The 55,297-nt window shown below is 56.0% G+C and carries 62 protein-coding genes, 4 tRNA genes, 1 rRNA gene and 3 pseudogenes (1 of these 70 running past the window's edge); 58 read left to right on the plus strand and 12 right to left on the minus strand.

The window, feature by feature from the left end:
• The first annotated feature begins 60 nt into the window (after window positions 1–60).
• The 53 genes and pseudogenes from rrf to bfr all read left to right on the plus strand — a co-directional run bounded on the left by rrf (window position 61) and on the right by bfr (window position 37,074).
• Window positions 61–176, plus strand: a 5S ribosomal RNA gene (gene rrf, locus BMS17_RS14900).
• A 133-nt stretch (window positions 177–309) separates the two neighbouring features.
• Complete coding sequence (gene birA / locus BMS17_RS14905; protein ID WP_046033394.1) at window positions 310–1,269, plus strand: bifunctional biotin--[acetyl-CoA-carboxylase] ligase/biotin operon repressor BirA; 960 nt, start codon at window positions 310–312, stop codon at window positions 1,267–1,269.
• Window positions 1,259–2,008, plus strand: coding sequence for a pantothenate kinase (locus tag BMS17_RS14910; RefSeq protein WP_046033393.1), 750 nt, complete (start codon window positions 1,259–1,261; stop codon window positions 2,006–2,008). The genes birA and BMS17_RS14910 overlap by 11 nt, the downstream gene beginning before the upstream one ends.
• A 7-nt stretch (window positions 2,009–2,015) precedes the next feature.
• Entirely contained in the window at window positions 2,016–2,456 is a 441-nt protein-coding gene (locus BMS17_RS14915) for a hypothetical protein (protein WP_046033392.1), read from the plus strand.
• 144 nt (window positions 2,457–2,600) lie between these two features.
• A tRNA-Tyr gene (locus tag BMS17_RS14920) sits at window positions 2,601–2,685 on the plus strand.
• Between the two features lie 24 nt (window positions 2,686–2,709).
• Window positions 2,710–2,783: transfer RNA gene (locus BMS17_RS14925), tRNA-Gly, on the plus strand.
• 26 nt (window positions 2,784–2,809) lie between these two features.
• Window positions 2,810–2,885: transfer RNA gene (locus BMS17_RS14930), tRNA-Thr, on the plus strand.
• Between the two features lie 84 nt (window positions 2,886–2,969).
• Window positions 2,970–3,713 carry a GTP-binding protein gene (locus BMS17_RS14935; RefSeq protein ID WP_077431177.1) on the plus strand — a complete coding sequence of 248 codons (744 nt, stop codon included), beginning with the start codon at window positions 2,970–2,972 and terminating at the stop codon, window positions 3,711–3,713.
• A 53-nt stretch (window positions 3,714–3,766) separates the two neighbouring features.
• A tRNA-Trp gene (locus BMS17_RS14940) sits at window positions 3,767–3,842 on the plus strand.
• A gap of 45 nt (window positions 3,843–3,887) precedes the next feature.
• Window positions 3,888–4,256 (plus strand): preprotein translocase subunit SecE, encoded by a 369-nt coding sequence (gene secE, locus BMS17_RS14945; protein ID WP_007896620.1) that lies wholly within the window; start codon window positions 3,888–3,890, stop codon window positions 4,254–4,256.
• Between the two features lie 9 nt (window positions 4,257–4,265).
• On the plus strand, window positions 4,266–4,799 hold the full coding sequence (gene nusG / locus BMS17_RS14950; RefSeq protein WP_007896622.1) for a transcription termination/antitermination protein NusG: 534 nt from the start codon (window positions 4,266–4,268) through the stop codon (window positions 4,797–4,799).
• A gap of 117 nt (window positions 4,800–4,916) precedes the next feature.
• Window positions 4,917–5,348, plus strand: a complete 432-nt coding sequence (gene rplK / locus BMS17_RS14955; RefSeq protein ID WP_007933726.1) for a 50S ribosomal protein L11 — start codon at window positions 4,917–4,919, stop codon at window positions 5,346–5,348.
• A complete protein-coding gene (gene rplA, locus BMS17_RS14960; protein ID WP_008041297.1) occupies window positions 5,348–6,043 on the plus strand; it encodes a 50S ribosomal protein L1 in 696 nt (231 codons plus the stop codon). Before rplK ends, rplA begins: the two co-directional genes overlap by 1 nt.
• A gap of 198 nt (window positions 6,044–6,241) precedes the next feature.
• On the plus strand, window positions 6,242–6,742 hold the full coding sequence (gene rplJ, locus BMS17_RS14965) for a 50S ribosomal protein L10 (RefSeq protein ID WP_046033385.1): 501 nt from the start codon (window positions 6,242–6,244) through the stop codon (window positions 6,740–6,742).
• 75 nt (window positions 6,743–6,817) lie between these two features.
• Window positions 6,818–7,183: a 50S ribosomal protein L7/L12 gene (rplL, locus tag BMS17_RS14970; RefSeq protein WP_046033384.1), complete on the plus strand. Its 366-nt coding sequence runs from the start codon at window positions 6,818–6,820 to the stop codon at window positions 7,181–7,183.
• A gap of 220 nt (window positions 7,184–7,403) precedes the next feature.
• Window positions 7,404–11,477, plus strand: a complete 4,074-nt coding sequence (rpoB, locus tag BMS17_RS14975) for a DNA-directed RNA polymerase subunit beta (RefSeq protein ID WP_046033383.1) — start codon at window positions 7,404–7,406, stop codon at window positions 11,475–11,477.
• 64 nt (window positions 11,478–11,541) lie between these two features.
• Window positions 11,542–15,741, plus strand: coding sequence for a DNA-directed RNA polymerase subunit beta' (gene rpoC / locus BMS17_RS14980; RefSeq protein WP_046033382.1), 4,200 nt, complete (start codon window positions 11,542–11,544; stop codon window positions 15,739–15,741).
• 216 nt (window positions 15,742–15,957) lie between these two features.
• On the plus strand, window positions 15,958–16,329 hold the full coding sequence (rpsL, locus tag BMS17_RS14985; RefSeq protein WP_002555494.1) for a 30S ribosomal protein S12: 372 nt from the start codon (window positions 15,958–15,960) through the stop codon (window positions 16,327–16,329).
• Window positions 16,330–16,447: 118 nt separating this feature from the next.
• Entirely contained in the window at window positions 16,448–16,918 is a 471-nt protein-coding gene (rpsG, locus tag BMS17_RS14990; RefSeq protein WP_002555493.1) for a 30S ribosomal protein S7, read from the plus strand.
• 30 nt (window positions 16,919–16,948) lie between these two features.
• Entirely contained in the window at window positions 16,949–19,054 is a 2,106-nt protein-coding gene (fusA, locus tag BMS17_RS14995) for an elongation factor G (protein WP_046033381.1), read from the plus strand.
• A gap of 30 nt (window positions 19,055–19,084) precedes the next feature.
• Window positions 19,085–19,516: pseudogene (locus tag BMS17_RS15000) on the plus strand (GTP-binding protein); the annotation flags it as partial.
• Window positions 19,517–19,539: 23 nt separating this feature from the next.
• Window positions 19,540–20,731, plus strand: a pseudogene (gene tuf, locus BMS17_RS15005) (elongation factor Tu).
• A pseudogene (locus tag BMS17_RS15010) lies at window positions 20,730–20,966 on the plus strand (elongation factor Tu); the annotation flags it as partial. The pseudogenes tuf and BMS17_RS15010, both read left to right, overlap by 2 nt.
• 156 nt (window positions 20,967–21,122) lie before the next feature.
• Window positions 21,123–21,434 (plus strand): 30S ribosomal protein S10, encoded by a 312-nt coding sequence (gene rpsJ / locus BMS17_RS15015; RefSeq protein WP_003186070.1) that lies wholly within the window; start codon window positions 21,123–21,125, stop codon window positions 21,432–21,434.
• Between the two features lie 80 nt (window positions 21,435–21,514).
• Complete coding sequence (gene rplC, locus BMS17_RS15020) at window positions 21,515–22,150, plus strand: 50S ribosomal protein L3 (RefSeq protein WP_003186059.1); 636 nt, start codon at window positions 21,515–21,517, stop codon at window positions 22,148–22,150.
• Window positions 22,151–22,162: 12 nt separating this feature from the next.
• On the plus strand, window positions 22,163–22,765 hold the full coding sequence (rplD, locus tag BMS17_RS15025; protein WP_007896707.1) for a 50S ribosomal protein L4: 603 nt from the start codon (window positions 22,163–22,165) through the stop codon (window positions 22,763–22,765).
• On the plus strand, window positions 22,762–23,061 hold the full coding sequence (rplW, locus tag BMS17_RS15030; protein ID WP_002555488.1) for a 50S ribosomal protein L23: 300 nt from the start codon (window positions 22,762–22,764) through the stop codon (window positions 23,059–23,061). The genes rplD and rplW overlap by 4 nt, the downstream gene beginning before the upstream one ends.
• A 14-nt stretch (window positions 23,062–23,075) precedes the next feature.
• Window positions 23,076–23,900, plus strand: coding sequence for a 50S ribosomal protein L2 (rplB, locus tag BMS17_RS15035; RefSeq protein ID WP_003176423.1), 825 nt, complete (start codon window positions 23,076–23,078; stop codon window positions 23,898–23,900).
• A gap of 16 nt (window positions 23,901–23,916) precedes the next feature.
• The gene (rpsS, locus tag BMS17_RS15040) at window positions 23,917–24,192 is read left to right on the plus strand and encodes a 30S ribosomal protein S19 (RefSeq protein WP_002555486.1); all 276 of its coding nucleotides are present in this window, start codon (window positions 23,917–23,919) and stop codon (window positions 24,190–24,192) included.
• 11 nt (window positions 24,193–24,203) lie between these two features.
• Entirely contained in the window at window positions 24,204–24,536 is a 333-nt protein-coding gene (gene rplV / locus BMS17_RS15045) for a 50S ribosomal protein L22 (protein WP_003103908.1), read from the plus strand.
• Window positions 24,537–24,549: 13 nt separating this feature from the next.
• Entirely contained in the window at window positions 24,550–25,236 is a 687-nt protein-coding gene (gene rpsC / locus BMS17_RS15050) for a 30S ribosomal protein S3 (RefSeq protein WP_003176422.1), read from the plus strand.
• Between the two features lie 12 nt (window positions 25,237–25,248).
• Window positions 25,249–25,662, plus strand: a complete 414-nt coding sequence (rplP, locus tag BMS17_RS15055; protein WP_007943783.1) for a 50S ribosomal protein L16 — start codon at window positions 25,249–25,251, stop codon at window positions 25,660–25,662.
• Complete coding sequence (gene rpmC, locus BMS17_RS15060; RefSeq protein WP_002555481.1) at window positions 25,662–25,853, plus strand: 50S ribosomal protein L29; 192 nt, start codon at window positions 25,662–25,664, stop codon at window positions 25,851–25,853. The genes rplP and rpmC overlap by 1 nt, the downstream gene beginning before the upstream one ends.
• Before the next feature lie 2 nt (window positions 25,854–25,855).
• Entirely contained in the window at window positions 25,856–26,122 is a 267-nt protein-coding gene (rpsQ, locus tag BMS17_RS15065) for a 30S ribosomal protein S17 (RefSeq protein WP_003176419.1), read from the plus strand.
• 23 nt (window positions 26,123–26,145) lie between these two features.
• Window positions 26,146–26,514, plus strand: a complete 369-nt coding sequence (gene rplN / locus BMS17_RS15070) for a 50S ribosomal protein L14 (protein ID WP_002555479.1) — start codon at window positions 26,146–26,148, stop codon at window positions 26,512–26,514.
• An 11-nt stretch (window positions 26,515–26,525) separates the two neighbouring features.
• Window positions 26,526–26,840, plus strand: coding sequence for a 50S ribosomal protein L24 (gene rplX, locus BMS17_RS15075; RefSeq protein ID WP_003176416.1), 315 nt, complete (start codon window positions 26,526–26,528; stop codon window positions 26,838–26,840).
• Between the two features lie 20 nt (window positions 26,841–26,860).
• Window positions 26,861–27,400, plus strand: coding sequence for a 50S ribosomal protein L5 (gene rplE, locus BMS17_RS15080; protein ID WP_003176415.1), 540 nt, complete (start codon window positions 26,861–26,863; stop codon window positions 27,398–27,400).
• A 13-nt stretch (window positions 27,401–27,413) separates the two neighbouring features.
• Window positions 27,414–27,719 carry a 30S ribosomal protein S14 gene (gene rpsN / locus BMS17_RS15085; protein WP_003176414.1) on the plus strand — a complete coding sequence of 102 codons (306 nt, stop codon included), beginning with the start codon at window positions 27,414–27,416 and terminating at the stop codon, window positions 27,717–27,719.
• Between the two features lie 209 nt (window positions 27,720–27,928).
• Window positions 27,929–28,321, plus strand: coding sequence for a 30S ribosomal protein S8 (gene rpsH / locus BMS17_RS15090; RefSeq protein ID WP_003186040.1), 393 nt, complete (start codon window positions 27,929–27,931; stop codon window positions 28,319–28,321).
• 12 nt (window positions 28,322–28,333) lie between these two features.
• Window positions 28,334–28,867 (plus strand): 50S ribosomal protein L6, encoded by a 534-nt coding sequence (gene rplF, locus BMS17_RS15095; protein ID WP_003176412.1) that lies wholly within the window; start codon window positions 28,334–28,336, stop codon window positions 28,865–28,867.
• 10 nt (window positions 28,868–28,877) lie between these two features.
• Window positions 28,878–29,228, plus strand: a complete 351-nt coding sequence (gene rplR, locus BMS17_RS15100; protein ID WP_003186037.1) for a 50S ribosomal protein L18 — start codon at window positions 28,878–28,880, stop codon at window positions 29,226–29,228.
• A gap of 3 nt (window positions 29,229–29,231) precedes the next feature.
• Window positions 29,232–29,732 carry a 30S ribosomal protein S5 gene (gene rpsE, locus BMS17_RS15105; protein ID WP_007943782.1) on the plus strand — a complete coding sequence of 167 codons (501 nt, stop codon included), beginning with the start codon at window positions 29,232–29,234 and terminating at the stop codon, window positions 29,730–29,732.
• A gap of 2 nt (window positions 29,733–29,734) precedes the next feature.
• Complete coding sequence (gene rpmD / locus BMS17_RS15110) at window positions 29,735–29,911, plus strand: 50S ribosomal protein L30 (protein ID WP_003176408.1); 177 nt, start codon at window positions 29,735–29,737, stop codon at window positions 29,909–29,911.
• 3 nt (window positions 29,912–29,914) lie between these two features.
• Window positions 29,915–30,352, plus strand: coding sequence for a 50S ribosomal protein L15 (rplO, locus tag BMS17_RS15115; protein WP_007896782.1), 438 nt, complete (start codon window positions 29,915–29,917; stop codon window positions 30,350–30,352).
• A complete protein-coding gene (secY, locus tag BMS17_RS15120; protein WP_003228718.1) occupies window positions 30,353–31,681 on the plus strand; it encodes a preprotein translocase subunit SecY in 1,329 nt (442 codons plus the stop codon).
• 27 nt (window positions 31,682–31,708) lie between these two features.
• Window positions 31,709–31,825, plus strand: a complete 117-nt coding sequence (gene rpmJ / locus BMS17_RS15125; protein ID WP_002555468.1) for a 50S ribosomal protein L36 — start codon at window positions 31,709–31,711, stop codon at window positions 31,823–31,825.
• 130 nt (window positions 31,826–31,955) lie between these two features.
• Entirely contained in the window at window positions 31,956–32,312 is a 357-nt protein-coding gene (gene rpsM, locus BMS17_RS15130; RefSeq protein ID WP_003186020.1) for a 30S ribosomal protein S13, read from the plus strand.
• 30 nt (window positions 32,313–32,342) lie between these two features.
• The gene (gene rpsK / locus BMS17_RS15135) at window positions 32,343–32,732 is read left to right on the plus strand and encodes a 30S ribosomal protein S11 (RefSeq protein WP_002555466.1); all 390 of its coding nucleotides are present in this window, start codon (window positions 32,343–32,345) and stop codon (window positions 32,730–32,732) included.
• A gap of 18 nt (window positions 32,733–32,750) precedes the next feature.
• A complete protein-coding gene (gene rpsD / locus BMS17_RS15140) occupies window positions 32,751–33,371 on the plus strand; it encodes a 30S ribosomal protein S4 (protein WP_003210056.1) in 621 nt (206 codons plus the stop codon).
• 22 nt (window positions 33,372–33,393) lie between these two features.
• On the plus strand, window positions 33,394–34,395 hold the full coding sequence (gene rpoA / locus BMS17_RS15145; protein WP_003186012.1) for a DNA-directed RNA polymerase subunit alpha: 1,002 nt from the start codon (window positions 33,394–33,396) through the stop codon (window positions 34,393–34,395).
• 42 nt (window positions 34,396–34,437) lie between these two features.
• Window positions 34,438–34,824 carry a 50S ribosomal protein L17 gene (gene rplQ, locus BMS17_RS15150; RefSeq protein ID WP_003176402.1) on the plus strand — a complete coding sequence of 129 codons (387 nt, stop codon included), beginning with the start codon at window positions 34,438–34,440 and terminating at the stop codon, window positions 34,822–34,824.
• 181 nt (window positions 34,825–35,005) lie between these two features.
• A complete protein-coding gene (locus tag BMS17_RS15155) occupies window positions 35,006–36,460 on the plus strand; it encodes a catalase (protein ID WP_046028856.1) in 1,455 nt (484 codons plus the stop codon).
• A 149-nt stretch (window positions 36,461–36,609) separates the two neighbouring features.
• Window positions 36,610–37,074 (plus strand): bacterioferritin, encoded by a 465-nt coding sequence (bfr, locus tag BMS17_RS15160; RefSeq protein ID WP_046028854.1) that lies wholly within the window; start codon window positions 36,610–36,612, stop codon window positions 37,072–37,074.
• A 64-nt stretch (window positions 37,075–37,138) separates the two neighbouring features.
• On the opposite strand, the gene uvrA is transcribed toward bfr, so the two are convergent.
• Window positions 37,139–39,973 (minus strand): excinuclease ABC subunit UvrA, encoded by a 2,835-nt coding sequence (gene uvrA, locus BMS17_RS15165; protein WP_077431179.1) that lies wholly within the window; start codon window positions 39,971–39,973, stop codon window positions 37,139–37,141.
• A gap of 191 nt (window positions 39,974–40,164) precedes the next feature.
• Between uvrA and BMS17_RS15170 the strand changes: the two genes are divergently transcribed.
• Together BMS17_RS15170 and BMS17_RS15175 are read left to right on the plus strand one after the other, a co-directional pair.
• A complete protein-coding gene (locus BMS17_RS15170; RefSeq protein ID WP_046028849.1) occupies window positions 40,165–41,562 on the plus strand; it encodes an MFS transporter in 1,398 nt (465 codons plus the stop codon).
• A 9-nt stretch (window positions 41,563–41,571) separates the two neighbouring features.
• On the plus strand, window positions 41,572–42,093 hold the full coding sequence (locus BMS17_RS15175) for a single-stranded DNA-binding protein (protein ID WP_046028847.1): 522 nt from the start codon (window positions 41,572–41,574) through the stop codon (window positions 42,091–42,093).
• Window positions 42,094–42,168: 75 nt separating this feature from the next.
• On the opposite strand, the gene BMS17_RS15180 is transcribed toward BMS17_RS15175, so the two are convergent.
• The 11 genes from BMS17_RS15180 to BMS17_RS15230 all read right to left on the minus strand — a co-directional run bounded on the left by BMS17_RS15180 (window position 42,169) and on the right by BMS17_RS15230 (window position 52,344).
• Window positions 42,169–44,373 carry an OsmC domain/YcaO domain-containing protein gene (locus tag BMS17_RS15180; protein ID WP_077431180.1) on the minus strand — a complete coding sequence of 735 codons (2,205 nt, stop codon included), beginning with the start codon at window positions 44,371–44,373 and terminating at the stop codon, window positions 42,169–42,171.
• Window positions 44,374–44,531: 158 nt separating this feature from the next.
• Window positions 44,532–45,689 carry a glutathionylspermidine synthase family protein gene (locus tag BMS17_RS15185; protein WP_046028844.1) on the minus strand — a complete coding sequence of 386 codons (1,158 nt, stop codon included), beginning with the start codon at window positions 45,687–45,689 and terminating at the stop codon, window positions 44,532–44,534.
• A 12-nt stretch (window positions 45,690–45,701) separates the two neighbouring features.
• Window positions 45,702–46,421: a DUF1190 domain-containing protein gene (locus BMS17_RS15190; protein ID WP_046028842.1), complete on the minus strand. Its 720-nt coding sequence runs from the start codon at window positions 46,419–46,421 to the stop codon at window positions 45,702–45,704.
• 19 nt (window positions 46,422–46,440) lie between these two features.
• Window positions 46,441–46,869 (minus strand): DUF350 domain-containing protein, encoded by a 429-nt coding sequence (locus tag BMS17_RS15195; RefSeq protein ID WP_027924370.1) that lies wholly within the window; start codon window positions 46,867–46,869, stop codon window positions 46,441–46,443.
• 14 nt (window positions 46,870–46,883) lie between these two features.
• On the minus strand, window positions 46,884–47,558 hold the full coding sequence (locus tag BMS17_RS15200; protein ID WP_046028840.1) for a DUF2491 family protein: 675 nt from the start codon (window positions 47,556–47,558) through the stop codon (window positions 46,884–46,886).
• Window positions 47,545–48,579 (minus strand): ion channel, encoded by a 1,035-nt coding sequence (locus BMS17_RS15205; RefSeq protein ID WP_046028838.1) that lies wholly within the window; start codon window positions 48,577–48,579, stop codon window positions 47,545–47,547. Before BMS17_RS15205 ends, BMS17_RS15200 begins: the two co-directional genes overlap by 14 nt.
• Window positions 48,580–48,650: 71 nt before the next feature.
• Entirely contained in the window at window positions 48,651–49,214 is a 564-nt protein-coding gene (locus BMS17_RS15210; protein WP_046028835.1) for a rhomboid family intramembrane serine protease, read from the minus strand.
• A 156-nt stretch (window positions 49,215–49,370) separates the two neighbouring features.
• Window positions 49,371–50,069 carry a PspA/IM30 family protein gene (locus BMS17_RS15215; RefSeq protein WP_046028833.1) on the minus strand — a complete coding sequence of 233 codons (699 nt, stop codon included), beginning with the start codon at window positions 50,067–50,069 and terminating at the stop codon, window positions 49,371–49,373.
• 21 nt (window positions 50,070–50,090) lie between these two features.
• Window positions 50,091–50,672, minus strand: coding sequence for a YjfI family protein (locus BMS17_RS15220; RefSeq protein WP_175648965.1), 582 nt, complete (start codon window positions 50,670–50,672; stop codon window positions 50,091–50,093).
• Window positions 50,673–50,922: 250 nt separating this feature from the next.
• Window positions 50,923–51,747: an alpha/beta fold hydrolase gene (locus tag BMS17_RS15225; protein WP_046028829.1), complete on the minus strand. Its 825-nt coding sequence runs from the start codon at window positions 51,745–51,747 to the stop codon at window positions 50,923–50,925.
• 42 nt (window positions 51,748–51,789) lie between these two features.
• Entirely contained in the window at window positions 51,790–52,344 is a 555-nt protein-coding gene (locus BMS17_RS15230) for a cysteine hydrolase family protein (RefSeq protein WP_046028827.1), read from the minus strand.
• Window positions 52,345–52,446: 102 nt separating this feature from the next.
• Here BMS17_RS15230 and BMS17_RS15235 point away from each other — a divergent pair, with 102 nt between their 5' ends.
• From BMS17_RS15235 to BMS17_RS15245, 3 genes are all read left to right on the plus strand, one after another.
• Window positions 52,447–53,442 carry a GlxA family transcriptional regulator gene (locus tag BMS17_RS15235; RefSeq protein WP_046028825.1) on the plus strand — a complete coding sequence of 332 codons (996 nt, stop codon included), beginning with the start codon at window positions 52,447–52,449 and terminating at the stop codon, window positions 53,440–53,442.
• A gap of 291 nt (window positions 53,443–53,733) precedes the next feature.
• The gene (locus BMS17_RS15240; RefSeq protein ID WP_046028824.1) at window positions 53,734–54,843 is read left to right on the plus strand and encodes a DUF3182 family protein; all 1,110 of its coding nucleotides are present in this window, start codon (window positions 53,734–53,736) and stop codon (window positions 54,841–54,843) included.
• Window positions 54,833–55,297: the 5' portion of a S9 family peptidase gene (locus BMS17_RS15245; RefSeq protein WP_077431181.1), read on the plus strand. 294 nt of this gene lie beyond the right edge of the window; 465 of the gene's 759 nt are visible here — the first part of the coding sequence; the start codon lies at window positions 54,833–54,835; the stop codon falls past the right edge of the window. The genes BMS17_RS15240 and BMS17_RS15245 overlap by 11 nt, the downstream gene beginning before the upstream one ends.

Raw genomic sequence — 55,297 nt, forward strand, 5'->3', positions numbered from 1 at the left:
CTATCGCATACCCAATTTGCTGAAGCGCGGCCGACTGGCCACGATTCGGTACCCGAATTTCTTGACGACCATAGAGCATTGGAACCACCTGATCCCATCCCGAACTCAGCAGTGAAACGATGCATCGCCGATGGTAGTGTGGGGTTTCCCCATGTGAGAGTAGGTCATCGTCAAGATTAAATTCCGAAACCCCAATTGCGAAAGCAGTTGGGGTTTTGTTTTGTCTGCAGAAAACCAGGCCTGTCGGGTTTCTATGCAGCGGCTCGGGGCATGGCTATCATGCGGGCCTCATTGTGAGGCGAAACTTACATGCTGACGTTGTTAAAGCTTCTTAAAGATGGCCGGTTCCATTCGGGTGAGGCTCTGGGTGTCGCGCTGGGCATTAGTCGTAGTGCTGTGTGGAAGCAGCTTCAGCATCTAGAAGCTGAGCTCGGCTTGTCTATTCATAAAGTGCGCGGCCGCGGATATCAGCTGGCCGCGCCGTTGACGCTGCTCGATCCTGTCGCCATAAAAGAGCGTGCACCTGATTGTGGCTGGCCCATTTTTGTCTTCGATTCAATAGACTCCACCAATGCTGAGGCTTTACGAGCTATTGAGTGTGGTCGGGCCGCGCCATTGTTATTGCTTGCCGAGCGCCAGACCGCTGGGCGTGGGCGGCGAGGGCGCAAATGGGTCAGTCCTTTCGCAGAAAACATCTATTGCAGTTTGGTGTTGCGCATAGAGGGTGGAATGCGACAACTGGAGGGATTGAGCCTCGTTGTCGGTCTCGCGGTCATGCACACCTTGCGTGCGCTCGGTGTTTCTGGCGTTGGATTAAAATGGCCCAACGATTTATTGGTTGATCAGAAAAAAATCGCCGGGATATTGCTTGAGTTGGTCGGTGATCCCGCGGATGTGTGTCACGTGGTGATCGGTGTTGGCATCAACGTCAACATGCAGATCACTGATGAGGTTGACCAGTTGTGGACATCGATGCGCCTGGAGTCGGGCAGGGTGATTGATCGTAATCACCTGGTTTCGGAGTTGTGTTCGCAGCTCCAGGCGTATTTGGCTCGGCACCAGCGCGATGGGTTCTCCTCTATTCAGTCTGAGTGGGAGCAAAATCACCTATGGCAAGGGCGGCCAGTCTCATTGATAGCCGGCACGAGCCAGATAGAGGGGGAAGTGTTGGGTATCGACAGTCAAGGGGCTTTGCGCTTGAAAGTGAATGGCGTTGAAAAAGTCTTTAGTGGTGGTGAGCTCAGTTTGAGGTTGCGTGATGATTCTTGAGCTCGACTGTGGAAATAGTTTTATAAAGTGGCGTGTGCTTCGCGCAGGTGTCAGTCGAGTGTTCAGTGAGGGCGTAGTCGATTCAGATGACGCTTTGCTGGAAGGGCTGCGCAATCTTGATGGGCTAGCCCTTACGCACTGCCGGTTGGTGAGTGTTAGAACGGCGGAAGAAACCAGTGCGTTGAACTATCTATTGACGCAAGCTTTTGGTGTGTCTGTGGTATGTGCTTCGCCTGCTCGCCAAGCGGCTGGGGTGCGCAATGGCTATGACGAGTATGAGCGGTTGGGGCTGGATCGCTGGCTGGCAATGCTTGGAGGGTTCCATCTGGCTTCTGGTGCGTGTCTGGTGCTTGATTTCGGTACGGCTGTGACTGCTGACTTCGTTGCTGGGGATGGAGAGCATCTTGGTGGTTTTATTTGCCCTGGGATGCCTTTGATGCGCCATCAGCTACGAACACATACTCGCAAGATTAGGTATGGGGATCTGGCTGCCGAGCGGGCCCTTGAGAGTCTCGCTCCTGGTCGCACGACAGTGGAGGCGGTTGAGCGAGGCTGTTCTCTTATGCTGAGGGGATTTGTCCTGACTCAACTGGAGATGGCGCGCAGTTATTGGGGGGAGGACTTTGTGGTGTTCCTCACCGGGGGGGATGCGGCTCTTGTCGCCGGAATCGTGCCCGAGGCCAGGCTGGTTCCAGACCTGATTTTTGTAGGTTTAGCGATGGCATGTCCATTGTCTTGAGGTTTTTATGCGTTGGTTGTTCCTGTTGCTGCTTGTTCTCAACGTCGTCTATTACATTTGGCATCAGCAAGAAGCCCCTCTGCGGGCAAAAGATGTAACGCCTTTGAGTTTGTACCGAGGGTCTCAGCAGGATATTCGCTTGTTGAGCGAAGCAGCTGATGCGACTCATGACAAAGAAAAATCCACAGTGGCTAGCGGAAGCTGTCTCTATTTGGGTGGCTTTTCTCGTCAGGAGTCACTGTTGTTGGTTGGGCGGCGACTTGGTGAGATGGGTGTGAGGTTTCAGTCCTTGCAGAAAGATCCCGTTGAGTCGTCCGGTTACTGGGTGCTTGTATTACCCGAAAGCCAGCGTTTGCTGGATGGTTTGCAGCTGCAAAACCTTTCTAAAGAATTCAATGAGTTAAAACATAAAATAATGCCGTGCGAGGGGGTTGCGCCTGCTGAATAGTTTGAATAGAATGGCGCCCGCTTCGCAGTGAAGACCTTTAACGGTCGGTGGTGTGATAGCAGTGTCAACGCAGCTAAGCTCAGGTTTTTAATGAGAAAAATGCTTGACAGAAGGCTGGCATGATGTAGAATGCCGGCTCGCTTAGGAGGGGTTCCCGAGCGGCCAAAGGGATCAGACTGTAAATCTGACGTCTACGACTTCGAAGGTTCGAATCCTTCCCCCTCCACCATTTTTAGCGAGAGCTGCAAGCTCCGCGGGTATAGTTTAGTGGTAGAACCTCAGCCTTCCAAGCTGATGATGCGGGTTCGATTCCCGCTACCCGCTCCAAGTTTGCAGGTCCTGCAAAGTGTTACGCTCTTGTAGCTCAGTTGGTAGAGCACACCCTTGGTAAGGGTGAGGTCAGCGGTTCAAATCCGCTCAAGAGCTCCATATAACAAGGCAGATATGAAAATATCTGCCTTTGTTTTAATGGCTGATATTGTTCGCTTAATTCTTCTGCTGAGGGTTGTTTCGATGGCTAAGGAAAAGTTCGATCGTTCTCTGCCGCACGTCAACGTTGGTACCATTGGTCACGTTGACCACGGTAAAACCACTCTGACTGCTGCTCTGACTCGTGTTTGCTCCGAGGTTTTCGGTTCGGCTATCGTTGATTTCGATAAGATCGACAGCGCGCCAGAAGAAAAAGCTCGCGGTATCACCATTAACACCGCACACGTTGAGTACAACTCGAAGATCCGTCACTACGCTCACGTTGACTGCCCAGGTCACGCTGACTATGTGAAGAACATGATCACCGGTGCTGCTCAAATGGACGGCGCTATCCTGGTTTGCTCGGCCGCTGATGGTCCGATGCCACAAACCCGTGAGCACATCCTGCTGTCCCGTCAGGTAGGCGTTCCGTACATCGTGGTTTTCCTGAACAAGGCTGACCTGGTAGACGACGCTGTTCTGGTTAAGCCGGGTTCGGTTAAGCCGCACACCAAGTTCACCGCAGAAGTTTACGTTCTGAGCAAGGAAGAAGGCGGTCGTCATACTCCGTTCTTCAAAGGCTACCGTCCACAGTTCTACTTCCGTACTACTGACGTGACTGGTAACTGCGAACTGCCAGAAGGCGTTGAAATGGTAATGCCAGGTGACAACATTCAGATGACTGTTACCCTGATCAAAACCATCGCGATGGAAGATGGTCTGCGTTTCGCTATCCGTGAAGGCGGTCGTACCGTCGGCGCTGGCGTCGTAGCCAAAATCATCGAGTAAATTGTTGTAATGTCTTTTTCGGGCCGGCATAATGGTCGGCCTGATTTTGTTTTAGGTCAGTAGCTCAATTGGCAGAGCGACGGTCTCCAAAACCGTAGGTTGGGGGTTCGATTCCCTCCTGACCTGCCAGATTCACTTGGTGTGTCTGGCTTTCTTTTCACAGGATCTTCATAGATGACTCCTAAAGCTGAAGCTCAAGGCTCTCGCTTCGATCTACTTAAGTGGCTTGTAGTAGTCGCCTTGGTGGTTGTTGGCGTTGTTGGCAATCAGTATTACTCTGCTTCGCCGATCCTGTACCGCGTACTCGCATTGCTTGTCATTGCTGCTGTAGCTGCCTTTGTAGGCCTGCAGACCGTGAAGGGCAAGTCTTTCTTTGTACTGGTTAAGGAAGCTCGCACCGAGATTCGTAAAGTCGTATGGCCAACTCGCCAAGAAACCACGCAGACCACGCTTATAGTTGTGGCTGTTGTGCTGGTTATGGCGTTGCTGTTGTGGGGGCTTGATTCCCTGCTCGGCTGGCTTGTTTCCTTGATTGTCGGCTAAGGGTGTCCCGTGGCTAAGCGTTGGTACGTTGTGCATGCTTACTCCGGTTACGAGAAGCATGTCATGCGCTCGTTGGTCGAGCGCGTAAAGCTGGCTGGCATGGAAGATGGCTTTGGCGAAATTCTGGTTCCCACTGAAGAAGTGGTTGAAATGCGTAATGGCCAGAAGCGCAAAAGTGAACGCAAGTTCTTCCCTGGTTATGTGCTGGTACAGATGGATATGAACGAGGGTACTTGGCACTTGGTCAAGGATACTCCTCGTGTGATGGGCTTCATCGGCGGTACTGCTGACAAGCCTGCACCGATTACAGATAAAGAGGCGGAAGCAATTCTGCGTCGTGTTGCTGATGGTAGCGACAAGCCGAAGCCGAAGACGTTGTTCGAGCCGGGTGAGTCGGTGCGTGTCAACGACGGGCCGTTTGCCGATTTTACCGGTACGGTTGAAGAGGTTAACTACGAAAAGAGCCGGATCCAAGTGGCAGTGCTCATTTTCGGTCGCTCTACTCCGGTAGAGCTAGAGTTCAGCCAGGTCGAAAAGGTCTAGCTGATCAAGCATCCCAACCCCGCAGCCCCAGGCTGTGGGGTTTTGTCGTCACTGGGATAAACGCGCAAGTAACCGGGGAGCCTTTCGAGGCGTTTGAACCCGTAATTGGAGTGCCTCATGGCCAAGAAGATTACCGCTTACATCAAGCTGCAAGTGAAGGCCGCTCAGGCTAACCCAAGCCCACCTGTTGGTCCTGCTTTGGGTCAGCACGGCGTGAACATCATGGAATTCTGCAAGGCTTTCAACGCCCGTACCCAGGGTCTTGAACCAGGTCTGCCGACTCCAGTGATCATCACTGTCTACAGCGACCGTAGCTTCACTTTCGAAACCAAGTCCACCCCTGCTTCGGTTCTGCTGAAGAAGGCTGCTGGTCTGACTAGCGGTTCCGCTCGTCCGAACACCGTTAAGGTTGGCACCGTGACCCGTGCTCAGCTGGAAGAAATCGCGAAAACCAAAAACGCGGATCTGACTGCAGCTGATATGGAAGCAGCCGTGCGTACTATCGCCGGTTCTGCTCGTAGCATGGGCCTTAACGTGGAGGGTGTGTAATGGCTAAGCTGACCAAGCGTCAAAAGGCTATCGCCGGCAAAATCGAAGCAGGCAAGTCCTACAACTTTGTAGACGCTGCTGCCCTGCTGGCTGAGCTGTCGACTGTCAAGTTCAGCGAGTCGTTCGACGTTGCTGTGAACCTGGGCGTTGACCCGCGTAAATCTGACCAGGTTGTTCGTAGCGCTACTGTGCTGCCACACGGCACTGGCAAGACCGTTCGCGTTGCTGTGTTCACCCAGGGGCCTGCTGCTGAGGCCGCTTTGGCTGCCGGCGCTGACCGTGTAGGTATGGACGACCTGGCTGCCGAAATGAAAGGCGGCGACCTGAACTATGACGTAGTTATCGCATCCCCGGATGCAATGCGCGTTGTTGGTCAGTTGGGTCAGATCCTCGGCCCGCGCGGCCTGATGCCTAACCCTAAAGTTGGCACCGTAACTCCAGACGTAGCTACCGCGGTTAAAAACGCCAAGGCTGGTCAGGTTCGTTATCGCACCGACAAAAACGGCATCATCCACACTTCCGTTGGCAAGATTGGCTTCGACGCCGTCAAGCTGAAGGAAAACGTTGAAGCCCTGATCGCTGATCTGAAGCGTATCAAGCCAGCTTCTTCGAAAGGTATTTACGTCAAGCGCGTTACCCTGAGCACTACCATGGGCCCAGGTCTGGTTATCGACCAAAGCTCGCTCGACGCGTAAGACACAGGTTGGCGCAAGCGATTGCGCCAATTGAAAGATTGGGGTCCCTGCCTGGCGGGGGCTATCCAAGACCGTAGGCGACGCAAGTCTTAAACCTCAAGCCTACGCAGATGGTGCTCCCGGTTCCTTACCGAATCAGACACCAAAACGACATCCGGCTCCGGTTGGATGAAACGGTAACAAGCAGGAGTTAAACCCGTGGCAATTAAACTCGAAGACAAGAAGGCCATCGTCGCTGAAGTCAACGAGGCTGCCAAAGTCGCTCTGTCCGCTGTCGTGGCTGATGCCCGTGGCGTAACAGTAGGCGCAATGACCGGACTCCGTAAAGAGGCTCGTGAAGCTGGCGTTTACGTACGTGTCGTACGTAACACCCTGCTCAAGCGCGCTGTTGCTGACACTGAATACAGTGTTCTCAACGACGTGTTCACCGGCCCGACCTTGATTGCGTTCTCCAAAGAACATCCGGGCGCTGCTGCTCGTATCTTCAAAGAGTTCGCCAAAGGTCAGGACAAGTTCGAGATCAAGGCAGCTGCGTTCGAGGGCAAGTTCCTCGCAGCTAATCAGATCGACGTACTGGCAACCCTGCCGACCCGTGACGAAGCAATTTCTCAGCTGATGAGCGTGATTCAAGGCGCTACCAGCAAATTGGCTCGTACTCTGGCGGCAGTTCGCGACCAAAAAGAAGCAGCTGCAGCCTAAGGCTCGTCTCCTTCTCGCGTTTTTTGTTTATTTCGATGGTCGCGTAGGCCGTCCCCAATATCAGGAATTAGATTCATGTCTATCTCTCAGAACGATATCCTTGAAGCAGTTAGCAACATGTCCGTAATGGAAGTTGTTGAGCTGATCAAAGCTTTCGAAGAAAAATTCGGTGTTACCGCTGCTGCTGCATCGGCTGGTCCAGCTGCTGCTGCCGCTGTTGTTGAAGAGCAAACTGAATTCAACGTCATGCTGACCGAAGCTGGCGAGAAGAAAGTAAACGTGATCAAGGCAGTACGTGAACTGACCGGTCTGGGCCTGAAAGAAGCCAAGGCTGTAGTTGACGGCGCTCCTGCCATGGTTCTGGAAGCTGTTTCGAAAGACGCAGCTGACAAAGCCAAAGCTACTTTGGAAGAAGCAGGCGCTAAAGTCGAGCTGAAGTAAGCATCGACTTTGCTCCTCCAGCCCGAGCGTTAAGCGAAAGGCTGATGGCTGGTGGCTCTTGCCACCGGCCTTTTTCCGTTATTTGCAGCCGACTGGGTCGGTGCTGATAACGAGCTGTAACCACCCGATGTGGTGGCGCAAACCATGGGGTTTGCACGATTTTCTGGCTGCTCCCGTCGGGAGGGGCCAAACAAGCAGGTGACCAAGCTGGGGAACGCTGATGGCTTACTCATATACTGAGAAAAAACGTATCCGCAAGGACTTTAGCAAGTTGCCGGACGTCATGGATGTGCCGTACCTCCTGGCCATCCAGCTGGATTCGTATCGTGAATTCTTGCAAGCGGGAGCGACTAAAGATCAGTTCCGCGACGTGGGCCTGCATGCGGCCTTCAAATCCGTTTTCCCGATCATCAGCTACTCCGGCAATGCTGCGCTGGAGTACGTCGGTTATCGCCTGGGCGAACCGGCATTTGATGTCAAAGAATGCGTATTGCGCGGTGTAACTTACGCCGTACCTTTGCGGGTAAAAGTGCGCCTGATCATTTTCGACAAAGAATCGTCGAATAAAGCGATCAAGGACATTAAAGAGCAAGAAGTCTACATGGGTGAAATCCCCCTGATGACTGAGAACGGTACCTTTGTAATCAACGGTACCGAGCGTGTAATCGTTTCCCAGCTGCACCGTTCCCCGGGCGTGTTTTTCGACCACGACCGTGGCAAGACGCACAGCTCCGGCAAACTGCTGTACTCCGCGCGCATCATTCCTTACCGCGGTTCGTGGTTGGACTTCGAGTTCGATCCGAAAGACTGCGTGTTCGTGCGTATCGACCGTCGTCGCAAGCTGCCTGCATCGGTATTGCTGCGCGCGCTCGGCTATACCACTGAAGAAGTGCTCGACGCGTTCTACACCACCAACGTTTTTCACCTGAGCGGCGAAACCCTCAGTCTGGAACTGATTGCTTCGCGTCTGCGTGGTGAAATCGCTGTTCTTGATATTCAGGACGAGAAGGGCAAGGTCATCGTTGAGGCTGGTCGCCGTATTACTGCGCGCCACATCAACCAGATCGAAAAAGCCGGTCTCAAGACCCTGGAAGTGCCTCTGGACTACGTCCTGGGTCGCACTACCGCCAAGGCCATCGTGCATCCGGCAACCGGCGAAATCCTGGCAGAGTGCAACACCGAGCTGAACACCGAGATCCTGGCCAAAATCGCCAAGGCTCAGGTTGTTCGCATCGAAACTCTGTACACCAACGATATCGACTGCGGTCCGTTCGTCTCCGACACACTGAAGATCGACTCCACCAGCAACCAATTGGAAGCGCTGGTCGAGATCTATCGCATGATGCGTCCAGGCGAGCCGCCAACCAAGGATGCTGCCGAGACTCTGTTCAACAACCTGTTCTTCAGCCCTGAGCGTTATGACCTGTCTGCGGTCGGCCGGATGAAGTTCAACCGTCGTATCGGTCGTACCGAGATCGAAGGTTCGGGCGTGTTGTGCAAAGAAGACATCGTCGCGGTCCTGAAGACTCTGGTCGACATCCGTAACGGTAAAGGCATCGTCGATGACATCGACCACCTGGGTAACCGTCGTGTTCGCTGCGTAGGCGAAATGGCCGAGAACCAGTTCCGCGTTGGCCTGGTACGTGTTGAGCGTGCGGTCAAAGAGCGTCTGTCGATGGCTGAAAGCGAAGGCCTGATGCCGCAAGACCTGATCAACGCCAAGCCAGTGGCTGCCGCGGTGAAAGAGTTCTTCGGTTCCAGCCAGCTGTCCCAGTTCATGGACCAGAACAACCCGCTGTCCGAGATCACCCACAAGCGTCGTGTGTCTGCACTCGGCCCTGGCGGTTTGACTCGTGAGCGCGCAGGCTTTGAAGTTCGTGACGTACACCCGACTCACTACGGTCGTGTATGCCCGATTGAAACGCCGGAAGGTCCGAACATCGGTCTGATCAACTCCCTGGCCGCTTATGCGCGCACCAACCAGTACGGCTTCCTCGAGAGCCCGTACCGTGTGGTGAAAGATGCTCTGGTCACCGACGAGATCGTGTTCCTGTCCGCCATCGAAGAAGCTGATCACGTGATCGCTCAGGCTTCGGCCACGATGAACGACAAGAAAGTCCTGATCGACGAACTGGTAGCTGTTCGTCACTTGAACGAGTTCACCGTCAAGGCGCCGGAAGACGTCACCTTGATGGACGTATCGCCGAAGCAGGTAGTTTCGGTTGCAGCGTCGCTGATCCCGTTCCTCGAGCACGACGACGCCAACCGTGCGTTGATGGGTTCGAACATGCAGCGTCAAGCTGTACCAACCCTGCGCGCTGACAAGCCGCTGGTCGGTACCGGCATGGAGCGTAACGTAGCCCGTGACTCCGGCGTTTGCGTCGTGGCTCGTCGTGGCGGCGTTATCGATTCCGTCGACGCCAGCCGTATCGTGGTTCGTGTTGCTGATGACGAAGTTGAAACCGGTGAAGCTGGTGTCGACATCTACAACCTGACCAAGTACACCCGCTCCAACCAGAACACCTGCATCAACCAGCGTCCGCTGGTGCGTAAAGGTGATCGGGTTCAGCGCAGCGACATCATGGCCGACGGTCCGTCCACCGATATGGGTGAGCTGGCTCTGGGTCAGAACATGCGCATCGCGTTCATGGCATGGAACGGCTTCAACTTCGAAGACTCCATCTGCCTGTCCGAGCGTGTGGTTCAGGAAGATCGCTTCACCACGATCCACATTCAGGAACTGACCTGTGTGGCACGTGACACCAAGCTTGGGCCAGAGGAAATCACTGCAGACATCCCGAACGTGGGTGAAGCTGCACTGAACAAGCTGGACGAAGCCGGTATCGTTTACGTAGGTGCTGAAGTTGGCGCAGGCGACATTCTGGTCGGTAAGGTCACTCCGAAAGGCGAGACCCAACTGACGCCGGAAGAGAAGCTGTTGCGTGCCATCTTCGGTGAAAAAGCCAGCGACGTTAAAGACACCTCCCTGCGCGTGCCTACCGGCACCAAGGGTACTGTCATCGACGTACAGGTCTTCACCCGCGACGGCGTTGAGCGTGACGCTCGTGCACTGTCGATCGAGAAGACGCAACTCGACGAGATCCGCAAGGACCTGAACGAAGAGTTCCGTATCGTTGAAGGCGCCACTTTCGAACGTCTGCGTTCCGCTCTGGTTGGCCACAAAGCCGAAGGCGGTGCCGGTCTGAAGAAAGGTCAGGAAATCACCGACGAAGTCCTCGACGGTCTTGAGCATGGTCAGTGGTTCAAACTGCGCATGGCTGAAGATGCTCTGAACGAGCAGCTCGAGAAGGCTCAGGCCTATATCGTTGATCGCCGCCGTCTGCTGGACGACAAGTTCGAAGACAAGAAGCGCAAACTGCAGCAGGGCGATGACCTGGCTCCAGGCGTGCTGAAAATCGTCAAGGTTTACCTGGCAATCCGTCGTCGCATCCAGCCGGGCGACAAGATGGCCGGTCGTCACGGTAACAAAGGTGTGGTCTCCGTGATCATGCCGGTTGAAGACATGCCGCACGATGCCAATGGCACCCCGGTCGACGTCGTCCTCAACCCGTTGGGCGTACCTTCGCGTATGAACGTTGGTCAGATCCTTGAAACCCACCTGGGCCTCGCAGCCAAAGGTCTGGGCGAGAAGATCAACCGGATGATCGAAGAGCAGCGCAAGGTTGCTGAGCTTCGCACCTTCCTGGACGAGATCTACAACCAGATCGGCGGTCGTAACGAAGATCTGGATAGCTTCTCCGATCAGGAAATCCTGGATCTGGCGAAGAACCTGCGTGGCGGCGTTCCAATGGCCACTCCAGTGTTCGACGGCGCCAAGGAAAGCGAAATCAAGGCCATGCTGAAACTGGCAGACCTGCCAGAAAGCGGCCAGATGCAGCTGACCGACGGCCGTACCGGCAACAAGTTCGAGCGCCCGGTTACTGTTGGCTACATGTACATGCTGAAGCTGAACCACTTGGTAGACGACAAGATGCACGCTCGTTCTACCGGTTCGTACAGCCTGGTTACCCAGCAGCCGCTGGGTGGTAAGGCGCAGTTCGGTGGTCAGCGTTTCGGGGAGATGGAGGTCTGGGCACTGGAAGCATACGGTGCCGCTTACACTCTGCAAGAAATGCTCACAGTGAAGTCGGACGATGTGAACGGCCGTACCAAGATGTACAAAAACATCGTGGATGGCGATCACCGTATGGAGCCGGGCATGCCCGAGTCCTTCAACGTGTTGATCAAGGAAATTCGTTCCCTCGGCATCGATATCGATCTGGAAACCGAATAACACGTGACGCGAATCGAGAGCGGGGCAGGATTGCCCGCTCTCTGCTCCGCCAGGAGGAAAGGCCTTGAAAGACCTACTGAATTTGCTGAAAAACCAGGGTCAAGTCGAAGAGTTCGACGCCATCCGTATTGGATTGGCATCGCCTGAGATGATCCGTTCGTGGTCGTTCGGTGAAGTTAAAAAGCCGGAAACCATCAACTACCGTACGTTCAAACCTGAGCGTGACGGCCTGTTCTGCGCCAAGATCTTTGGCCCGGTAAAGGATTACGAGTGCCTGTGCGGTAAGTACAAGCGCTTGAAGCACCGTGGTGTTATCTGTGAGAAGTGCGGCGTTGAAGTCGCGCTGGCTAAAGTTCGTCGTGAGCGCATGGCGCACATCGAACTGGCCTCGCCAGTTGCCCACATCTGGTTCCTGAAATCGCTGCCGTCGCGTATCGGTTTGCTGATGGACATGACCCTGCGTGATATCGAACGCGTTCTCTACTTCGAGAGCTATGTCGTTATCGATCCAGGCATGACCACCCTTGAAAAGGGTCAGCTGCTGAACGATGAGCAGTACTTCGAAGCGCTGGAAGAGTTCGGCGACGATTTCGATGCCCGCATGGGTGCCGAAGCTGTCCGTGAACTGCTGCACGCTATCGACCTGGAACACGAGATTGGCCGTCTGCGTGAAGAAATTCCGCAAACCAACTCCGAAACCAAAATCAAGAAGCTGTCCAAGCGTCTGAAGTTGATGGAAGCCTTCCAGGGTTCCGGCAACCTTCCAGAATGGATGGTGCTGACCGTTCTGCCGGTTCTGCCGCCAGATCTGCGTCCACTGGTCCCGCTGGATGGCGGTCGCTTCGCGACTTCCGACCTCAACGATCTGTATCGTCGAGTGATCAACCGTAACAACCGCTTGAAGCGCCTGCTCGATCTGTCCGCTCCGGACATCATCGTGCGCAACGAAAAGCGTATGTTGCAGGAAGCCGTCGACGCACTGCTCGACAACGGTCGTCGTGGCCGCGCTATCACCGGTTCCAACAAGCGTCCTCTGAAATCCCTGGCTGACATGATCAAGGGTAAGCAAGGTCGTTTCCGTCAGAACTTGCTCGGTAAGCGTGTTGACTACTCCGGTCGTTCGGTAATTACCGTAGGTCCGACCCTGCGTCTGCACCAGTGCGGTCTGCCGAAGAAAATGGCTCTCGAGCTGTTCAAGCCGTTCATTTTCGGCAAGCTGGAAATGCGTGGTCTCGCGACCACCATCAAGGCTGCCAAGAAGATGGTCGAGCGCGAGCTGCCGGAAGTTTGGGACGTTCTCGCCGAAGTGATTCGCGAACACCCGGTACTCCTCAACCGTGCACCGACCCTTCACCGTCTGGGTATCCAGGCGTTTGAACCGGTACTGATCGAAGGTAAGGCTATTCAGCTGCACCCGCTGGTCTGCGCCGCGTACAACGCCGACTTCGACGGCGACCAAATGGCCGTGCACGTACCGCTGACACTGGAAGCCCAGTTGGAAGCGCGCGCGTTGATGATGTCGACCAACAACATTCTGTCGCCAGCCAACGGTGAGCCAATCATCGTTCCGTCGCAGGACGTTGTATTGGGTCTGTACTACATGACTCGTGAAGCGATCAACGCCAAGGGCGAAGGTCGTGTGTTCGCGGATCTGCAAGAAGTTGACCGTGTGTTCCGTGCCGGCGAAGCCGCACTGCACGCCAAGGTCAAAGTGCGGATCAACGAAACCGTCAACGACCGTGATGGTGGCAGCGTGAGCAACACCCGTATCGTCGACACCACTGTCGGCCGTGCGCTGTTGTTCCAGGTTGTGCCAAAAGGTCTGTCGTACGACGTCGTCAACCTGCCGATGAAGAAAAAGGCGATCTCCAAGCTGATCAACCAGTGCTACCGCGTGGTTGGTTTGAAAGAGACCGTGATCTTCGCCGACCAGTTGATGTACACCGGTTTTGCTTACTCGACCATTTCCGGCGTTTCCATCGGTGTTAACGACTTCGTTATCCCGGATGAGAAAGCCCGCATCATCAGTGCAGCTACCGATGAAGTGAAAGAGATCGAAAGTCAGTACGCCTCCGGCCTGGTAACCCAGGGCGAGAAGTACAACAAAGTGATCGACCTTTGGTCCAAGGCGAACGACGAAGTTTCCAAGGCGATGATGGCCAACCTCTCGAAAGAGAAAGTCATCGACCGTCATGGTGTCGAAGTCGACCAGGAGTCGTTCAACTCGATGTACATGATGGCCGATTCGGGCGCACGGGGTTCTGCTGCGCAGATCCGTCAGCTCGCCGGTATGCGTGGCCTGATGGCCAAGCCGGATGGCTCCATCATTGAAACGCCGATTACTGCGAACTTCCGTGAAGGTTTGAGCGTACTCCAGTACTTCATCTCCACTCACGGTGCTCGTAAAGGTTTGGCGGATACCGCGTTGAAAACTGCGAACTCCGGTTACCTGACTCGTCGTCTGGTAGACGTAGCGCAGGATCTGGTTGTGACCGAGATCGACTGCGGCACCGAGCATGGCCTGGTAATGACTCCGCACATTGAAGGCGGTGACGTTGTTGAGCCGCTGGGTGAGCGCGTATTGGGTCGTGTCATTGCCCGTGACGTGTTCAAGCCGGGTACTGAAGAAGTTATCGTTCCTGCCGGTACGCTGGTAGACGAGAAGTGGGTCGAGTTCATCGAGCTGAACAGCATCGACGAAGTGATCGTGCGTTCGCCGATCAGCTGCGAAACCCGCTACGGCATTTGCGCCAAGTGCTACGGCCGTGACTTGGCTCGTGGTCACCAGGTGAACATCGGTGAAGCGGTCGGCGTTATCGCTGCCCAGTCCATTGGTGAACCAGGTACCCAGCTGACCATGCGTACGTTCCACATCGGTGGTGCGGCAAGCCGGACCTCTGCTGCTGACAGCGTTCAGGTGAAGAATGGCGGTACCGTCCGTCTGCATAACCTGAAGCACGTTGAGCGAGTGGATGGTTGCCTGGTTGCTGTGTCCCGTTCCGGTGAGCTGGCGATCGCTGACGACTTCGGTCGTGAGCGTGAGCGTTACAAGCTGCCGTACGGTGCTGTGATTTCGGTTAAAGAAGGTGACAAGGTCGACGCTGGCGCAATCGTGGCCAAGTGGGATCCGCACACTCACCCAATCGTTACCGAAATGAAAGGTACCGTGACCTACGTGGGCATGGAAGAAGGCATCACGATCAAGCGTCAGACTGACGAATTGACCGGTATGACCAACATTGAAGTACTCGACGCCAAAGACCGTCCAGCTGCCGGTAAAGATATCCGTCCTGCTGTGAAGATGGTTGATGACAACGGCAAGGATCTCTTGCTGCCGGGTACCGACGTAATTGCTCAGTACTTCCTGCCTGCTAACGCCTTGGTCGGTGTAGCGGACGGTGCGAAAATCGCGATCGGTGACGTTATCGCTCGTATTCCGCAAGAGACTTCGAAGACCCGTGACATCACCGGTGGTCTGCCGCGTGTTGCCGACTTGTTCGAAGCTCGTCGTCCGAAAGAAGCCTCGATTCTGGCTGAAGTCAGCGGCACCATCGCGTTCGGTAAAGAGACCAAAGGCAAGCGCCGTCTGGTCATTACCCCGAACGACGGTAGCGATCCGTACGAAGAGCTGATTCCGAAGTGGCGTCACCTGAACGTCTTCGAAGGCGAACAGGTAAACCGCGGCGAAGTTATCTCCGACGGCCCGAGCGATCCACACGACATCCTGCGTCTGCTGGGTGTGAGTGCGCTGGCCAAGTACATCGTGAACGAGATCCAGGACGTTTACCGTCTGCAAGGCGTGAAGATCAACGACAAGCACATCGAGACCATCCTGCGTCAGATGCTGCGTAAAGTTGAAATCGCTGAATCCGGCGATTCCAGTTTCATCAAGGGCGACCAGATGGAATTGACTCATGTTCTGGTAGAGAACGAGCGTCTGGCTGGCGACGAGAAATTCGTTTCCAAGTTCACTCGCGTACTGTTGGGTATCACCAAGGCGTCGTTGTCCACCGAATCGTTCATCTCGGCGGCTTCCTTCCAGGAAACCACTCGAGTACTGACCGAAGCGGCAGTCACCGGCAAGCGCGATTACCTGCGCGGCCTGAAAGAAAACGTAGTCGTGGGTCGTCTGATCCCGGCGGGTACCGGTCTGGCTTATCACAGCGAGCGTAAGCGCCGTCGTGATGCTGACAAACCGTTGCGCGTAAGCGCCAGTGAAGTGGAAGCTGCACTGACCGAAGCGCTGAACTCGAGCGGTAACTGAGTTCTGCGATAAATGAGCGTAAGGCCCTGGTCGCTCCGTTCATCGAATCGAGACAATTTCTCGAGGTTCGATGGGCGGGGAGGTCGGGGCCTTGCCTTGACTGGGGGCAAGATCCTCTTTAGACTCTTGTACCCCTAAATTTGGCGGGAATTCGTTCCTGCCATTTTGCTTTTCTTGCAAGACAATAGCGTCGCAAGACAACAGTGGAGCTAGTAGATGGCAACTATCAACCAGCTGGTACGTCAGCCGCGTAAGCGTATCGTCGAGAAATCCGACGTGCCTGCGCTGCAGAACTGCCCGCAACGTCGTGGCGTATGCACCCGTGTGTATACCACCACGCCGAAAAAACCTAACTCGGCACTGCGTAAAGTATGCCGTGTGCGCCTGACCAACGGTTTCGAGGTTTCCTCGTACATCGGCGGTGAAGGCCACAACCTGCAAGAGCACAGCGTGGTACTGATCCGCGGCGGTCGTGTAAAAGACTTGCCAGGTGTTCGTTACCACACCGTACGCGGTTCTTTGGATACTTCCGGCGTTAAAGGTCGTAACCAGGGTCGTTCGAAGTACGGTACCAAGAAGCCTAAGTAGTAGCGGCTTTTTGTAAGAACTGATTTTCTATTTTTCTGAGTCGATAAGAGTAAGGTCGGAGGCGTCCCGTAAGGGCACCGATTCCGAGCGAACCTGAAGACCGTTTGAGGGCTTATCCATGCCAAGAAGACGCGTAGCAGCCAAGCGCGAAGTGCTTGACGATCCAAAATACGGCAGCCAGATCCTGGCCAAGTTCATGAACCACGTGATGGAAAGCGGCAAGAAAGCCGTTGCCGAGCGTATCGTTTATGGCGCGCTGGAAAAAGTTAAAGAACGCAAGAACAGCGATCCCCTGGAAATCTTCGAGAAAGCTCTCGACGCCATCGCTCCGCTGGTCGAAGTAAAGTCGCGCCGTGTAGGCGGTGCTACTTACCAGGTTCCGGTCGAAGTTCGTCCGTCCCGTCGTAACGCTCTGGCAATGCGCTGGTTGGTAGACTTCGCACGCAAGCGCGGCGAGAAGTCTATGGCTCTGCGTTTGGCTGGCGAACTGCTGGACGCCGCTGAAGGCAAAGGTGCTGCAGTTAAGAAGCGTGAAGACGTGCACCGTATGGCTGAAGCCAACAAGGCTTTCTCGCACTACCGCTTCTAATTTTAGCGTCACTAATTTTGCGAGGGCTTTATGGCTCGTACTACACCGATTAACCGCTACCGTAACATTGGTATCGTTGCTCACGTGGATGCTGGTAAGACCACCACCACCGAGCGCGTCCTTTTTTACACTGGCAAAAGCCACAAGATGGGCGAGGTGCATGACGGCGCCGCGACCACCGACTGGATGGTTCAGGAGCAGGAGCGTGGTATTACCATTACTTCTGCTGCTATTACCGCGTTCTGGCAGGGTTCCGAGAAGCAGCACAAGGACCAATACCGCTTTAACGTCATCGACACCCCGGGCCACGTTGACTTCACTATTGAAGTTGAGCGTTCCCTGCGTGTTCTCGACGGCGCGGTAGTTGTGTTCTGCGGCACCTCGGGTGTTGAGCCTCAGTCGGAAACCGTATGGCGTCAAGCCAACAAGTACGGCGTTCCACGTCTTGTTTACGTAAACAAGATGGACCGTGCTGGTGCGAACTTCCTGCGCGTGATCGGTCAGATCAAGCAGCGTCTGGGTCACACTCCGGTGCCAATCCAGTTGGCCATCGGTTCCGAAGACAACTTCCAGGGTCAGATCGATCTGATGTCCATGGAAGCTGTTTACTGGAATGACGCTGACAAAGGCATGACTCCACGTCGCGAGCCAATCCCTGCTGAACTGCAGGAACTGGCTAACGAGTGGCGCGGCAACATGATTGAAGCTGCAGCCGAAGCCAGCGAAGAGCTGATGAACAAGTACCTCGAAGGTGAAGAACTCACCAACGCGGAAATCAAGGCCGCTCTGCGTCAGCGTACTATCGCTGGTGAGATCGTTCTGGCTGTTTGCGGTTCTTCCTTCAAGAACAAGGGTGTTCCCCTGGTTCTCGACGCCGTTATCGACTACCTGCCGGCTCCTACCGACATTCCTGCCATCAAGGGTACTGACCCGGATGACGAGACTCGGGAAATGGAGCGTCACGCAGACGACAGCGAGCCGTTCTCGGCTCTGGCGTTCAAGATCGCTACCGACCCATTCGTGGGTACCTTGACCTTTGTTCGAGTTTACTCGGGCGTGTTGGCCTCCGGCGACGGCGTGATCAACTCGGTTAAAGGCAAGAAAGAGCGCGTGGGTCGTATGGTGCAAATGCACGCAAACGCCCGTGAAGAAATCAAGGAAGTGCGCGCTGGTGACATCGCGGCCTTGATCGGCATGAAGGACGTCACCACTGGTGAGACTTTGTGCAACGCTGACAAGCCAATCATCCTTGTTCGCATGGACTTCCCGGAGCCGGTTATTTCGGTTGCCGTAGAGCCTAAGACCAAGGATGACCAGGAAAAAATGGGTATCGCTCTGGGCAAGCTTGCTCAGGAAGATCCATCTTTCCGCGTCAAAACCGATGAAGAGACTGGTCAAACGATCATCTCTGGCATGGGCGAACTGCACCTGGACATCCTGGTTGACCGGATGCGCCGTGAGTTCAACGTCGAAGCCAACATTGGTAAGCCTCAGGTTTCCTATCGTGAGCGCATCACGAAGAACTGTGAAATCGAAGGCAAATTCGTTCGTCAATCCGGCGGTCGTGGCCAGTTCGGCCATTGCTGGATTCGTTTTGCTCCTGCTGACGAAGGTCAGGAAGGTCTGCAATTCGTGAACGAAGTCGTGGGTGGTGTGGTTCCTAAGGAATACATCCCGGCGATCCAGAAGGGTATCGAAGAGCAGATGAAGAACGGCGTTGTTGCCGGCTATCCGCTGATCGGCCTGAAGGCTACCGTGTTTGATGGTTCTTACCACGACGTCGACTCCAATGAGATGGCGTTTAAAGTGGCTGCTTCCATGGCGACCAAGCAACTGGCCCAGAAGGGCGGTGGTGAGTTGCTTGAGCCGATCATGGCGGTAGAGGTTGTTACGCCTGAAGACTATATGGGTGACGTGATGGGCGACCTTAACCGTCGTCGCGGCATGATTTTGGGTATGGAAGACACGGTCTCCGGCAAGGTAATTCGCGCCGAAGTTCCGTTGGGCGAGATGTTCGGTTATGCGACCGATGTTCGTTCCATGTCCCAGGGTCGCGCAAGCTACTCTATGGAATTCAAAAAATACAATACGGCTCCGTCGCACATCGTCGAAACCGTTACCAAAAAACAAGGCTGATTCAGTCCTTTAGGCAAGGAGTTAATTGTCGTGGCTAAAGAAAAATTTGATCGTTCCCTACCGCACGTCAACGTTGGCACCATCGGTCACGTTGACCACGGTAAAACCACTCTGACTGCTGCTCTGACTCGCGTTTGCTCCGAAGTTTTCGGTTCGGCAATCGTTGATTTCGACAAGATCGACAGCGCACCAGAAGAAAAAGCTCGCGGTATCACCATCAACACCGCGCACGTTGAGTACAACTCGAAGATCCGTCACTACGCTCACGTTGACTGCCCAGGTCACGCTGACTATGTGAAGAACATGATCACCGGTGCTGCTCAAATGGACGGCGCTATCCTGGTTTGCTCGGCCGCTGATGGTCCGATGCCACAAACCCGTGAGCACATCCTGCTGTCCCGTCAGGTAGGCGTTCCGTACATCGTGGTTTTCCTGAACAAGGCTGACCTGGTAGACGACGCTNTCTTCTGCTGAGGGTTGTTTCGATGGCTAAGGAAAAGTTCGATCGTTCTCTGCCGCACGTCAACGTTGGTACCATTGGTCACGTTGACCACGGTAAAACCACTCTGACTGCTGCTCTGACTCGTGTTTGCTCCGAGGTTTTCGGTTCGGCTATCGTTGATTTCGATAAGATCGACAGCGCGCCAAGAAAAAGCTCGCGGTATCACCATTAACACCGCACACGTTGAGTACAACTCGAAGATCCGTCACTACGCTCACGTTGACTGCCCAGGTCACGCTGACTATGTGAAGAACATGATCACCGGTGCTGCTCAAATGGACGGCGCTATCCTGGTTTGCTCGGCCGCTGATGGTCCGATGCCACAAACCCGTGAGCACATCCTGCTGTCCCGTCAGGTAGGCGTTCCGTACATCGTGGTTTTCCTGAACAAGGCTGACCTGGTAGACGACGCTGAGCTGCTGGAACTGGTTGAGATGGAAGTTCGCGACCTGCTGTCCACCTACGACTTCCCGGGCGATGACACTCCAATCATCATCGGTTCGGCTCGTATGGCGCTGGAAGGCAAAGACGACAACGAAATGGGCACCACTGCCGTTCGTAAACTGGTTGAAACTCTGGACAGCTACATCCCAGAACCAGTTCGTCTGACCGACAAGCCGTTCCTGATGCCAATCGAAGATGTATTCTCGATCTCCGGTCGCGGTACTGTTGTGACTGGTCGTATCGAGCGCGGTATCGTTCGCGTTCAGGATCCGCTGGAAATCGTTGGTCTGCGTGACACCACCGTCACCACTTGCACCGGCGTTGAAATGTTCCGCAAACTGCTCGACGAAGGTCGTGCTGGCGAGAACTGCGGCGTTCTGCTGCGTGGCACCAAGCGTGACGACGTTGAGCGTGGCCAGGTTCTGGTTAAGCCGGGTTCGGTTAAGCCGCACACCAAGTTCACCGCAGAAGTTTACGTTCTGAGCAAGGAAGAAGGCGGTCGTCATACTCCGTTCTTCAAAGGCTACCGTCCACAGTTCTACTTCCGTACTACTGACGTGACTGGTAACTGCGAACTGCCAGAAGGCGTTGAAATGGTAATGCCAGGTGACAACATTCAGATGACTGTTACCCTGATCAAAACCATCGCGATGGAAGATGGTCTGCGTTTCGCTATCCGTGAAGGCGGTCGTACCGTCGGCGCTGGCGTCGTAGCCAAAATCATCGAGTAACGGTCGTCATACTCCGTTCTTCAAAGGCTACCGTCCACAGTTCTACTTCCGTACTACTGACGTGACTGGTAACTGCGAACTGCCAGAAGGCGTTGAAATGGTAATGCCAGGTGACAACATTCAGATGACTGTTACCCTGATCAAAACCATCGCGATGGAAGATGGTCTGCGTTTCGCTATCCGTGAAGGCGGTCGTACCGTCGGCGCTGGCGTCGTAGCCAAAATCATCGAGTAAGTCTCTTTTAGAGTCGGCTTGATGAGTTGAAAAAGCCTCCGCTTAGCGGGGGCTTTTTTATTGGGTTGACACCTATCTGGGGCGTCTATAGAATTGCGCCTCCTTTTAACGGGCGTATTGCGCTCGGTGGGAATAGCAGCCGGAGTCTGAAATCCAATGCAAAATCAGCAAATCCGTATCAGGTTGAAGGCTTTTGACCATCGCCTGATCGACCAATCCACCCAGGAAATCGTGGAAACCGCGAAACGTACTGGTGCTCAAGTGCGTGGTCCAATTCCACTGCCTACCCGTAAAGAGCGGTTCACCGTTCTGGTCTCCCCGCACGTCAACAAAGACGCGCGTGACCAGTACGAGATCCGTACTCATAAGCGCGTACTGGACATCGTCCAGCCAACGGATAAAACCGTTGATGCTCTTATGAAGCTTGATCTTGCGGCCGGTGTGGAAGTGCAGATCAGCCTCGGCTAAGACTCGGTCTTAGTCGTGTAACGCTCTGAAATGGGCGGCCATAGCGGGTGAAAGCCCCGTACACTCATGAGGTTTACAACATGACTATTGGTGTAGTCGGTCGTAAATGCGGTATGACCCGTATTTTCACCGAAGAAGGTGTCTCCATTCCGGTCACGGTCATTGAGATCGAGCCGAATCGCGTCACCCAGTTCAAAACTGAAGAAACCGATGGCTATCGTGCAGTGCAAGTCACTGTCGGCGAGCGTCGTGCTTCGCGTGTTACAGCTGCTCAAGCTGGCCACTTCGCTAAGGCGAACGTTGCCGCTGGTCGTACCGTAATGGAATTCCGCCTTGAAGAAGGCGAGTACCAGGCCGGCGATCTGATCAACGCTGAAATCTTCGCTGCTGGTCAACTGGTTGATGTAACCGGTCAGTCCAAAGGTAAAGGCTTCCAGGGTACGATCAAGCGTTGGAACTTCCGCGGGCAAGATAATACCCACGGTAACTCCGTGTCCCACCGCGTTCCAGGCTCTATCGGCCAGTGCCAGACTCCTGGTCGTGTATTCAAGGGCAAAAAAATGTCCGGTCATATGGGCGCTGAGCGCGTGACCGTGCAGTCCCTCGAAGTAGTGCGCGTGGACGCTGAACGCAATCTGTTGTTGGTCAAGGGCGCTGTTCCTGGCGCTACTGGCGGCAACTTGGTTGTACGTCCAGCAGCCAAGGCTCGCGGTTAAGGGGAAGCTGACATGCAATTAAATGTAAATGACGCTCAAGCGATCGAAGTTTCCGAACTGACATTTGGCGGCGAATTCAACGAGACGCTGGTTCACCAGGCAGTCGTGGCCTACATGGCTGGCGGTCGTCAGGGTTCCAAGCAGCAAAAGACCCGTTCCGACGTTCGTGGTGGCGGTAAGCGCCCATGGCGTCAGAAAGGTACTGGCCGTGCTCGTGCCGGTACTATCCGTAGCCCAATCTGGCGTGGCGGCGGTACCACTTTCGCAGCTCGTCCTCAGGATCACACCCAGAAGCTGAACAAGAAGATGTATCGCGCAGCAATGCGTTCCATCCTTGCTGAGCTGGTGCGTACTGATCGTCTGGTAGTGGTTCAGGACTTCGCTGTTGATGCACCGAAGACCAAAGATCTGCTGAACAAACTGACCGGCATGGGCTTGACTGACGTCTTGATCGTGTCTGAAGTCGTTGATCAGAACCTGTACCTGGCTGCTCGTAACCTGCCACACGTTGATGTCCGTGACGTGCAAGGTTCCGATCCAGTTAGTCTGATCGCATACGACAAGGTGTTGATCACCGTGTCGGCCGTGAAGAAATTCGAGGAGCTGCTGGGATGAACCAGGAACGCGTATTTAAAGTTCTGCTTGGCCCGCACGTTTCCGAGAAGGCTACGGTTCTGGCTGACAAGAAAGGCCAGTTCGTTTTCAAGGTTGCAACTGACGCAACCAAGCTGGAAATCAAGAAGGCCGTCGAAAGCCTGTTCAGCGTGAAAGTAGAGCGTGTTACTACCCTGAATGTTCTGGGTAAGAGCAAGCGCACTGCTCGCGGTCTGGGCAAGCGTAATGACTGGAAGAAGGCAGTTATCTCCCTTCAGCCAGGCCAAGATCTCGATTTCAGCAGCAGTGCTGAGTAAGGAAGGGGTGCATCATGGCAATCGTTAAATGCAAACCGACTTCCCCTGGCCGCCGTTTTGTGGTCAAGGTGGTCAACCAGGAGCTGCATAAAGGCGCTCCTCACGCACCGCTGCTCGAGAAAAAATCGAAGACTGGTGGTCGTAACAACAATGGTCGTATTACCACTCGTCACATCGGTGGTGGCCATAAGCAGCATTATCGTCTGGTCGATTTCCGTCGCAACGACAAAGATGGCATCTCTGCCACTGTCGAGCGTATTGAATACGATCCAAACCGTACTGCTCACATCGCTCTGCTGCTGTACGCAGATGGCGAGCGTCGCTACATCATTGCCCCTAAAGGCGTGAGTGCTGGTGACCAGCTGATCGCAGGTGCTCTGGCACCGATCAAGCCGGGCAACGCTTTGCAACTGCGTAACATTCCAGTTGGTAGCACCGTACACGGCATCGAATTGAAGCCAGGTAAAGGCGCCCAAATCGCTCGTTCCGCTGGTGCTTCGGCTCAGCTGATCGCTCGTGAAGGTGTCTACGTGACCCTGCGTCTGCGTTCTGGTGAGATGCGTAAAGTGCTGGCTGAATGCCGCGCGACCCTGGGTGAAGTCTCGAACTCCGAGCACAGCCTGCGTTCGCTGGGTAAAGCTGGTGCCAAACGCTGGCGTGGCGTTCGCCCAACCGTTCGTGGTGTTGCCATGAACCCGGTTGACCACCCACATGGTGGTGGTGAAGGTCGTACCTCTGGTGGTCGTCATCCGGTATCGCCATGGGGCTTCCCGACTAAGGGCGCGAAGACTCGTGGTAATAAGCGTACCGACAAAATGATCGTCCGTCGTCGCAAGTAAATAGAGGGATACGACAGTGCCACGTTCTCTGAAAAAAGGTCCTTTTATCGATCTTCACCTACTGAAGAAGATCGAAGTGGCGGCGGAAAAGAATGATCGCAAACCGGTGAAAACCTGGTCGCGTCGTTCGATGATCCTGCCACAAATGGTCGGTTTGACCATCGCAGTACACAACGGTCGTCAACACGTCCCAGTTCTCGTTAACGAAGACATGGTCGGCCACAAACTGGGCGAGTTCGCCGGTACCCGCACTTATCGTGGGCACGTGGCAGACAAGAAAGCCAAGCGTTAAGGGGTTAGGAAATGGAAGTAGCCGCTAAGTTGTCGGGCGCTCGAATCTCCGCCCAGAAAGCCCGCTTGGTCGCCGACCAGATCCGCGGGAAGAAGGTGGGCGAAGCGCTCAACTTGTTGGCTTTCAGCAGTAAGAAAGCCGCCGAGATCATGAAGAAAGTGCTGGAGTCGGCCGTAGCCAACGCCGAGCATAACGAAGGCGCAGACGTTGATGACCTTAAAGTCAGCACCGTTTTCGTCAACGAAGGGCGTTCGCTGAAGCGCATCATGCCGCGTGCCAAAGGCCGTGCTGATCGCATCGTCAAGCGGTCTTGCCATATCACTGTCAAGGTTGCTGACAAGTAACGGAGTCGAAGAGATGGGTCAGAAAGTACATCCCATTGGCATTCGCCTGGGAATCGTCAAGGAGCACACCTCCGTCTGGTACGCAGACGGTCGGACTTATGCGGACTATTTGTTCGCTGATCTGAAGGTGCGTGAGTATCTCCAAGACAAACTAAAAAGCGCGTCCGTAAGCCGTATCGATATCCATCGTCCGGCTCAGACTGCACGTATCACCATCCACACCGCTCGTCCAGGTATTGTTATCGGGAAGAAAGGTGAAGATGTTGAGAAACTGCGTCAGGACCTGACCAAGCAAATGGGTGTGCCTGTGCACATCAATATCGAAGAGATCCGCAAGCCGGAGCTCGACGGTATGCTGGTTGCGCAGAGCGTAGCTCAGCAGCTGGAGCGTCGCGTAATGTTCCGTCGCGCTATGAAGCGCGCTGTTCAGAACGCCATGCGCATTGGTGCCAAAGGCATCAAAATCCAAGTGAGCGGTCGTCTCGGCGGTGCTGAAATCGCACGTACTGAATGGTATCGCGAAGGTCGTGTGCCACTGCACACCCTGCGTGCCGACATCGACTATGCCAACTACGAAGCTCACACCACTTACGGTGTGATCGGTGTAAAGGTTTGGATCTTCAAAGGCGAAGTAATTGGTGGTCGCCAAGAAGAACTGAAACCACAAGCACCAGCGCCTCGTAAAAAAGCTGCTAAGTAAGGGGTACGCCAAATGTTGCAACCAAAGCGTACGAAGTTCCGCAAGCAGATGACAGGCCACAACCGTGGTCTGGCTCAGCGCGGTAGCAAAGTCAGCTTCGGCGAATATGCGCTGAAGTCTGTAGCTCGTGGTCGTCTCACCGCTCGTCAGATCGAGTCAGCGCGTCGTGCTCTGACCCGTCACGTTAAACGTGGCGGCAAGATCTGGATCCGTGTATTCCCGGACAAGCCTATTTCCAAAAAGCCCCTCGAAGTTCGGATGGGTAAAGGTAAGGGTAGTGTGGAGTACTGGGTTGCCCAGATTCAGCCAGGCAAAGTCCTGTATGAAATCGAGGGTGTTTCTGAAGAGCTGGCGCGTGAGGCTTTTGCCCTGGCTGCTGCAAAGCTGCCGCTCGCCACCGCCTTTGTTAAACGGACGGTGATGTGATGAAAGCGAATGAACTTCGTGAAAAATCCGCACAGCAGCTGAACGAGCAACTGCTCGGCTTGCTGCGCGACCAGTTCAATCTGCGTATGCAGAAAGCAACTGGCCAGTTGGGGCAGTCTCATCTGCTCTCGCAAGTTAAGCGTGACATCGCTCGCGTGAAGACTGTGCTCAACCAGCAGGCAGGTAAGTAATCATGGCTGAAGCCGAAAAAACTGTCCGTACGCTGACTGGCCGTGTTGTCAGCGACAAGATGGACAAAACCATCACCGTACTGATCGAGCGTCGCGTTAAGCACCCGATCTACGGTAAATACGTTAAGCGTTCGACTAAGCTGCACGCGCACGACGAAACCAATCAGTGCCACATCGGCGACAAAGTCACTATTCGTGAAACTCGTCCTTTGGCCAAGACCAAGTCTTGGGCGCTGGTTGATGTTCTCGAACGCGCTGTGGAAGTCTAAGGACTAGGGGTCGGAGAAATTATATGATTCAGACTCAATCCATGCTCGATGTGGCCGATAACAGCGGCGCTCGCCGTGTTATGTGCATCAAGGTGCTGGGTGGCTCCCATCGTCGTTACGCTGGTATCGGTGACATCATCAAAGTTACCGTGAAGGAAGCAATTCCTCGCGGTAAAGTGAAAAAAGGCCAAGTGATGACTGCTGTTGTAGTCCGCACTCGTCACGGCGTACGTCGTGCTGATGGCTCCATTATCCGCTTTGATGGCAACGCTGCTGTTCTTCTGAACAACAAGCAAGAGCCGATCGGCACCCGTATCTTTGGGCCAGTGACCCGTGAACTTCGTACTGAGAAGTTCATGAAGATCGTCTCGCTCGCCCCAGAAGTGCTGTAAGGAGATCCGACATGCAAAAGATTCGTCGTGACGACGAGATCATCGTGATCGCCGGCAAAGACAAAGGTAAGCGCGGTAAGGTGCTTAAGGTTCTCGCTAATAACCGTCTGGTTATTGGCGGTCTGAACCTGGTTAAGCGTCATACCAAGCCTAACCCGATGTCGGGCGTACAAGGCGGTATCGTCGAAAAAGAAGCTCCACTGGACGCTTCTAACGTCGCCATTTTCAACGGCGAAACCAACAAGGCTGACCGCGTTGGTTTCAAAGTAGAAGACGGCAAGAAAATTCGTGTCTTCAAGTCGACCCAAAAAGCGGTTGATGCTTGAACACTGCTAGGTAGAAGACCATGGCACGACTAAAAGAGATTTACTGGAAGGAAATCGCACCGAAACTTAAGGAAGAACTTAAGCTTTCGAACGTGATGGAAGTTCCACGCGTTACAAAAATCACCCTGAACATGGGTCTGGGCGAAGCGGTCGGTGACAAAAAAGTCATCGAGCACGCTGTTGCCGACCTGGAAAAGATCACCGGCCAGAAAGTCGTTGTGACCTACGCTCGGAAATCCATCGCTGGCTTTAAAGTCCGTGAAGGTTGGCCGATCGGCGTCAAAGTGACCCTGCGCCGTGAGCGTATGTACGAGTTCCTGGATCGTCTGCTGTCGATCTCCCTGCCTCGGGTTCGCGACTTCCGCGGCCTGAATGCCAAGTCCTTCGATGGTCGTGGTAACTACAGCATGGGCGTTAAAGAGCAGATCATCTTCCCGGAAATCGACTACGACAAGATCGATGCTCTCCGCGGTCTGGACATTACCCTGACCACCACTGCCAAGAACGATGATGAAGGTCGCGCCCTGTTGCGTGCTTTCAAATTCCCGTTCCGCAACTGATTGGAGTAGGAAAATGGCCAAGATGAGCATGAAAAACCGCGAGCTGAAGCGTCAGCTCACGGTTGCCAAGTACGCCAAAAAGCGTGCAGCACTGAAAGCTATCATCGTTGATCTGAACGCAAGTCCAGAAGCACGCTGGGAAGCTACAGTAGCTCTGCAGAAGCAGCCACGTGACGCAAGCGCCTCGCGCATGCGTAACCGCTGCCGCCTGACCGGTCGTCCACACGGCGTTTACCGCAAGTTCGGCCTCGGCCGTAACAAACTGCGTGAAGCTGCAATGCGTGGTGACGTACCTGGTCTGGTTAAAGCCAGCTGGTAAGCACTATCAAAGTCTCGGTGTTCGGGTTCGCAAGATCCTGACCGCCGGTGACCTTGAACTTGAATCAAGCCCCTTTTGGGGCTTGATTCATTTGTGGGGTGTGTCTAGAATACCCGGCTCGCCTGAGCCCGTGCTTTTTCCGCATGGATGAGCTCGGCGACACGTAGTAGCCGCAAGGCTAATTTTTTTGTATTAGGAGCGTCTAGCCCATGAGTATGCAGGACCCGTTAGCGGACATGCTAACTCGAATCCGTAATGCCCAGATGGCTGAAAAGTCCGTCGTAAGCATGCCATCTTCTACTTTGAAGGTAGCTGTTGCCAAAGTCCTGAAGGACGAAGGTTACATTGCGGGTTATCAGATCAGCAGCGAAATCAAACCACTGCTGTCCATCGAGCTGAAGTACTTCGAAGGCCGTCCGGTCATCGAGGAAGTGAAGCGCGTTAGCCGTCCAGGCCTGCGTCAGTACAAGTCCGTCGATGATCTGCCAAAAGTTCGTGGCGGTCTCGGTGTGTCTATCGTCTCCACCAACAAAGGTGTGATGACGGATCGTGCTGCGCGCGCTGCCGGTGTCGGCGGCGAAGTTCTTTGCACTGTGTTCTAAGGGGGGATAAGCATGTCACGCGTCGCTAAGAACCCCGTTAAGCTGCCAGCCGGTGTCGAAGTCAAATTCGCAGGCCAACAGCTTTCGGTGAAGGGTGCCAAGGGCACTCTCGAACTGAACATCCATTCGTCCGTTGAGATCGTTGAAGAAGCTGGTGAGCTGCGTTTCGCTGCTCGCAATGGCGATCAACAAACTCGCGCAATGGCTGGTACCACTCGTGCGTTGGTAAACAACATGGTCCAAGGCGTAAGCCAAGGCTTCGAGCGCAAGCTCCAGCTGGTCGGTGTTGGTTACAAAGCGCAAGCAAAAGGCACAGTGCTGAACCTGGCTCTTGGCTTCTCGCACCCAGTGGATTATGAACTGCCGGAAGGCATCACCGCTGAGACTCCTAGCCAGACCGATATCCTGATCAAGGGCATCGATAAGCAGCTGGTAGGTCAAGTGGCCGCCGAGATCCGCGACTTCCGTCCACCAGAGCCGTACAAAGGCAAAGGTGTGCGCTACGCGGACGAAGTCGTCCGTCGTAAAGAAGCCAAGAAGAAGTAGGGCATAGCAAATGACCGACAAAAAAGTTACTCGACTGCGTCGCGCTCGCAAAGCACGCCTGAAAATGCACGAACTCGAAGTCGTGCGTCTCTGCGTGTTCCGCTCGTCGCAGCACATCTACGCCCAGGTCATTTCGGCCGACGGCAACAAAGTCCTGGCATCTGCCTCGACTTTGGATAAAGAACTGCGTGATGGCGCCACTGGCAACATCGACGCGGCCACTAAGGTTGGCCAGCTGGTCGCTACGCGTGCTAAAGCCGCTGGCGTCTCGCAGGTGGCTTTCGACCGCTCTGGCTTCAAGTACCACGGTCGCGTCAAGGCGCTGGCTGATGCTGCTCGTGAAGCTGGGCTGGAGTTCTAAGTTATGTCAAATAACGACCAAAAGCGCGACGAAGGCTACATCGAGAAGCTGGTTCAAGTTAACCGCGTAGCCAAAACCGTTAAAGGCGGCCGTATCTTCACTTTCACCGCGTTGACCGTGGTTGGTGATGGTAAAGGGCGTGTTGGCTTCGGCCGTGGCAAGTCGCGTGAAGTGCCTGCTGCGATCCAGAAGGCAATGGAAGCTGCTCGCCGCAACATGATCCAAGTTGATCTGAACGGCACCACTCTGCAGTACGCAATGAAGTCCGGTCACGGCGCTTCGAAGGTGTACATGCAGCCTGCTTCTGAAGGTACCGGTATCATCGCTGGCGGCGCTATGCGTGCTGTCCTCGAAGTTGCTGGCGTTCAGAACGTTCTGGCCAAGTGCTACGGCTCGACTAACCCGGTAAACGTGGTTCACGCCACTTTCAAAGGTTTGAAAGCTATGCAGTCTCCTGAATCCATTGCCGCCAAGCGTGGTAAAAGCGTCAAGGAGATCTTCTGATCATGGCTACCGTTAAAGTTACGCTGATCAAAAGCATGACCGGCCGTATCCCTAACCACAAACTGTGCGTTAAGGGTCTTGGTCTGCGTCGCATCGGTCACACTGTAGAAGTCCAGGATACTCCCGAGAATCGCGGGATGATCAACAAGGCTTACTACATGCTGCGTGTCGAGGGTTAATCGATGAAACTCAATGATCTGAGTCCAGCGCCGGGTTCCCGTCGCGAAAAGCATCGTCCGGGCCGTGGTATCGGTAGTGGTTTGGGCAAGACCGGTGGCCGTGGCCACAAAGGTCAGTCCTCCCGCTCCGGTGGCACCATTGCTCCAGGCTTTGAAGGCGGTCAACAGCCGCTGCATCGTCGCCTGCCGAAGTTCGGTTTCGTTTCCCTGAAAGCCATGGATCGCGCAGAAGTGCGTTTGTCCGAGCTGGCTAAAGTGGAAGGCGACATCGTCACCGTGCAGTCCCTGAAAGATGCCAACGTGATCAACGTCAACGTACAGCGTGTGAAAATCATGCTGTCCGGCGAAGTTACTCGCGCTGTCACCATCGGAAAGGGAATCGGCGCCACCAAAGGTGCGCGTGCGGCTATCGAAGCAGCTGGCGGCAAGTTCGAGGAATAAATGGCTAAGCAAGGTGCTCTCTCTGCGCTCGGCAAAGGCGGTATGTCTGAACTCTGGGCTCGTCTGCGTTTTCTGTTCCTGGCGATTATCGTCTACCGAATAGGCGCACACATCCCGGTTCCAGGTATCAACCCGGACCGACTCGCGGACCTGTTTCGACAGAATGAGGGGACCATTCTTAGCTTGTTCAACATGTTTTCCGGTGGCGCGCTGGAACGGATGAGCATCTTTGCACTGGGGATCATGCCGTACATTTCGGCATCGATCATCATGCAACTGATGACCGCCGTCAGCCCGCAGCTGGAGCAGTTGAAGAAGGAAGGTGAAGCTGGCCGTCGCAAGATCAGCCAGTACACCCGCTACGGCACTGTCGTCCTCGCTCTCGTTCAGGCAATTGGCATGTCCATTGGTCTGGCGGGGCAGGGCGTTGCGTTCACTGGTGACTTTGGCTTCCATTTCGTCGCGGTATCCACTTTTGTGGCTGGTGCGATGTTCATGATGTGGCTGGGTGAGCAGATTACTGAGCGTGGTGTTGGCAACGGTATCTCGATGTTGATTTTTTCGGGTATCGTCGCCGGTCTTCCGAGAGCGATCGGGCAGTCTTTCGAGTCTGCACGTCAGGGCGATATCAACATCTTCGCCTTGGTTGCCATCGGTTTGCTGGCAGTAGCGATTATCGGTTTCGTGGTGTTCATTGAGCGTGGTCAGCGTCGTATTGCTGTTCACTACGCCAAGCGTCAGCAGGGCCGTAAGGTCTTTGCTGCGCAGACTAGCCACTTGCCGCTGAAGGTGAACATGGCCGGTGTTATTCCGGCCATTTTCGCGAGCAGCATTTTGCTGTTCCCGGCTTCGTTGGGTGCCTGGTTCGGTCAGTCTGAAGGTATGGGCTGGTTGCAGGACATCTCGCAGTCGATCGCTCCTGGTCAGCCGTTGAATATTCTGCTGTTTAGTGCAGGGATTATTTTCTTCTGCTTCTTCTATACGGCGTTGATGTTCAATCCGAAAGACGTAGCGGAAAACCTGAAGAAGTCCGGTGCCTTTATTCCGGGCATCCGTCCAGGTGAGCAGTCTGCGCGCTACATTGATGGCGTTCTGACTCGCTTGACCATGTTCGGTGCTCTTTACATGACGGCCGTGTGCCTGTTGCCCCAGTTCCTGGTGGTTGCAGCAAACGTACCGTTCTACCTTGGCGGGACCTCGTTGCTGATCGTCGTCGTGGTTGTGATGGACTTCATGTCCCAAGTACAATCGCACCTCGTTTCGCACCAGTACGAATCCCTGATGAAGAAAGCCAACCTGAAGGGTTACGGCAGCGGCATGTTGCGCTGAGTACCCATAAGGTTCGAGGAGTTGGTGATGAAAGTTCGTGCATCGGTGAAAAAGCTGTGCCGTAACTGCAAGATTATTCGCCGCGAAGGTGTTGTTCGAGTAATTTGCAGCGCGGAACCGCGTCACAAACAGCGCCAAGGCTGAGTGTGATTGTGCTTCAAGCCCGGTAGCTAGTGCGCTACCGGGTTGATTATTTGTTATTACAGCGATATTATCTCGCGCCCTATTTCTTGGCTTCCGGGGCGTAGGTAGCTGTCAATTGGAGTCCCACTGAATGGCCCGTATTGCAGGCGTTAACATTCCAGATAACAAGCATACTGTTATCTCGCTGACCTACATCTATGGTGTTGGTCGCACTACTGCACAGAAGATCTGTGCAGTGACTGGGGTAAACCCAGCCGCAAAGATCAAAGATCTGAGCGACGAGCAGATTGAACAGCTGCGTGGCGAAGTGGCGAAGTTCACCACTGAAGGTGACCTGCGTCGCGAAATCAACATGAAAATCAAGCGTTTGATGGACCTCGGTTGCTATCGCGGTCTGCGTCATCGTCGTGGTCTTCCAGTACGCGGTCAGCGTACCAAGACTAACGCGCGTACCCGTAAAGGTCCGCGTAAGCCGATCCGCAAGTAATCGCCCCAGCGAATCGACAGGAAATTAATCATGGCTAAACCTGCTGCTCGTCCTCGTAAAAAAGTTAAAAAGACAGTGGTTGATGGCATCGCCCACATCCATGCATCTTTTAACAACACAATCGTGACCATCACCGACCGTCAAGGCAACGCTCTTTCCTGGGCTACCTCCGGTGGTTCGGGTTTCCGCGGTTCCCGCAAGTCCACCCCGTTTGCTGCTCAAGTAGCTGCTGAACGTGCTGGCCAAGCTGCGCTGGAATACGGTCTGAAAAACCTCGACGTTAACGTCAAAGGTCCAGGCCCAGGTCGTGAATCCGCAGTCCGCGCTTTGAACGGCTGTGGCTACAAGATCGCCAGCATCACCGACGTGACGCCAATCCCGCACAACGGGTGCCGTCCGCCGAAGAAGCGCCGCGTGTAATCCAGGAGATTGTAAAGAATGGCTCGTTACATTGGTCCAAAATGCAAACTCGCTCGTCGCGAAGGCACCGATCTCTTTCTGAAGAGCGGCGTGCGCGCGATCGAATCGAAGTGCAACATTGAAGCAGCACCTGGTATCCACGGCCAACGCCGCGGTCGCCAGTCCGATTACGGCACCCAACTGCGTGAAAAGCAGAAGGTCCGTCGTATCTACGGCGTTCTCGAGCGTCAATTCAGCGGCTACTATAAAGAAGCTGCTGGCAAGAAAGGTGCAACCGGTGAAAACCTGCTGCAACTGCTCGAATGCCGTTTGGACAACGTTGTATACCGTATGGGTTTTGGCTCTACTCGTGCCGAATCCCGTCAGCTGGTATCGCACAAATCCGTCAGCGTTAACGGTCAGACCGTAAACGTACCGTCTTACCAGGTTCGTGCTGGTGATGTGGTCGCGATTCGCGAGAAAGCAAAGAACCAACTTCGCATTGTCCAAGCTCTCGATCTGTGTGCCCAACGTGGCCGCGTAGAATGGGTAGAAGTAGACACTGAGAAGAAGTCGGGCGTTTTCAAGAACGTTCCAGCTCGCAGTGATCTGTCCGCCGACATCAACGAAAGCCTGATTGTCGAGCTCTACTCCAAGTAAGGGCTAGAAAATAGGTGCATCCATGCAGATTTCGGTAAATGAGTTCCTGACACCCCGCCACATTGATGTGCAGGTTGTCAGTCCAACCCGCGCCAAGATCACTCTCGAGCCTCTCGAGCGTGGTTTCGGCCACACCCTGGGCAACGCGCTGCGCCGCATCCTGTTGTCCTCAATGCCCGGCTGTGCAGTAGTCGAGGCCGAGATTGACGGTGTACTCCATGAGTACAGCGCCATCGAAGGCGTACAGGAAGACGTAATTGAAATCCTGTTGAACCTTAAAGGTCTGGCTATCAAGCTGCACGGTCGTGACGAAGTTACGCTGACCTTGTCGAAGAAGGGTTCGGGGGTGGTTACCGCTGCCGATATTCAGCTGGATCATGATGTCGAGATCGTTAACCCCGATCACGTAATCGCTAACCTGGCGTCTAACGGCGCCCTGAACATGAAGCTCACCGTAGCTCGTGGTCGTGGTTATGAACCGGCAGACTCGCGTCAGAGCGATGAAGACGAAAGCCGCAGCATCGGTCGCTTGCAGCTTGACTCTTCGTTCAGCCCGGTTCGCCGTATCGCATACGTGGTGGAAAACGCCCGTGTCGAGCAGCGTACTAACCTGGACAAGCTGGTTATTGATCTGGAAACCAACGGTACTCTGGATCCTGAAGAGGCTATCCGCCGCGCTGCAACCATTCTGCAACAGCAGTTGGCTGCGTTCGTCGACCTCAAAGGTGACAGTGAGCCAGTGGTTGTTGAGCAGGAAGACGAGATCGATCCGATCCTGCTTCGCCCGGTTGACGATCTGGAACTGACTGTACGTTCGGCTAACTGCCTTAAGGCGGAAAACATCTACTACATCGGTGACCTGATTCAGCGTACCGAAGTAGAGCTGTTGAAGACTCCGAACCTTGGCAAGAAATCCTTGACTGAAATCAAGGACGTTCTGGCCTCCCGCGGTCTGTCCCTCGGCATGCGCCTCGACAACTGGCCGCCTGCAAGTCTTAAGAAGGACGACAAGGCGACTGCCTGATCGTCGTAATCACCGAACGTCGTGTTTGGTAAGGAATGAACCATGCGTCATCGTAAAAGTGGTCGTCACCTGAGCCGCACTAGCTCGCACCGCAAGGCCATGTTTCAAAACATGGCAGTGTCGCTGTTCGAGCACGAGCTGATCAAAACTACACTGCCGAAAGCTAAAGAACTGCGTCGCGTTGCTGAGCCGCTGATCACTTTGGCCAAGACAGACAGCCTGGCTAACCGCCGTCTGGCTTTCGACCGTACTCGTTCGAAAGCTATCGTTGGTAAGCTCTTCAACGACCTGGGCAAGCGTTACGCTACCCGTGAGGGTGGCTACCTGCGCATCCTCAAGTGCGGCTTCCGCGCTGGCGACAACGCGCCTATGGCGTACGTCGAGTTGGTTGATCGTGCTACTGCTGGCGAAGCTGTATCCGCCGAGTAAGACGTCAGTCTGAAACAAAGAACCGGGCCTAGTGCCCGGTTTTTTGTGTGCGGTCGAAAGTATGTTAGAAATTTTCTATCGATTACAAAATGTTAATGAATTTGTAGGTGTAACGTGGGTGAGCAATACTCCTTTTCAGCCGATTAGCCGGCAGTGAAAGACTGACAAAGGAAGAGATCGCATGAGCCAAAGTAAAACGCTTACCACCGCCAGTGGCGCTCCTGTCGCCGATAACCAGAATTCTCGCTCCGCCGGCCCTCGTGGCCCGCTGCTGCTCGACGATTTTCACCTGATCGAGAAGCTCGCCCATTTCAACCGTGAAAACATCCCTGAGCGTCGCGTGCACGCTAAAGGTTCGGGCGCCTACGGAACGTTCACCGTAACGCGTGATATCACCCAATACACCAGCGCTAAACTGTTCGAGTCCGTGGGCAAGCAAACCCCGACGTTCCTGCGGTTTTCCACTGTTGGTGGTGAGCGTGGTTCGGCCGACACTGAGCGCGATCCACGTGGCTTCGCCCTGAAGTTCTATACCGAGGAAGGCAACTGGGACATCGTCGGCAACAACACGCCCGTTTTCTTCATTCGCGATCCTTTGAAATTCCCCGACTTTATTCACACTCAAAAACGCTTGCCGCAAAGCAATCTGAAAAGTGCGCAGATGATGTGGGATTTCTGGTCGCACTCACCCGAGGCGTTGCACCAGGTCACGATCCTGTTCTCGGATCGCGGCATTCCTGACGGTTACCGTCACATGCATGGCTTCGGCAGTCACACCTACAGCCTGATCAACGCCAGCGGCGAGCGGCATTGGGTGAAGTGGCACTACAAGACTCAGCAAGGGATCAAGAACCTCGCTCCGGCAGATGCTGCACGCCTGGCGGGCACTGATCCGGATTACGCCCAGCGTGACCTGTTTGGTGCAATCGAGCGCGGAGACTTCCCCAAATGGCGTGTTTGCATCCAGATTATGTCTGAGGCTCAGGCAGCAGAGCATTACGAGAACCCGTTCGATGTGACCAAGACCTGGTCGCAGAAAGAGTTTCCACTGATTGAAGTAGGCGAATTGGAGCTCAATCGCAATCCGCAGAACTACTTTGCTGAGGTCGAGCAAGCGGCGTTTGGTCCGAGCAACATGGTGCCGGGTGTCGGTCTGTCGCCTGATCGCATGCTGCAAGGTCGCGTATTCGCCTACGCGGATGCTCACCGCTACCGTGTTGGCACCAATCACCAGCAACTGCCGGTGAATGCGCCTCGCAGTCCGGTGAACAGCTACCAGCGTGATGGTTCGATGGCGTTTGGCAGCAACGGCGGTGCAACGCCTAACTATGAGCCGAACAGCTATGTCGCTTCGCCGAAGCAAGCGCCTCATTATGCAGAGCCGCCGTTGGTGCTGAGCGGGGCGGCTGATCGCTACGATCACCGCGAAGATACCGACTACTACAGCCATGCCGGTGCGTTGTTCCGTTTAATGAGCGATGAGCAGAAAAGGCTGCTGGTCAGCAATATTGCCGGCGCAATGGCTGGGGTTTCCAGCGATGTGGTTGACCGTCAATTGCAGCATTTCTACAAAGCCGATCCTGCGTATGGAGAAGCAATCGCAAAGCTGCTCAACGTACAGCTTAACGAAGTCTAAATGAGAAGCAGAACCGCCCTCGATTGGGCGGTTTTTGCGTTATTTAAACCACTTTTCTCAGAATATCTTCGCTTTTATCGCGCAAACGGAGTGACCAATCAGTCGTCGTGGTTCAAACTACAGACTTTCAAGCAGGGAGATGTAGGGCGATGCAAGGCCACCCAGACGTAATCGATTACCTCAACACGTTGCTGACTGGCGAACTGGCGGCACGTGATCAATATTTCGTCCATTCGCGGATGTATGAGGACTGGGGTTTCACCAAGCTCTACGAACGTATCAATCACGAGATGGAAGAAGAGGCGGGGCATGCGGATGCCCTGATGCGCCGTATCCTGATGCTCGAAGGCACGCCGCGCATGCGTCCCGACGACCTTGATGTCGGCACCACCGTGTCGGAGATGCTCGCCGCTGACCTGCGCCTGGAATACAAAGTCCGCGCCGCACTCTGCAAGGGCATCAAGCTCTGCGAGCAGCACAAGGACTATGTCAGCCGCGAGATGCTGCGGATCCAGTTACATGACACCGAAGAAGATCACACCTACTGGCTTGAAAAGCAGATGGGTCTGATCAAGTTGATCGGTCTCGAGAACTACCTGCAATCCCACGCCTGATTGCACCGATATAAAAAAGCCCCTGTCACTGAGTCAGTGACAGGGGCTTTTTTTCGAGCCGGATTCAGGCTCGATCACGCTCCAGCAGCGGTTTGAGGTAGAAGCCGGTATGCGACTGCTTCATCTCGGCGACTTCTTCCGGTGTCCCGACGGCAATGATCTGCCCGCCCTTGGAACCGCCCTCCGGCCCCAGGTCCACCAGCCAGTCAGCGGTCTTGATCACGTCGAGGTTATGCTCGATTACCACCACGGTGTTGCCGTGGTCGCGAAGGCGGTGCAGCACATCCAGCAATTGCTGAATGTCCGCGAAGTGCAGACCGGTCGTAGGCTCATCGAGGATATACAGCGTCTTGCCGGTATCGCGCTTGGACAGTTCGCGGGACAGCTTGACCCGCTGCGCCTCACCACCGGACAGCGTGGTCGCCGATTGCCCCAGCTTGATGTACGACAAGCCCACGTCCATCAGTGTCTGAAGTTTGCGTGCCAGGGCTGGAACCGCATCGAAGAACACCCGGGCTTCCTCGATGGTCATCTCGAGGGTTTCGTGGATGCTCTTGCCCTTGTACTTGATCTCCAGTGTTTCACGGTTGTAGCGCTTGCTTTTGCAGACGTCGCACGGGACATAGATGTCTGGCAGGAAGTGCATTTCCACCTTGATCAAACCGTCGCCCTGGCAGGCCTCGCAACGTCCGCCTTTCACGTTGAAGGAGAAGCGTCCCGGGCCGTAACCCCGTGAACGAGACTCCGGCACACCGGCAAACAGCTCACGAATCGGCGTGAACAGACCGGTGTAAGTCGCCGGGTTGGAGCGTGGTGTACGACCGATTGGGCTTTGGTCGATGTCGACGACCTTATCCAGATGCTCCAGGCCCTTGATGCTGTCGTGAGCGGCAGCTTCAAGCGTTGTTGCGCCGTTGAGCGCCGTTGCGCTCAACGGGAAGAGCGTGTTGTTGATCAGTGTCGATTTGCCAGAGCCCGATACACCGGTCACGCAGGTCAACAGGCCAATCGGAATTTCCAGGTCAACGTCGCGCAAGTTGTTACCGCGAGCGCCCTTGAGCGACAACGACAGTTTCTTGTTACGCGGTGTGCGTTTGGCCGGAACAGCAATCTTCACCCGACCCGACAAGTACTTGCCAGTCAATGAATCCGGGTGAGCCATGACCTCGGCCGGTGTACCTTCGGCGACAATATAGCCACCGTGTACGCCAGCGCCCGGACCGATGTCCACCACGTAGTCGGCCAGGCGAATCGCATCTTCATCGTGCTCGACCACGATCACCGTGTTGCCGATGTCGCGCAGGTGCTTGAGCGTCCCGAGCAACCGATCGTTATCGCGTTGGTGCAGGCCAATCGACGGTTCATCGAGGATGTACAGAACCCCCACCAGGCCGGCACCAATCTGGCTGGCCAGGCGAATCCGCTGGGCCTCGCCGCCGGACAATGTGTCCGCACTGCGATCCAGCGAAAGATAGTCGAGGCCCACGTTCACCAGAAACTGCAGGCGTTCGCGGATTTCCTTGAGGATCTTGTCGGCAATTTCGCCGCGACGGCCTGTCAGCTTCAGAACCTCGAAATACTCGCAGGCATCCCCGATCGGCAGATTGGTCACTGCGGGCAGCGTCTTCTCGCCTACCCACACGTGCCGGGCTTCACGCCGCAGGCGCGTGCCCCGGCAGTCCGGGCACGACTGGGTGCTGAGGAATTTGGCCAGCTCTTCACGCACCGAAGCAGACTCGGTTTCGCGATAGCGGCGCTCAAGGTTCGGCACGATGCCTTCAAACGGATGAGAGCGTTTGACGATGTCGCCACGGTCGTTCAGGTATTTGAAGTCGACGTTTTGCGAGCCGCTACCATGCAGGATGAATTTCTGTTGGTCGGCCGGCAGTTCGTTGAATGGCACTTCCAGGCTGAATTTGTAGTGGGACGCCAACGACCCGAGCATCTGGAAGTAATAGACGTTGCGCCTGTCCCAGCCGCGAATCGCGCCCTCGGCCAGTGTCAGCTCGCCATTCACCAATCGCTTGATGTCGAAAAACTGCTTCACACCCAGGCCGTCGCAGGTCGGGCAAGCGCCGGCCGGGTTGTTGAAGGAGAACAGCTTGGGTTCGAGCTCACTGATGGCGTGGCCGCAAATCGGGCAGGCGAAGCGCGCGGAGAAGATCATTTCTTCACCCGGTTCGTCGTCCATCGGCGCAACCAGCGCAATGCCGTCAGCCAGTTTCAGTGCGGTTTCGAACGATTCGGCCAGGCGCTGTTGCAGATCGGCGCGAACCTTGAAACGGTCGACCACGACATCGATCGAATGCTTCTTCTGTTTATCCAGCTTGGGCAATTCGTCCAGCTCGCAGAGCCGGCCATTGACCCGGGCCCGGACAAAACCCTGGGCGCGCAGTTCTTCGAAGACCGACAGATGCTCGCCTTTGCGCTCGCGGATGACCGGGGCCAGCAACATCAGTTTGCTGCCCTCCGGTTGGGCGAGGACCAGGTCAACCATCTGGCTGACAGTTTGCGCTTCCAGTGGGATGTCGTGATCCGGGCAGCGCGGAATACCCACGCGCGCATACAGCAGACGCAGGTAGTCGTAGATTTCGGTGATGGTGCCGACCGTCGAGCGCGGGTTGTGCGAGGTCGACTTCTGTTCGATGGAAATGGCCGGCGACAAACCTTCGATGGTGTCGACGTCAGGCTTTTCCATCATCGACAAAAACTGCCGGGCATAGGCCGACAGCGATTCGACATAGCGACGCTGGCCTTCGGCGTACAGCGTGTCGAATGCCAGGGACGATTTGCCCGACCCGGACAGGCCGGTGATGACGATCAGCTTGTCCCGTGGCAGGGTCAGGTCGATGTTCTTCAGGTTGTGGGTCCGGGCCCCACGAATCAGGATCTTGTCCAAAGTGGCCTCGCTTGGCGGGCGTCGAAAACGTAGGAGTATACGGCCAAATACTGGATGGATGCACACTATCAAACGAGTGGATGATTGTCTTAGATGAAGAGTCTGTCAGCAGAACGCGTCAAAGCGTCGCGATATACCCTGTCAATCGATGGGACTGGTAGAATCGCGGCCGGTTCACATGAGGTTTTTCCATGCACGATCCCCACAGCGAACGCATGAGTGGCAGTGAGACCCGCGCAGCAAGCGGTCTGGCCCTGGTGTTCGCATTCCGTATGCTTGGCATGTTCATGGTGTTGCCGGTACTGGCGACCTATGGGATGGATCTGGCAGGTGCAACACCGGCCCTCATCGGGTTGGCGATTGGCGCTTACGGCCTGACCCAGGCGATCTTCCAGATTCCTTTCGGCATCATTTCCGACCGCATTGGTCGCCGCCCGGTGATTTACCTGGGGCTGATCGTCTTCGCGCTCGGCAGTGTGCTGGCGGCCAATGCCGATTCGATCTGGGGCGTTATCGCCGGGCGAATCCTGCAGGGCGCGGGGGCGATTTCTGCCGCCGTCATGGCCTTGCTGTCAGACCTGACCCGCGAGCAGCATCGGACCAAAGCCATGGCCATGATCGGCATGACGATCGGTTTGTCGTTCGCGGTCGCCATGGTCGTAGGACCGTTGCTGACCCGTGCCTTCGGCCTGTCCGGATTGTTCCTCGCCACGGGTGGCATGGCGCTGTTCGGTATCGTGATCGTGATGTTCATGGTGCCAAAGTCCACCGGCCCGTTGCAGCACCGAGAGTCGGGTGTCGCGCGTCAGGCGCTGTTACCGACGCTCAAACATCCGGACCTGTTGCGCCTGGACCTGGGCATTTTTGTGTTGCACGCGATGTTGATGTCGAGCTTCGTCGCGTTGCCTTTGGCGCTGGTTGAAAAAGCCGGTTTGCCTAAAGAGCAGCACTGGTGGGTCTACCTGACAGCTCTGCTGATTTCTTTCTTCGCCATGATTCCGTTCATTATCTACGGCGAGAAGAAACGCAAAATGAAACGAGTTTTATTGGGCGCAGTGCTGACGCTGATGCTCACTGAGCTATTCTTCTGGCAGTTTGGCGATAGCCTGCGGGCTCTGGTGATCGGGACGGTGGTGTTTTTCACCGCGTTCAATCTGCTGGAAGCTTCGTTGCCATCGCTGATCAGCAAGGTTTCACCAGCAGGCGGCAAGGGCACGGCGATGGGGGTTTATTCCACCAGTCAGTTCCTCGGTTCGGCACTGGGCGGTATCCTCGGCGGCTGGATGTTTCAGCATGGCGGTTTGTCGGTTGTATTCCTGGGATGTGCCGGGCTGGCTGCACTTTGGTTGGCCTTTGCTGTTACCATGCGTGAACCTCCCTATGTGACGAGCCTGCGCTTGCCGTTGTCGCCCGAAGCGATTCGTGAAGCTGGCCTGATCGAGCGCCTGAAGGCCGTTACTGGGGTTACCGATGCAATTGTCGTTGCCGATGAAGCCGCCATTTACATCAAATTGGACACAGAATTATTGGATCGCAACACGCTTGAGCGTCTGGTGAACAACCCGGCCGCGACAGCGTGCGAAGCCTAGGAGAACGCAATGGCCCGTGGGGTTAACAAAGTCATATTGGTCGGTACTTGCGGCCAGGATCCTGAAGTTCGTTACCTGCCAAATGGCAACGCCGTGACCAACCTGAGTCTGGCGACCAGCGAACAATGGACCGACAAGCAAACCGGTCAGAAGGTCGAGAAGACCGAATGGCACCGTGTGTCGATGTTCGGCAAGGTTGCCGAAATCGCCGGCGAATACCTGCGTAAAGGTTCGCAGGTATACATCGAAGGCAAGCTGCAGACCCGCGAGTGGGAAAAAGACGGTATCAAGCGTTACACCACTGAAATCGTGGTCGACATGCAAGGCACCATGCAACTGCTGGGCGGCCGTCCACAACAGGGCGACCAACAAGGCGGTGGCAACAACTACCAGCAATCCGCTCCGGCCCCACGCCAACAGGCGCCGCGTCCACAGCAGTCGGCGCCACAACAGTCGCGTCCGGCTCCACAGCAAGCCGCACCGCAACCGGCTCCGGATTTCGACAGCTTTGATGACGATATCCCGTTCTGATCCGTAGCTTTTTCAGAACCGTAAACAAAAAAAAGCGAAGCCATTGATCTGGCTTCGCTTTTTTTGTGGGCGCTGTTAACGGGATAACGTGGTCACATTGGCCCGCGCCGAGTGCAGTTTCTTGTAGCTATCGATCAACCGCAGGTGCCTGTCGAGCCCCTCCAGTTTGATGCTGGTCGGCGTCAAGCCATGGAAGCGCACGCTGCCATCCACCGAGCCGATCGCTGCATCCGTGCGCTCGTTGCCAAACATCCGGCGGAAATTGGCCTCGTAGTCTTCCAGTTCCAGGTCTTCGTCCAGCTTCATTTCCAGCACCACATTGACGGCCTGGTAGAACAAGCCGCGCTCAACCGTGTTGTCGTTGTACTGCAGGAACATTTCCACTGCCTCTTTCGCCTCTTCGAATTGCTGCAAGGCGAGATAAATCAGCAGCTTCAACTCAAGAATCGTCAGTTGGCCCCACGCCGTGTTGTCGTCAAATTCGATGCCGATCAAGCTGGTGATGTCGGTGTAGTCGTCCAGCTCACTTTCCACCAGACGCTCAACCAGCGATTGCAGTTCTTCTTCGTCCAGACGATGCAGGTTGAGGATATCGGCGCGGAAGAACAGCGCTTTGTTGGTGTTATCCCAGATCAGATCGTCCGCGGGATAGATTTCCGAGTAGTCCGGCACCAGGATGCGGCACGCCTTGGCGCCGATGTGCTCGTAGACCGCCATGTACACTTGCTTGCCCATGCCTTCGAGAATGCCGAACAGGGTCGCGGCTTCCTCGGCATTCGAGTTTTCACCCTGGCCGGAGAAGTCCCACTCCACGAATTCGTAGTCTGATTTGGCACTGAAGAAGCGCCACGACACCACGCCGCTGGAGTCGATGAAGTGCTCGACGAAGTTATTCGGCTCGGTCACCGCATGACCTTCAAACGTCGGCTGAGGCAGATCGTTGAGGCCTTCGAAGCTACGGCCCTGCAACAATTCGGTCAGGCTGCGCTCCAGTGCCACTTCCAGGCTTGGGTGCGCGCCGAACGAGGCGAACACACCGCCGGTGCGCGGGTTCATCAGCGTGACGCACATCACCGGGAATTCGCCGCCCAGGGACGCATCCTTCACCAGCACGGGGAACCCTTGCTCTTCCAGCGCCTGAATCCCGGCGAGAATCCCCGGGTACTTCGCCAACACATCGGCTGGCACATCCGGCAGGGCAAACTCACCTTCGATGATTTCGCGTTTGACCGCGCGTTCGAAGATCTCCGACAGGCACTGCACCTGGGCTTCGGCCAGCGTGTTGCCGGCGCTCATGCCATTGCTGAGGAACAGGTTTTCAATCAGGTTGGACGGGAAATACACCACCTCGCCGTCCGACTGACGCACGAATGGCAGCGAGCAAATGCCACGCTCTTCATTGCCCGAGTTGGTGTCGATCAGATGGGAACCACGCAGCTCGCCGTCCCGGTTGTAAATCTTCAGGCAGTGTTCGTCGAGAATTTCAGTCGGCAGCGCATCATTGCGACCAGGCTTGAACCAGCGTTCGTCCGGGTAATGCACAAACGGCGCGTTGGCGATGTCTTCGCCCCAGAACTGGTCGTTGTAGAAGAAGTTGCAGTTGAGTCGCTCTATAAACTCGCCCAGCGCCGACGCCAACGCGCCTTCTTTGGTCGTGCCCTTGCCGTTGGTGAAACACATTGGCGAGTGCGCATCGCGGATGTGCAGCGACCACACGTTGGGAACGATATTGCGCCACGAAGCGATTTCAATCTTCATGCCCAGGTCAGCGAGGATGGCCGACATGTTGGCGATGGTCTGCTCCAGCGGCAGGTCCTTGCCGGCAATATAAGTGCTCGCCTCTGAGTTAGAAGCAGGCATCAGCAACGCCTGGGCATCGGCGTCGAGGTTTTCCACTTCTTCGATCACAAACTCAGGCCCGGCTTGCACCACTTTTTTCACGGTGCAACGGTCGATGGAGCGCAGGATGCCCTGGCGGTCCTTGTCGGAGATGTCTGCCGGCAACTCGACCTGAATCTTGAAAATCTGGTTGTAGCGGTTTTCCGGATCAACAATGTTGTTCTGCGACAGGCGGATGTTATCGGTGGGAATACTGCGAGTGTCGCAGTACAACTTCACGAAATAAGCCGCACACAACGCCGACGAAGCCAGAAAGTAATCGAACGGACCCGGTGCCGAGCCATCGCCCTTGTAGCGAATAGGCTGGTCGGCCACCACCGTGAAGTCATCGAACTTTGCTTCAAGCCGAAGGTTGTCGAGAAAGTTGACCTTGATTTCCATGGGGGATTACCAGAATAACGGGCTAGACGAATTGGCCGCCATTATCCGGCTTTTCGGGCGTAAGTCTTGTCGTTGTCTCGTCTTGACCTTGGTTTAGCCCTGTTTTCACCCGAACGCCCGATGCACGGCACCGGGGTTTCTTATGCACGACGTATTGCTCAGTCGAGTATCAGGTGCGGCAAAAACCGGCTCGAATCCTTGGTGATCAAACTGTTGTCTTCCCGCACGCCAATACCGGCGGCCTGATCGCCAATCACCCAAGAGCCAATCAGCGTATAGCTGTCGCCAAACTTCGGCAGCGGGGCGAACTCCTGGAGGATAAACGGCGCATCCGTGTAGGGCCCATCTTCTTTGACGATCAGGCCATCGGCCGTTTGCAGCTCGATGTTGGCGCCTTCACGGGAGAAGAACGGTTTACGCACCCAGCCCTTGGGCACCGCTTTGTTCGGATCCATGTCCAGGTGAGCAGCGAGCAGGTTCGGGTGACCTTTGTTGAACTCCCACAGCAACGGCAGGATGCCCTTGTTGGAGATGATGGATTTCCACGCCGGCTCGAAAAACTGGGTGTCACTCTGGGCAATCGCGGCGCCGAAGGGCTCGTGGAAAATGAATTCCCAGGCATGCAGCTTGAACAAGTGCGGGATCCAGCGATCTTCGAGATCGACGAATCGTCCGTCGCTGGTGAGGCCGATGTCTTCGATATCGATGTGCCGGGATTCTATGCCGACTTTTTCCGCGACCAGTCGCAAATAGTCGGTGGTGCCCTTGTCTTCGACCGAATGTTTCATCGAGGCGAAATAGAAGGGCTGTTTGAGCTGCAGTTGAGCAAAGGCCTGATGGAGTTTGGTGTCGATGCTATTGAACTGGTCGGCATGCTTGGGCAGCAAACCGCGTTCGATGCATTGCTCCAGCCAGCCCCATTGAAACGCCGCCGCCTCATACAAGCTGGTCGGCGTGTCGTAGTTGAGTTCCAGCAACTTGGCCGGCCCGGTGCCGTTGTAGGAGAAGTCCATGCGCCCATACAGGTGCGGGTGACCTTCAAGCCATGACGTGCGAATCATGTCGTAGAACGCCGACGGAATACTCAGGCGTTCCAGCAACTCCTCGCTCTGAACCACGCGGGCCACCAGGTCCATGCACATCTCATGGATCTCGGTGGTCGGGTCCTCCAGATCGTTTTCGATTTGCTTGAGCGTGAACTGGTAATACGCGCTCTCGTCCCAATAGGGTTCGCCATCGATGGTGTGAAACAGAAAGCCGAGACCTTCGGCGGTCTGTTTCCAGTCATGACGCTCTGCGCAATGGATCTTCTTCATGGCCCGGTTTCCTTAACTGCTCGACCCGCCGCCCCAGCCGCTGCGTGCGCTGGCCTTGCTGCCGAAACCGCCACGCGACGTCGACGAGGCAACGGAAGAAACCGGCTTGCTTGCCGATTTGCTGATGGTGTTGCTGTAGCTGCCGCTGCCGCCGTACTTCGCCTGGTTGGACCGGTTGAACGTCGAACCGTTGGCGATGCGTTGGTTGAGGGTTGAGGAGCCATAGTTGCCGCGATCATCGCGGTAGCGGTAGACCGGTTGGGAGTAATAGCTGTTGCGGTTGTTGCTCAGCATGTTGCCGATCAACAGCCCGGTCAGCAGGCTGCTGGTGGAAAACCCCGAGCCGCCGGTGTTGGCTTCCGAGGCCGGCAGTTGTGCCTTGGCGGCGTCCACCTGGGATTGCGTCACCTGGCCATCAGCGGTCAGCTCGAAGCCGCCCAGCCTGGGGATGAACTTGCCGGTCGAGTCCTGCTGGCACCAGTCGGCGACAAAATCGGCATCGCAATCGGCCTGGTTGTCGTACACCGGGGCAATGCGACGATGCTCGGCCATGGCGCTCATGTAGGCATCGGAGCAGACGTCCACCGGGAGTTTTTCATCGGCGCATTGCTGGACGGACTGGAAGTTGTACTTCTTCTGCACCGCGTAGGTTTTTTCCGTTGGCCCGCAACCGGATATCGCCATGGCGACCGATGCGGCCAGCGAGAGCTGAACGTACTTGCTTCGTTTCATCGAAATCTCCGCTGCGCGATCAGTTCTGGGAAGGGGTCATGCACGCGGCGTTGAGCATGCCGACGCTGATGGCCACTGCCGCCACATAAATGCCCGCGGCGATTTCACCTTTTTTGATGCGCTCCGAGGTGCCTTTGAGTACCAGGCTGGTCATCAAGAACGCCAGCAGTTGCACGAAGGCGGCGATGACGGCCCAGACAACGAAGTCGAGCAGACTGATCGAATAGGCAATCACATTGCTGGCCGGGATGGCGAAACCAATGATGGCACCACCGAGGGCGATGGCGGCCGCCACGTTGCCCGAGCGGATCAGTTCGAACTCTTTGTGCGGCGTGATGCGGGTGTAGATGAACTGGAACAGCGCGAACAACACCGCGGCGCCGAGGATGTACGAAACAAACCCGAGCACAGCCGCCGGGTTCAGAGAGATGGAGAGAGCTTCTAGCATGGACGTCTTCCTTGTTAAAAAGTGTTCAGGTCGGTGGTGTACAGCGAGACACCCAACGACGTGCTCAAACTGATGGTGCCTTCAGCGTCTTCTTCGACGGAGAACAGCAGAAATTCCCGGCGATCGGTCAGGCCGGTTTCGCGGGCGTACAGCATTGAACGGTGCTCGATGCTGTAGGCGTCCTCCGGATTTTTCAGCTGTTCGCTCAGCGCCACCAATTCGGTCTGGCCATTCTCGGTGCCCCATTCGCGGGTGTATTCGACGCCGTTGTGGGTGTAGGTCGGCAAGCCGATCAGGCTTTGCGGGCCGGCCAGTCGGCGCAATTCCGCCTCGCTGCTGATGGTGATGTAGCTGAGGTAGTTGAACAGGATCACCGACTCGACCTGCCCGGCGATATCGCCGGTGGTGTGCACCTGCAGCCAGTATTCTTCGTCGTTCATGTAGTAGCGCGAGAGCCAGGTAGACTGCCCGAGATCGATGGTGCCGTTGCTCCAGATCTGCTGGGAACCCGGAATCGTCACGGTGGTGTTGCCGTCGAGCAACAATTTCAGGCTGGTGTCGAACATCACGCCTTTGCCCAACCCCAGGCCCAGTGGGCCCGCTGCCGGCAGGGTTTCACTGGCGGTCCATTTCGAATCGGTATTCGCGTTCGGGGCCTCAAGCCCCATCAACTGTTTAAACCATCCCATGGGAGATCTCCTTGAGGCGAGTGGAGGCGATGTAGAAGAGTTCGCCGCCCTCAACGCGTGTCGCGTTGGGCGGGTTGATCGAAGGGTGTTGGGCGCCTTTGGCGCGATAGCCGATGAGAGTGGCGTTATGGCGTTCTTTCATCTGCGCGTACAGGTCACCAAAGGTGGCCTCATACGTTTCGGGCAGTTTCATCAGGTATTGGGTCGCGCCTTCACCCACGCACAGCAACTCATTGATGACCATGGACGAGCCCGGGTCCTGAGAGGCGCGCACCAACATCTCGATGGCCATGCTTGAGGTGCATTCGAGAGTGGGGGCGTAGGCGCTGGCGAGTGCGGCGATTTCGCTTTCATTGAAATGCGCGACCACGTGCCCGATCGGGTTCAGTTGATTGACCGCCAGCACGGTGGCCAGGGTCAAATCGTCTGACGGGGTTCGCACCAGCACGCGCTCGGCACCCGGAACACCGGCGCGCAGTAATAACGCCGCCGAGGACAGGCTGTCACCTTTGATGAAGCTGGCCTTGCCCGGCATGGGGTTTTCTTCAAGGGTGCAATCGCAAATCACGATCAGGTTGTCGTTGGAGGTTTCGTCCTGCAACAACAATTCAATGACCCGTTCGCTGCACGCGCCTTCCCAGCCGATGAGAACCGTATGGCCGACCTTGCCGGTGAAATCGCCTTTGCCCTTCATGCCTTTTCTCCATGCATCGATAACACTGCTGGTGGTTTTGCCAATCGCCGCTGTCAGCAGCGCAATGCCACCGAGCATGACCCAGGTCGCCACGAAAATCCGCCCGGCCGAGGTCTGCGGCGCGAGGTCGCCATAGCCGACGGTCAGCGTGGTGGTGAGATAGAAGTAGGTAAACGTGGCGGGGGTGGTGAGCTGATGTTCGCCCAGCAACACCAGCCCCAGCCAGGCGGTGGTCAGGTGGATGCCCAACGCAATCACCAGGCCCGCCCAGCCGAAACGGTGGAACAGGGACGAGGCATACAGGCGTAATAAAAGGAATATCGACATTTCGTCCCTGACTCTGTGGGGCACGCGTTCCTGGCGAAGTCATCGCCTCGGTGTCGGTGTGCCCGAATGCGTTAACGGGCGGCATTAAACCTGCTGCGTGGCGCAGATAGAAGTACCTTGGCTGCAATAAAACCGGCGAATGCCCCGAACAGATGCCCTTCGAATGAAATGCCCCGACGAGGCAGGAAGCCAAAGACCAATCCGCCATACAACAAGGCAACGAGGCCTGCCGTCATAACGTTGCCCCAGCTCTTCTGGAACCAGGCGCGCGACAGAATGTACGCCCACAGCCCGAAAACCCAACCGCTGGCGCCAATGTGTACGCCGGTAAAACCGAACAGCCAGACCAGCGAGCCGCCCAGCAGAATAATGATGGCGCTGACGGTCATGAACCGATTGAGCCCATCGACGATCACCAGCGTACCCAGTACCAAAAAGGCAATCAGGTTGGCACTCAGGTGCGAGAAGGACGCGTGCAAAAAAGGTGAAGTGACGATGCCCATCAGTCCATGCACGGTTCTGGGAACCAGGCCGAACGCCATAAGGCTGTAGCCGGTCGCCGCGTTGATCACTTGTAGCGCGACCATGAAGATGGCCAGGCCGGCGATTAGCTTGAAACCCTTCAGGGCATCCATCCTTGACCTCTGCTCGACAAAACTGAAACGCAATTCCCATTGTGGGAGCGAGCTTGCTCGCGATGACGGTATGTCATTCAACATCAATGTTGGCTGACGCTCCGCAATCGCGAGCAAGCTCGCTCCCACAAGGTTTTTGGTGTTGCCCCGACCGCGTTACTCGGCCGATTTCTGCTTCAGGCGTTCCAGGATCGCGTTGGCGCTGCCTTCGTTCGGCGTGATGCCGGCTTCGCGCAGTTTGCGTTCCAGGTCGGTGCCAGTCGAGGCGTCGGCCAGTTGGTCCTGTGCTTCCAGTTCTGCAGCGCGTTGCTGCTGCTTGGCCTGCAAACGGTTCAGGGTGCCGACGGCGGTTTCCAGCTTGCCATTGGCGCCGCCGCTGGCGATGGAGGCGCTGACCTGGGCTTTCTGCACGCTTTCGCGGGCCTTGGCCATGTCCACTTGCTGGCGCAGGCTCTTGATGCGGTTTTCGGCTTTGGTGATGTCTTTACGCATGTTGTCCGCGTAACCGCCGAATTCGGTGGCCTGCTTTTGCTCGACATCGAGTTCGTTGGTCAGGGTCGAAATCGCTTCGGCCACTTCCATCGCCAGGTCTTCGCGGTTGGCCTGGATCGCGGCCATGGCCTTGGATTCCAGGTCCTTGATTTTGGCGTGGTACTCGCTGACGCGGTCGGCCGACAGTTTGTGCTTGGCCATGATGGTGACCAGCTCGCGCTTGGCATTGGCCAGCGCGCTGTCAGCATCGCGAATTTCCTGGTCGAGGATGCGCAGGGCCTGTTGGTCGACGATTGCTTCGCCAACTTCGCTGGCACCGCCACGCAGCGCGGTGAACAGTTTGCTCCAGATGGACTGAGTCATTGGATCTTCCTTTCCTGATAATTACTTGAAGAAGCGTTCGAAGGCTTCGCTGGCACGCTGGACGTTGTCGACCAGGGTTTTCACCTCGGTCACCACGTTGGTCAGGCTGGAGTCGGAACTCAGCGCGCCGAACATGTTGTAAACGACCTGGCCGTTGGGCATGGACTCGATACCGATGGAGGACAGCGGGAACATTTCCCGGCTGCGCAACACGGCGTCGTTGAAGGCCGGCACGTCGTGGATGGACTCGACGTCGACCAGCACGGTATCCACGATGATCTGATCGCCCACCACCGCGATGTAAATCGGCAAGCCACCGAAATCGTTCATCTCCAGCTTGATGCTGGACTCGGAGCCTTGAACAAGGGAAAGGGTGATGTCGTTCGAAACCACTTCGTCGAGGGCCTTCAGGGCGTTGAAGAGGCTATCGATGTTCCAGTTGTTGCCTGCGCTCATGTAATTCTCCGACATGAATGAGCCAGCCAGAATCGGTTGGCGTAGCTGTTGCTCCATCTGCTTGAGCAAGCTTCGGTTTTCGGGAAGCACCCAAGTCTCGTGTTTCACATAACCGGCGGCTGCCAGGCCCGCGCGCATCTGCTTCATGTAGAAGCTCGATGGTTTTTTCGCGGACGGTTTTGAGCGCTCACCCTTGGGGCTCTTTGATGCAGCAGGCTCGACAGGCGAACCTGACGGGGAGCGGCTTTGCATGGCAGTGACTCCGTTGTGAACATCTCACGCGTGAGAAACCCTACGCCCAAAATACAGCGTCATCAATGGCTCACGCGTGAGTTTTTTCGGCCATACGCCAAAAGGCCCGCAGCATGGCGGGCCCTGTGGTATTTCAAAGTATTTCTCAGCCTTTGGCGAAGGCCAGCATGTCCGCGTTCACTTGCTCTTTATGGGTATCCGTCAGCCCATGCGGCGCTCCCGGATACACAATCAGCTCGGCATGCTCGATCAATCGCTTGCTCTCAAGCCCCGCCGCCTGAATCGGCACAATCTGGTCGTCATCGCCGTGGATGATCAAGGTCGGCACATCAAACTTTTTCAGGTCGTCACGGAAATCCGTTTCCGAGAAGGCCTTGATGCTGTCCAGGGTGTTCTTGTGACCGCCCATCATGCCTTGCATCCAGAACGAGTCGATCAACCCTTGCGATGACGTGGCGCCGGGGCGGTTGAAGCCAAAGAATGGCCCGCTGGCAACATCCTTGTAGAGCTGCGACCGGTCGGCGATAGACGCCGCACGGATGCCGTCAAACACTTCAATCGGCAGGCCTTTGGGATTGCTCTCGGTTTTCAGCATCAGCGGCGGTACGGCGGAAATCAGCCCGGCCTTGGCCAGACGGCGTGTGCCGTGGCGACCGATGTAGCGTGCAACTTCACCGCCGCCGGTAGAAAAGCCGAAAAGAATCACGTCCTTCAAATCCAGGTGTTCGATCAACTCGGCCAGGTCATCGGCATAGTGATCCATGTCGTTGCCGTCCCACGGCTGGCTCGATCGGCCATGGCCCCGACGATCATGCGCGATGGCACGGAAACCGTTGTTGGCGAAGTGCAGCATCTGCGATTCCCAACTGTCGGCGCTCAAAGGCCAGCCGTGGCTGAACACCACCGGTTGTCCGCTGCCCCAGTCCTTGTAGTAAAGGGTGTTGCCTTCGCGAGTCGTCAGAGTAGCCATGTCGATGATCTCCAATGAAGTACGTGAATCGGGCGTTTACATTTAGAAGCTGGCGGCGAGGAACTCGTCGGTGGACACTACCTTGGCGTAGGCAAAACCCAGCGCCGACATGAAGGCGGCGTGTACGTGGGCAGCCGGTACGGTCACACCGTTGAACTCCAGGTCCCGGGAGGCGCAGGCGTCGTGGATGACCGTGACAGCGTAGCCGAAGTCATTGGCGGCGCGAGTGATGCCGTCGACGCACATGTGGCTCATGCTGCCGACCACCACCAGCTCCTTGACCCCTTGCTCATCTAGGATCGATTTCAGGTCGGTTTCGCGGAACGAGTTGACGAAGTGCTTGAGGACCACCGGCTCATTGGCCTGGTTGAGGACCTTGGGGTGCAGCTTTGCGCCTTCGGAGCCCGGGGTGAAGAACGGTGCTTCTTCGGAGGTGAATTCGTGGCGGATGTGCACCACCGAATCACCGGCCTCACGAAACGCCTTGAGCAGGCGAACGGCGTTATCGGCAGCGGCGTCGGCGCCGACCAGCGGCCATTTGCCTTGTGGGAAGTAGTCGTTTTGGATATCAACTACGATGAGTGCTTGCTTGGCCATGACTGTTTCCTCGAAGTGCTTGTTGGGTGTGGGATGAAGTATTGGGTTTAGCAGGCCGTCCGAGGATTGGCCGCACCGACAATAGAAGGGGGAAAACTGACAATGGATGCAAAAAGGGCAATCGCCGAGCTGGGCGTGCTGATTTATCCCGGTGCGCAGATGGCGGCGGTGCATGGGCTGACGGATTTGTTCGACGTGGCCAACCGGATCGCCACCGAGCATCAGTCTGCGCAGTTGCCGCTGCTGCGGGTCAGCCATTGGCGGATAGAGGGCGATCAGGCGCCCGTTCGGGTCTACGACAGTCATCCCGCGCCGGACTCGGCCTTGGTGGCTGTGTTGATCCCGCCGTCGATTGCCAGTTTTTACGCCGGCCAGGTGCCGCCGGCATTGCTCGACTGGGTTCGCCAGCAACACGCGGGCGGCGCGACGCTCGGAGGCGTCTGCGTAGGCTCCATTCTATTGGCCGAAAGCGGCCTGCTCGACGGCCGCAGCGCCACCACGCACTGGACCTCGGCCAAAGGCTTCGCGGAGCGTTACCCAGCGATCAAACTCAAGGCTGACACGCCCATCGTCGATGACGGCGACCTGATTACCACGGCCGGACTGATGGCCTGGTCCGAGTTGGGGTTGCGCCTGGTCGACCGTTTGCTGGGGCCGAGTATTGCGACCGGCACGGCGCGGTTTCTGGTGGTGGAACACAGCGACAGTGCCAGCGAATGCGGGAGCAACTTTTCACCGATTCTCAGTCATGGCGATGCGTCGATTCTCAAGGTCCAGCATTGGCTGCAAAGCACCGGCGCGACCGATGTGTCACTGACGGCCATGGCTGAGCGGGCGGGACTGGAAGAGCGCACGTTCCTGCGCCGATTCCGCGCAGCCACCGGGCTCAAGCCAACCGAGTACTGCCAGCACCTGCGGGTCGGCAAGGCCCGGGAGATGCTCGAGTTCACCAACGGCACCATCGATCACATCGCCTGGACCGTGGGTTATCAGGACCCCGGTGCGTTTCGCTCGACCTTCAAGAAGATCACCGGGCTGGCGCCGAGCGATTACCGGACGCGGTTTGGTGTCTCACCGACGGCAGCAACCCCACGGTAGCCAGATCATTACATAGCCCATGTGGGAGCCGAGCTTGCTCGCGATTGCGCCATAACATTCAACAATGATGTGTCTGATACATCGCCATCGCGAGCAAGCTCGGCTCCCACAGGATCATGCGCCAGGTTTGAATCGTGCAAAATGCAGGCTGTCGTGCAGAATAAGACAGGCCTGGTGCCATTACCCTTTGCGCAACTATCTGATTTAAAAGTTGTTGGCGGCGCCCGCCGCTTGGCCTGATCTCTGCACCTCTCCCTCTACACTCATCAAGCGCCGATTGAAGGGGGACGCATGACCCCAACAAACCGCAGGAAACTGGTGGTCGCCCATTCCGTGCACCCGGATGCACCCTTGCACGAAGTTGAAACCAATCGTGCACTGGCCCGTTGGCTGGCGCAGATTCTGGGCCTCAAGTACGGGGGCAGTTTCGATCGGGAACTGCACAACGGTCGTGACCTGTATCTGCTACCGACGCAAACCCTGGTCGGCACCGATGCCGCCCGGCAAGTCGGCGTCAAAGGGCCGCAAGATTTGTGGGGCGGTTACGTCGATCACGATTTCATCTGCACCAAAGCCATCAGCCACGGCTTGCTCAATAAAAATGCCTACGCCCCGCCAGGTTGGTCACCGCTGTTTTCCGAGCGCGTGCGCAGCGTGGTGCTGGACGGCCTCAGCGTGTTCTCGTTCGACGATGCGCGACCCGCCGCCGAACACTTGCTCTACAACGGCCCGATCCGCCTCAAGCCTGTACATGCCTGCGCCGGACGTGGCCAGGAGGTGATTGAAAGCCTCGATCAGTTCGACGAAGTCCTCGCCAGGCCCGATGCCAGCAAGTTGTTCACCGAAGGTGTGGTGCTGGAACAGGATCTGGACAACGTGATCACCCACAGCGTCGGCCAGAGTTTCATCGGCGACACCGTGCTGAGTTACTGCGGTGATCAATACTTGACTGAGGATGCTCAGGGCGAGCAGGTGTATGGCGGTTCCAACCTGTTGGTGGTGCCGGGTGACTACGAGGACTTGCTCAAGCTGCCGTTGCCTGACGATGTGCGGTTGGCGATCCGGCAGGCGCAGGTGTTCGACCGCGCTGCGGACGAGGCCTATCCCGGTTTCTATGCCTCACGGCGCAACTACGACATCGCCCAGGGCCTGGACTGTAACGGCCAACAACGCAGCGGCGTGCTGGAACAATCCTGGCGCATGGGCGGCGCCAGCAGCGCGGAAGTGGCGGCGTTGCAGAGCTTCGTCAACGATCCGGGGATGCGCGCGATTCGCGTGTCGTCTGTCGAAACCTACATCGATCAGCCGCTGCCTGCGGACGCCATCGAGGTGTATCGCGGGCCAGCGCAAACCAGTGACTTTCTACTCAAGTACGTAACGGTCAAATCCTATGACGGCTAGAAGCGAAACCATTCAGATCGACATCGACGATGAACAGATGAGCGGGACTTTTCTGAGCCCCAAATCGAAGGTTCCCGGCGTGCTGTTTGTGCACGGGTGGGGTGGCAGCCAGGAACGGGACCTGGAACGGGCCAAAGGCATCGCCGGTCTTGGGTGCGTGTGCCTGACGTTCGACTTGCGCGGCCACACCGGGGGCACCGGTATTCCGCTGACGCGCGTCACCCGCGAAGACAACTTGCGCGACCTGTTGGCGGCGTATGACCGCCTGCTCGCGCACCCGGCGCTCGATACGTCGGCCATCGCCGTGGTCGGCACCAGTTATGGCGGTTACCTGGCCTCGATCCTGACGTCATTGCGTCCGGTGCGCTGGCTGGCGCTGCGGGTGCCGGCGCTGTATCGCGACGATCAATGGCACACACCCAAGCGTGACCTGGACAAGACCGATCTGCGCGAT

Source organism: Pseudomonas sp. C9 (genome assembly GCF_002000165.1).
Lineage (GTDB): Bacteria > Pseudomonadota > Gammaproteobacteria > Pseudomonadales > Pseudomonadaceae > Aquipseudomonas.

Bases quoted from the DNA above. Each gene is read 5' to 3' on its own strand.
- birA (WP_046033394.1), top strand. From the start codon at position 310: ATGCTGACGTTGTTAAAGCTTCTTAAAGATGGCCGGTTCCATTCGGGT.
- BMS17_RS14910 (WP_046033393.1), top strand. From the start codon at position 1,259: ATGATTCTTGAGCTCGACTGTGGAAATAGTTTTATAAAGTGGCGTGTG.
- BMS17_RS14915 (WP_046033392.1), top strand. From the start codon at position 2,016: ATGCGTTGGTTGTTCCTGTTGCTGCTTGTTCTCAACGTCGTCTATTAC.
- BMS17_RS14935 (WP_077431177.1), top strand. From the start codon at position 2,970: ATGGCTAAGGAAAAGTTCGATCGTTCTCTGCCGCACGTCAACGTTGGT.
- secE (WP_007896620.1), top strand. From the start codon at position 3,888: ATGACTCCTAAAGCTGAAGCTCAAGGCTCTCGCTTCGATCTACTTAAG.
- rplK (WP_007933726.1), top strand. From the start codon at position 4,917: ATGGCCAAGAAGATTACCGCTTACATCAAGCTGCAAGTGAAGGCCGCT.
- rplA (WP_008041297.1), top strand. From the start codon at position 5,348: ATGGCTAAGCTGACCAAGCGTCAAAAGGCTATCGCCGGCAAAATCGAA.
- rplL (WP_046033384.1), top strand. From the start codon at position 6,818: ATGTCTATCTCTCAGAACGATATCCTTGAAGCAGTTAGCAACATGTCC.
- rpoB (WP_046033383.1), top strand. From the start codon at position 7,404: ATGGCTTACTCATATACTGAGAAAAAACGTATCCGCAAGGACTTTAGC.
- rpsL (WP_002555494.1), top strand. From the start codon at position 15,958: ATGGCAACTATCAACCAGCTGGTACGTCAGCCGCGTAAGCGTATCGTC.
- rpsG (WP_002555493.1), top strand. From the start codon at position 16,448: ATGCCAAGAAGACGCGTAGCAGCCAAGCGCGAAGTGCTTGACGATCCA.
- fusA (WP_046033381.1), top strand. From the start codon at position 16,949: ATGGCTCGTACTACACCGATTAACCGCTACCGTAACATTGGTATCGTT.
- rpsJ (WP_003186070.1), top strand. From the start codon at position 21,123: ATGCAAAATCAGCAAATCCGTATCAGGTTGAAGGCTTTTGACCATCGC.
- rplC (WP_003186059.1), top strand. From the start codon at position 21,515: ATGACTATTGGTGTAGTCGGTCGTAAATGCGGTATGACCCGTATTTTC.
- rplD (WP_007896707.1), top strand. From the start codon at position 22,163: ATGCAATTAAATGTAAATGACGCTCAAGCGATCGAAGTTTCCGAACTG.
- rplW (WP_002555488.1), top strand. From the start codon at position 22,762: ATGAACCAGGAACGCGTATTTAAAGTTCTGCTTGGCCCGCACGTTTCC.
- rplB (WP_003176423.1), top strand. From the start codon at position 23,076: ATGGCAATCGTTAAATGCAAACCGACTTCCCCTGGCCGCCGTTTTGTG.
- rplV (WP_003103908.1), top strand. From the start codon at position 24,204: ATGGAAGTAGCCGCTAAGTTGTCGGGCGCTCGAATCTCCGCCCAGAAA.
- rpsC (WP_003176422.1), top strand. From the start codon at position 24,550: ATGGGTCAGAAAGTACATCCCATTGGCATTCGCCTGGGAATCGTCAAG.
- rplP (WP_007943783.1), top strand. From the start codon at position 25,249: ATGTTGCAACCAAAGCGTACGAAGTTCCGCAAGCAGATGACAGGCCAC.
- rpmC (WP_002555481.1), top strand. From the start codon at position 25,662: ATGAAAGCGAATGAACTTCGTGAAAAATCCGCACAGCAGCTGAACGAG.
- rpsQ (WP_003176419.1), top strand. From the start codon at position 25,856: ATGGCTGAAGCCGAAAAAACTGTCCGTACGCTGACTGGCCGTGTTGTC.
- rplN (WP_002555479.1), top strand. From the start codon at position 26,146: ATGATTCAGACTCAATCCATGCTCGATGTGGCCGATAACAGCGGCGCT.
- rplX (WP_003176416.1), top strand. From the start codon at position 26,526: ATGCAAAAGATTCGTCGTGACGACGAGATCATCGTGATCGCCGGCAAA.
- rplE (WP_003176415.1), top strand. From the start codon at position 26,861: ATGGCACGACTAAAAGAGATTTACTGGAAGGAAATCGCACCGAAACTT.
- rpsN (WP_003176414.1), top strand. From the start codon at position 27,414: ATGGCCAAGATGAGCATGAAAAACCGCGAGCTGAAGCGTCAGCTCACG.
- rpsH (WP_003186040.1), top strand. From the start codon at position 27,929: ATGAGTATGCAGGACCCGTTAGCGGACATGCTAACTCGAATCCGTAAT.
- rplF (WP_003176412.1), top strand. From the start codon at position 28,334: ATGTCACGCGTCGCTAAGAACCCCGTTAAGCTGCCAGCCGGTGTCGAA.
- rplR (WP_003186037.1), top strand. From the start codon at position 28,878: ATGACCGACAAAAAAGTTACTCGACTGCGTCGCGCTCGCAAAGCACGC.
- rpsE (WP_007943782.1), top strand. From the start codon at position 29,232: ATGTCAAATAACGACCAAAAGCGCGACGAAGGCTACATCGAGAAGCTG.
- rpmD (WP_003176408.1), top strand. From the start codon at position 29,735: ATGGCTACCGTTAAAGTTACGCTGATCAAAAGCATGACCGGCCGTATC.
- rplO (WP_007896782.1), top strand. From the start codon at position 29,915: ATGAAACTCAATGATCTGAGTCCAGCGCCGGGTTCCCGTCGCGAAAAG.
- secY (WP_003228718.1), top strand. From the start codon at position 30,353: ATGGCTAAGCAAGGTGCTCTCTCTGCGCTCGGCAAAGGCGGTATGTCT.
- rpmJ (WP_002555468.1), top strand. From the start codon at position 31,709: ATGAAAGTTCGTGCATCGGTGAAAAAGCTGTGCCGTAACTGCAAGATT.
- rpsM (WP_003186020.1), top strand. From the start codon at position 31,956: ATGGCCCGTATTGCAGGCGTTAACATTCCAGATAACAAGCATACTGTT.
- rpsK (WP_002555466.1), top strand. From the start codon at position 32,343: ATGGCTAAACCTGCTGCTCGTCCTCGTAAAAAAGTTAAAAAGACAGTG.
- rpsD (WP_003210056.1), top strand. From the start codon at position 32,751: ATGGCTCGTTACATTGGTCCAAAATGCAAACTCGCTCGTCGCGAAGGC.
- rpoA (WP_003186012.1), top strand. From the start codon at position 33,394: ATGCAGATTTCGGTAAATGAGTTCCTGACACCCCGCCACATTGATGTG.
- rplQ (WP_003176402.1), top strand. From the start codon at position 34,438: ATGCGTCATCGTAAAAGTGGTCGTCACCTGAGCCGCACTAGCTCGCAC.
- BMS17_RS15155 (WP_046028856.1), top strand. From the start codon at position 35,006: ATGAGCCAAAGTAAAACGCTTACCACCGCCAGTGGCGCTCCTGTCGCC.
- bfr (WP_046028854.1), top strand. From the start codon at position 36,610: ATGCAAGGCCACCCAGACGTAATCGATTACCTCAACACGTTGCTGACT.
- BMS17_RS15170 (WP_046028849.1), top strand. From the start codon at position 40,165: ATGCACGATCCCCACAGCGAACGCATGAGTGGCAGTGAGACCCGCGCA.
- BMS17_RS15175 (WP_046028847.1), top strand. From the start codon at position 41,572: ATGGCCCGTGGGGTTAACAAAGTCATATTGGTCGGTACTTGCGGCCAG.
- BMS17_RS15180 (WP_077431180.1), bottom strand. From the start codon at position 44,373: ATGGAAATCAAGGTCAACTTTCTCGACAACCTTCGGCTTGAAGCAAAG.
- BMS17_RS15185 (WP_046028844.1), bottom strand. From the start codon at position 45,689: ATGAAGAAGATCCATTGCGCAGAGCGTCATGACTGGAAACAGACCGCC.
- BMS17_RS15190 (WP_046028842.1), bottom strand. From the start codon at position 46,421: ATGAAACGAAGCAAGTACGTTCAGCTCTCGCTGGCCGCATCGGTCGCC.
- BMS17_RS15195 (WP_027924370.1), bottom strand. From the start codon at position 46,869: ATGCTAGAAGCTCTCTCCATCTCTCTGAACCCGGCGGCTGTGCTCGGG.
- BMS17_RS15200 (WP_046028840.1), bottom strand. From the start codon at position 47,558: ATGGGATGGTTTAAACAGTTGATGGGGCTTGAGGCCCCGAACGCGAAT.
- BMS17_RS15205 (WP_046028838.1), bottom strand. From the start codon at position 48,579: ATGTCGATATTCCTTTTATTACGCCTGTATGCCTCGTCCCTGTTCCAC.
- BMS17_RS15210 (WP_046028835.1), bottom strand. From the start codon at position 49,214: ATGGATGCCCTGAAGGGTTTCAAGCTAATCGCCGGCCTGGCCATCTTC.
- BMS17_RS15215 (WP_046028833.1), bottom strand. From the start codon at position 50,069: ATGACTCAGTCCATCTGGAGCAAACTGTTCACCGCGCTGCGTGGCGGT.
- BMS17_RS15220 (WP_175648965.1), bottom strand. From the start codon at position 50,672: ATGAAGCAGATGCGCGCGGGCCTGGCAGCCGCCGGTTATGTGAAACAC.
- BMS17_RS15225 (WP_046028829.1), bottom strand. From the start codon at position 51,747: ATGGCTACTCTGACGACTCGCGAAGGCAACACCCTTTACTACAAGGAC.
- BMS17_RS15230 (WP_046028827.1), bottom strand. From the start codon at position 52,344: ATGGCCAAGCAAGCACTCATCGTAGTTGATATCCAAAACGACTACTTC.
- BMS17_RS15235 (WP_046028825.1), top strand. From the start codon at position 52,447: ATGGATGCAAAAAGGGCAATCGCCGAGCTGGGCGTGCTGATTTATCCC.
- BMS17_RS15240 (WP_046028824.1), top strand. From the start codon at position 53,734: ATGACCCCAACAAACCGCAGGAAACTGGTGGTCGCCCATTCCGTGCAC.